Below are 57,671 nucleotides of genomic sequence, written 5' to 3' on the forward strand. Positions count from 1 at the left end.
AGGGCATTTATTATTTTTTCAGGCAATGCAGAGTCTGCAAGGTGAATTCAACACAGAATGAGTAATATTTCATAGCGAACGGTTCACTGGTTTTTGTAATTTTAGATTAGGTGGTATGATGAGTTATATTTAGTGAATTTTAAGTTGGAACTTCCAATCTATGGTTATTAAGGCTAAAAGCCCAGCAGGCTTCGCAGAAAAGTACATTATTGAAAGCATTTGGAACGGACGATTTGCTCCAGGTTCTATTTTACCCGCTGAGCGTGAGCTATCTGAACTGATTGGTGTAACACGAACCACCCTCAGAGAAGTTCTACAAAGACTGGCGCGTGATGGTTGGTTAACCATTCAACATGGTAAGCCGACCAAAGTGAATCAATTTATGGAAACCTCTGGTTTGCATATTTTAGATACATTAATGACATTAGATGCTGACAATGCCACTAGTATTGTAGAAGATCTACTTGCCGCTCGAACTAGCATCAGCCCTATCTTTATGCGTTATGCATTTAAAGTGAACAAAGAGCAATCTGAAGCGACCTTGCGACGTGTTATCGAATCATGTGAGGCTTTGATGCAAGCGGATTCGTATAGTAGCTTTATGGACTCTTTCCCATACGCTGGGAAAATCGCGCAAAACATCAAAGAAGACAATGAAAAAGATGAACAAAAGCGTGATGCGATCTTAGTGGCGAAAACGTTTAATTTCTATGATTACATGTTGTTCCAACATTTAGCTTTCCATTCTGGAAACCAGATTTATGGTCTGATCTTTAACGGTTTAAAAAAGCTGTACGATCGAGTGGGTGCTTTCTATTTCTCAAGCCCTGTTTCACGAAATCTTGCGCTTAATTTTTATAAAGACTTATTGTCAGTATGTGAAGACGGCAATCGTGACCGTATCGCCGCTATCGTGCGTCAATACGGTATTGAAAGTGGTCAGCACTGGAATGAAATGAAGGTGAGTTTGCCAACCAATTTCACTGAAGATGACAGTTAGATAACGATTTATTAACGCGTATATTGTTTGTTAGGACAGATATTACTAGCAAGTACTCGTTGTGATTTCCTAAAAGCCCTGCATTATTTGTAGGGCTTTTTGCTGTAAGCGTGATTGAATGTTTTAGTGATCCATTTTTGAATGTGCTTGGTATAAACAATGACATGAAAGAATTTTTGCATCGGCAAGGTCTGTTTAGTTATCTCTGGCACACTCATCTTTTTAAGGTGGTTGTCGGTTGAGATGTTGCTAGCGATAGTTGTTTGATTTTTGTGAAGATTTTCCTAGCGTGCGTACATCCTTAGATGAATATTTGCTAAAAAGAAGTAGAAACAATAATCACTCTACGTTTATTTATTGTTAACTTGCAACTAAAATCTAAGGGCGTTCCTAGCTTTAATAAGTTAACTGAGGGCGTTTATATGAACCTTAAAACTGGCTTTATAACCATTTCTATAGTGGCGTTTTCACCGTTTGTTTTTGCTCAAGATAAGGTGTTTAACGATTTTTCTAACGACAGTCAGGCGATTTCTATTGCAGAAAATCGCAGTGGCACAAGTACAGATAGAGGAGTTCAACAACTTGAGCCTAAGAGTATGCAAGACCAAGGTATGCTCGAAGCTTATGAAAATAAATCAATGGATAGTCATATGGAAGGAGTCATGGATGGCAAAAAACAGCGTACACGAATTCATCATAAACGGGCTTAATAGCTCATTGTATCGAGTTCTTATTTAAGCCGCTTTGTGACCATAAAGCGGCTTTCTGTCTTTTGATGAAATGTATTGTGTAAAATAAAGATTATTCTAATGAAAATCACGAGAACGACTGGCTAGTTGTGATAACTGATCACTGATGTCAATTAACTGACCTGCAATAACGTGTATGACGTCTCCCTCTTTTTCTATGATTCCTTTTACTTTTAGTATCTTAGCCGTTAAATAGCTTTTCTTTTGTGCTCTGGCGGTTGCTTGCCACACCACCACATTTATGTTGCCAGTATCATCTTCTAAAGTGAAAAAGGTAATCCCTCCAGCGGTATGAGGTGATTGTCTGCCAGTGACCACACCGACTACCGTGACCATTGATTGATGAGGTTGGTGGATCAATTGATTTTGTCGAATGAACTTACCTAACTTATTCTCTTTTTCGAGCAGGGTAATGGGGTGTTGGTTTAGGGATAGTCCAGTGGCGGAATAGTCCTCGATTAATGCTTCGTAATCATTGGTTTGAAAGGTATAGCCATGTTTAATTGACTCGTCTTGTCTTCGGTTAAATGATGGCTGGTTAAACAGTGGTAGATCTTCAACGGAATCCATTAATTGCCAACGAGTGGAATAGCGATCACCAGTAAGCGCATACAGTGCATTAGCGGAGGTAAGAGCATGCAACTGTTGCCGATTGATGCCAATATTTTTGATTTGCTGGATATGAGTAAACCCTTTGCTCGGACGTGCTGCCAGCAGTTGCTCTCGGCTGTTTTGAGAGAGTCCTTTGATCAGTTTTAAACCCAATTGAATACTACTTATATTATTGTTTCTGACTATGCTGTGCTCGTCATTAGATTGGTTGATACTGATGGGGTGCACATTAACGCCATGTCGTTTGGCATCTTGTAATAGCTGGTTAGATGAATAAAACCCCATTGGCTGACTATTGAGTAGGGCTGTGTAAAACTCGGCAGGATAGTAGCATTTGAGCCAAGCAGAGCAATAAGCAAGCACAGCAAAAGAGGCGGAGTGACTTTCCGGAAACCCATACTCACCAAAACCACAAATCTGTGCAAATATTTGCTCGGCAAAGCTCTGCTCATAACCACGACAGAGCATCCCTGAAATTAACTTATCGCGAAACTTAAATAAATCGCCATTTTTTTTCCAAGCAGCCATAGCGCGGCGCAGTTGGTCGGCTTCACCACCACTAAATCCTGCCGCCACCATCGCCAGTTTAATGACTTGTTCTTGAAATATAGGTACGCCTAAGGTTCTTGAGAGGACACTTTCGACCTCTTTAGAAGGGTACGAAATGGCTTGTTCGCCATTTCTGCGCTTTAAGTAAGGGTGAATCATATCGCCTTGTATCGGGCCCGGTCTGACAATGGCAATTTGAATGACTAAGTCATAATAACAACGTGGTTTAAGGCGCGGTAACATGCTCATTTGAGCTCGTGATTCTATTTGAAAAACACCTATAGTGTCGGCCTTTTGTAGCATGGCATACACATTTGGATCGTCTTGTAGGCGTGTGATATCAGCAATACTAAGTTGTCGTTGATGATGACGTTCAATTAACTGAAAACAACGTCTGATGGCACTTAGCATTCCTAAAGCAAGTACATCAACTTTTAGTAACCCTAAACTCTCTAAATCATCTTTATCCCACTGGATAATAGTACGCTCAGGCATAGCAGCGTTTTCTACTGGTACTAATTCATATAAGGGACCAGCTGAAATAACAAAACCGCCCACGTGTTGCGATAAATGGCGAGGAAAGCCGATGATTTCATCGACCAATTGTATAAAGAGCTGTCCTTTTAAAGAATCGGGCTTTAATCCCAGCTCATAAATTTGTGCTTGCCAATTTAAACCGACATCACGACGGTTAATGTTCTTTATGAAAAAGTCGAGCTGAGTTTCATCTATGGCTAATGCTTTACCTACTTCTCTAATGGCACTTTTTAGCCGATAGCTAATGACGGTAGCGGCAAGAGCTGCTCGCTCACGTCCATATTTTTGATAAATATATTGAATCACTTCTTCACGACGGTGATGTTCAAAATCTACATCAATATCGGGCGGCTCATTGCGCTCTTTACTAATAAAACGCTCAAACAGTACTGAGATTTGTCTAGGATCGACTGAGGTGATTTCTAAGCAATAACACACCACAGAGTTTGCTGCAGAGCCTCTACCTTGATACAAAATCTTCTTTTGTTTGGCAAACATCACCACATCATGAATGGTTAAGAAAAAATGGGCGTAATTAAGCTCATCAATGAGTTTGAGTTCTTTATCTATGGTGATCTGAACGTTTTCAGGAACTCCATGAGGAAACCGCAGTTGTTTACCTTGATTGACCAAGTGACATAAATGGGCAAATGGCGTTACAGAGTCAGGGACGATTTCGGCAGGATATTGATAGCCTAAACTGGCCAAATTAAAACAACAGCGACTGGCGATATTGTGGGCTTCTTCTAGCCACTCCTTACGGAAGAGTTTGCTCAATTTAGGTTTATTACGCAGGGTTCGCTCTGCATTGGTCAGTAGGTGCTCACTTATGCTTGTTACCGTGGAATTATGTTTGATTGCGACAAGAGTGTGTTGCAGTGGAAGACGAGTGGCGTTATGCATCAATACCCCGCCACAGGCAGTGATAGGAATGGCGTACTGATGGGCTAGCTTTTGATTATATTGTAAGTATTGCTTATCTGTATTGGTGAGGTGTCTTTGTAACCCCAACCACACTCGCGCGCTGTGTTGTTTAGTTAACCACTTTGCCCATTGGTGGTCATATTCTTTCATCTGTGGCACCCAGATAATAAAGCAGTGCTTAATAGATAAAACATCCCATTGTGATAGTGAATACTTACCTTTATCACTACGCCTGCGCGCGTTAGTGATGATACGAGCCAACTCAGCATAGGCTTGTTGGTTTGGACACAACAGTACGATCTGACACTTTTGATCTAACCAAAACATACTACCGACGATAAGCTTGATGTTAAGTTGCTTATTCTTAATTGTGGTATGCGCTCTAACAACGCCAGCTAAAGAGCACTCATCGGTTATAGCCAGCGCTGAATAGCCCAGAAAGTCAGCTTGTGTAATGAGTTCTTCGGGGTGCGAGGCTCCGGTTAAAAATGAAAAATTACTCTGGCAAAAAAGCTCAGCATATTTAACTGTAGACATGTTCATTTTAAATACACACTACCGTTGAATGGCTCAATATGTATGGATAAGACATTAGCTAAACACTCCTTGAATAAACCATTCCTTGGCTGGGTTTTTGTATATCCATAACCAGCGACCAGTGTGTTCTCTTGCCACAAAGTAATCTCGATTAATCGAATTGCCATCCCACCATCCGCTATGAATACGCTCTGGACCTTGGATGATTTCAACTTTGCTATGAAGAGGTTTAGGTTTGGAGTAGATAAAGCTAGGGCGGCTGAGCTTTGTTTGTGTGGTGTGTTTTTCTGGCTTTGAAAAAGCAGGGATATAAGTGCTACTTATTTCAGGTCTAGGATCGTGATTAGAGGCAATACCTTGTACAGCGTCTTTGCCTAGCTTGGCTTGTAATAAGGAAAGTAGCTCTAAAGGTGATGTTTCCCCCGTGTGCTGATCAAATAGATCAGTGTTGGTCGCCGGTGTTTCTCCCATACGTATCACTTGTAAGCGAATCGACAAAATAGGTGAACTGATCTGAGTCGATTCAAGTGTTAGTGTAGACAGTGCTAGCCACTTATCAGAAAGATAATCACCAATGGCGGAATAGAAGGTGATTTCCTGTAGTGATTGATCCCTTTGGTAAAGGCTAAGCTGAATTTCGTAAGCCACTTTATCTCTGAGCTTTAAAAAGCTTTCCATTTGTCCTAATAAGCGGGTTAATGGTGCGATTAAGCAATGTGTATGTTCGATTTCATATAATAAATTAAGGTGCTGATTAAAGTGAGCGGGCGGATGATAATACTGTACCGGGTGCTTAAATTGACCGAGTAGTCGCCCCACATAGTTGACGACTTGGATATCAAAGCGGCGTGCAATGTCCGTCATATTGAGAGCAGTAAGTTGCGTTAAATTATGTACACCAATACGAGCGAGCTTCTCGATATTTGCTGCGCTAAGTTCGGTGGCAATAAGTGGGCGCTGTAAAATGGACTGCTCAATTACATCTGGGTCATCAGTGATACGATCACAGTGAGTTTCGGCTAACAATTTGGCTGCAAGTGGCGAGAATGCGGTCGCATAATGATAGTGCAGATGCAGTTGATTAAGGTGTTGTGAGATAGTTTTCCAGTAACTATCGAGGTTACGATATAGGGTTAACATATTGGAGACTTTCAGTAGCAAGCCTTGCTCTGTGAATAGCGTAATGTCAGAGGTATACACATATAGCCATTGTGCAATTTGCTGTAATGTATCCATTTCTATTTGTTGTTGATAAGGAAATACTTGCAGCTCAGCGCACAGTGAAGCGGCGCTACCTAACCCCATTCCTAATTTTATGCCTTTATCAGAAGCGGCTTGATTGAGTTGTATGATCTTGTGCTGATCAACTATACAAATAGCGGGGCTGTGCTTTGGCTGGCTGTGTATAAGTTGATGGTGTAAAGGTTGATTGTTAAGCTCATTTTTTGCTTGAGGATCGAACGCAACTTTAGAGCTTGTAGCGGAATCTAAAGTCGAGTCAGCAAACAGCGTATCTAATTGCAGTTTTGGAAAATGGATATACAACCAAAGATTCATGCGTGCTGCCTCTTGTGTCGAGGGAAAGGAATGACTTGGTGTAAAGGTTTTTGAGTACAAAGTTGTGGCCAGCGATGGCTTAAATCGACAGTAAAGGCTTGTTGTTGCCATCCTCCGCGGCGTTTAATGACATTCACTTTAATGCCGTTTTCTGTTGCGTTGAGTTGTACGCTAAGAGGAATAGGTAATGAACAACTATTTTGGCGGTCGAGATTAAAATGTACATTTAATGCTCGGCCTTTTTCAGCCGCAATTTGTAAACGCCTTGCTTGATGCACTTCAAGTTGTGGGTGCCATAAGCACACACAGGCGCAACTGCCGCTTTTTAAGCATTGCTCGGCGGCCCATAAGTCGTGTTTTGTGCTATTTATAACTAAGACATTGTGAGGCGCGATGCCTTCGGCTTCAAAATAATGAGCACATGGTAGTGCAGGTGGGTTAATCAATACTAAAGTGCGATCTTGAACAGTAGATTGCAACATAGGTGTTAGTAAACGCAACTCACCAATACCAAATTCAGATTGGATCTCCATGAGCCCCATTTTGGGAAAACCTTCTAGCTGTTTATCCCATTCACTAAAGTAAGAAGCTTGGTTAATTAAAGGGATACTTTGCTCTGAACCCTTCCAAATCAATTGCTTACGTTGTAATAAATCAATAATATTTTGCATAATAAATACCTGTATATATATACAGTATATTTAACTTTGCTTGAGACGCAAGTTACAAAATAGATCTACGTATAAATCGCACTGACAAAACTATATAAATGCATGAGCGCAAAGAGTGAGAGTGGCATTAGAAGAGGAGGAGAATCGAGAGCTTGAAAGTGAAGATACTGCAGGCATTAGGTAAAACACCTAATGCCTAACAGATAAGGACGAACACCTTAGGTAACGTTTGGATTATGTTGTAATAAGAGCGCCTCAAAGTCTTCTTTAGAGAGTGCTTTACTGTAGTAATATCCTTGGGCAAATTCACAATGCTGTGTTTTTAAGTAGTTTTGATCCCATTGAGTTTCAACACCCTCTGCAACCACTTTAAGTCCAAGAGCTTTTGCCATAGCAATAATGGCGTTGACCAGTTCTTGCGAAGAAGGGTTGGTTTCCATATCCTGCAGGAACGAACGATCGATCTTTAACTTACTGAATGGAAATTTCTGCAGATAACTCAACGCTGAATATCCAGTACCAAAATCATCAATAGAAAAGTGCGCGCCAATTCGTTTGATTTCTTCTAATATCTGCACAGTTTCGATGTTGTTGTTAAAGAGTAAGCTTTCCGTAATTTCAATATCGAGTAAGTTGGCATCTAAGCCTGAATTACTCAGTGCAGTTAAGATAGTTTCAATTAATGAGTCTTGTTGCCTAAATTGAGCCGCAGAAAAGTTTACAGCAATGGAAAGCGGTTGAATGGCTTGCCATTGTTGAGCTTGGTGACAGGCTGTATGTAGCGCCATATGCCCTAACTTATGGATAAGCCCATTTCTCTCTGCAATGGGAATAAATTCATCTGGCGGTACAAAGCCAAGTTTGTCATCCCACCATCGCATTAAGGCTTCAGCGCCGGTGATTTTTTTACTTTCTAGATCAATAATCGGCTGATAGTAGATCTCTAATTTATTATCGTTAATTGCTTGACGTAGCCTAGCATCAATATCCAAGCTTCTTTGTACATCGGTATTCATGCTTGCTTCGTAGAAGCTAAAGCCATTTCGACCTTCTTTTTTTACTCGATACATCGCAATATCGGCATGTGCCATTAGCTCTTCTGTCGTTTTACCATCTTGAGGGTAAATGGACATACCAATGCTGGTGGAGATAAAAAATTGACTTCCGTTAAGCTGAAAAGGTTGTTCAAAGATAGTTAACAGCTTAGAAGCTAAAGTTTGAGCTTCTTTTTCAGAGTCTAAGTTAGGGATAACCAGTAAAAATTCATCCCCCCCAATGCGAGCCACAACATCTGTTTTTCGTACCGATTGGCGCAAACGCTTGGCTGTTTGTACTAGCAGTTTATCGCCCGCTAAGTGTCCTAACGTGTCGTTGATTTGCTTAAAGTCATCAAGGTCAATGAACATGACTAAAACATTCACATCATCTCGCTTGGCTTGTAACAAGGCATGCTTCAGTTTTTCATCGCCTGATTTTCGGTTAGATAAGCCAGTTAAAATATCGTGACTGGCTTGATAAGCCAGTTCCTTTTCAAACATTTTACGTCTGTCTATCTCTGTTTTAAGGCGGTGGTTCTGTCGTGTTAATACTGCTTGTTGGCTATGGGTTTCTTCAATTTTAGTGGTGAGTACTAAGTTGGTATTGTTAATACGCAAAGAGTAATACAGGCCAAAAATAACAGGTACTGCCAAGAAAGAGAGTGCGATGGTAAACCAAGTTGAAGTTATGATCTGGCTTTCTGATATTGGTGCAAACCATGCATGTATATTAAAAGGGGTATTAGCCACTTTCTTATTAAAGTACAAAGTATTTGAGCGGTAACTTGCTGAGGAATCAAAAGTGTCCCAAATAGGTAATGAGCCTGCATCTGTTGATAGTGAGAGTCGGCTATTACTGAGTTGGTATTCTTGAGTGGTTAGCAGATTAATAATGGCCGTTGTTTTTATATCACCGACGACAATTCCGACCAGTTCACCGTTTAAGTAAACGTTTTGCAGTGCTCGAATAGTGATATGACCATCTTTTGCCACAATATCGATTTTATGGTCGATGGTTTGCATTGTTTGAAAGGGAATACTGTCTATATCAAACGGAATTTTGGGATTGGAGTCTGCAATAATGTTTGAATTGAAACCTACCAATAGCATGCGATCGAATTTAGCATTTTCATGTAGATGCTGGTTTGGTGTGGTATGGCGAATCAAATTACGACGTAACTGAAGCAAGCTTGATCCTAGTCCATATTGCATGGACATACCGGAAGCGAGGTTCGCAAAAAACGTATACGTGGTTTTATGTTGAGATACTTCACGAATTTCTTTACTTGCTGTCTCAAAGAAGTAACCAATTGATTCTGAATAAATTTTAACATTCAAATTCAATTCGTTTAGCTGTGACTCTTTGAGACGATTTTGCCCTGCGTTAGTGACTATAATCATTAAAAGCAAGTAAGCGCCTAGAAGAAATCCTCCCATAAGAATTGCATTTCGGCGATTTAATCTAGGCTTCATGTTCATGAATCGTTACTTTTGTGAGCCTCAAAGTAGTCACTGTAATAATAAAAGACGGAAGGATAATATTTTTCAACTAATTGATTGTAAGTACCGTTACGTCGAATCTCTCTTAAGTAGTCATTAAAAGCTTCGCGTAATTTTGGTGAGTCTTTTCTAAATCCTGCAGCCATAAACTGTTCTTCAGAAATTGGACCGATAACTTTAATTTCGCCAGGCCATTTTTCTAACGCAATAAGAGTATCCGGAACATCGAGCAGTGTGTTATCTGCATCATTATTTAGTATTGCTGGCACCATCTCATTTAATTTATGCGCCTTCTCTGGAAGAATGATATTGGCCCCAGTTTTGTATAGATCGTACAAGTTAGGGTCTAGGCATGTCTGCTCCATAGCTAACACATTTTGACCTTTGAGTAATGCTTTCACGGTATTAATGTCTTTATCTACACTATTACTCGGAGAAATGGGCTGTAGTTTTGAATCAACGCGAGAAATTAACCATACAGCAGAAGGGAAGTAGTCATCAGAGAAATCCAACAACTGCTTTCGCCATGGAAGAATGGTTGCACCATTGGCTATGACATCACCTGTAATCGGCACTGTTTTACCGTACTGTATGACGTTATTTTTATAAATCGCTTCTTTTCCTGTGAGATCACCAAAAGCGCTGTTCCAAGTGCTTGGAACAAATTGGTATTCAACGCCTAAGTATTTAGCAAAGCCTTGTATAAGCTCAACATCTAAGCCTTGAGCCGTATAGAGACCATCGGTATTGATATAATTAACAAAGTTGGCGTAAGGGATGCCAATGTGGCGAATTACACCTGCTTTTTTGACATCCGCTAAGTCATAAGCATAACTTGGCTTGATAACAAATAATAAAGCGATGCAAAGACTCTTTATAATGCTGAATATGGTCTTTGTTTTGATCATTGCCTTCGTCCTTGAGATATAAAGTAGGGCTTACATTAGCAAGTAAGCCCTAGGCTGTTAAGCAAATATTAAGCCATTCGTTTGTATAAATGTGCCATTGCTTTCACTAGACCCGTTACATCATCTTCATCATGGAATAAGTGAGTAGAAATACGTAATGCATAAGTAGCAGTAGTATCGTCTAGACGCAATGAGAAGTTAGTGGTGCGGATAGTGTATCCGTATTCTTCGCGAAGTAGATCACGGAATTCAGTCAGACGAGTGCCGTTAGACAAGTCATCAGAGAACGGGTTGAATGCAGTTAAACCACTTGATAGTTCACGCTCTGGCGGGCAGAAAAGAGTACCGTGTGGCAATTCTTTGCTTAGCTCTTCTTTACACAAAGCACTAAGATCTAGAATACGTTCTTCGATTTTATCACGACCAATTTCATCCCATAGCTTACAAGTATCAGCTAGAGCTTGTTTGGCAGGGTAGTTGTCGTTGCCGATGTACTGCATTCTGGTCACAAAGTTCATTGTTTGATAACCATCTTCACCAAGTGATGAGTTAACAAAGTAGAAAGGACGGCGGTCTGCAGGCCAGAAACGAATCAAACGTTCAGCTTCTTGACGAACATAAAGGATACCCGTTGCGCCTGGACCACACTGCCACTTGTGGCCAGAACCTGCGTAAAAATCACAATCCATGTCATGCAGGTTAACATTCATCATGCCAATGGTATGAGCGGCATCAACTAAAGTAGGGATACCGTTATCACGTGCTAGTGCACAAATTTCTTTTGCTGGTAGTAAAGTACCAGTTAAGTAAGTAATGTGAGAGAACATTACTAAGCGCACATTGCCGTTTGCATTATGCTCTTTGATCGCATCAGCAAATACATCAACGAAGTCTTTTTTCTTGAGTTTTTTCTCGCCGGTGTAAACCGGAATTTCAACAACAACAACTTTAGCGCCTACGCGATCGGCTGCTGTAAATAGTGGAGATTTACCACCGATATGCTCATGGTGGGTAGTGATGATGATATCGTCTTCTTTGAAATCAAGACCGCTAAGAATAGAAACCATACCGTCGGTAGTATTTCTATTTAGAACGATTTCGTTTTCATCTGCACCAAAACCAGGTGCAATATCTGCAGCCATTTGGCTCATGTAAGGCCAGCTACCGAATTTGTTTTGCATATCCCAAGGGTAGCTCGCAACAAGCTCATGATTCTCCGCTAAGGTTTTTTGCACACTGGTTGGCATGGAACCAGTTGTACCTACGTTCATGTAGACATTGCCTTTAGCTAAAGAGAACTGCTGTTGAACCTTCTTCCAGAAATGTTTGTCTGAAGAGTTGCCGTGAGAGAAGGTTGAGTGCGGGTGGTGTGGATGGTGATGCTGGTGTCTCGCTAAAGCATTTGTTGAGAAAAGAGAAGTACCTATTCCTGCAACAGCAACACCTGCGCTACCTTTCAAGAAATCCCTACGGTTAAACTTAGACGTTTTTTCACTCATTATGTCATTTCCTTTAATTGAGTTTAGATAAATCTTTATAGTACTTAAAGAACGATATTAGATACTTCTAATGTCGTATTTTAAAGACTAAAATTCACAAAAAGAACATAGATTAAAAATCTTATCTAATTAGTGTGAACTCCATATTTCTCAATATTATGTTTTTGTTACAGCGACTTATTTTTGAAAACAGTGATACGCACCTGCTGACATATAAATTCTATTTTATGCATGTTATTCCAAGAGTCGTATTATATTACTGCAATTTATAATTGATATATTTAAGCGGTTACATGTTGGTAAATCGTGATCATTGTCGATAAATAATATTAAAAATCATATCTATCAGTAATTTAGTTGATTTCTTCTTGAGTGAGGTTTGCAGTCTGAGTATGTTTTTTTGTGCGTTGGATATTTATCGATATTTTTCTTTAGTCACCGGTTATGCATTAGTAAGCCTTACTTATTAAATAAGTTTTTATGCGAATAGCTGTGATTTTATGCATTTTATATATAGGTTTAATATTGATTTTTGACTGCGTAAAACAGATATGAAATAACGATAAAGTAGATTGGTTTTTTGTGTATTAAAGTGAAATATAAAAATTTTTTACGCCATGGATTCTACAAGGTGCAGTATTCATGGCTGGAGTTATTTTTTAATGACAGTGGTTAGCACTGCATGCAGTCTTTTAAATTCGTAGCCTTGTAACCCATCCAGAGTTAAAACCAAAGAAGGATTTTCTTTTCTGTACTTGTCATAAATACTAGAGACTTTCTTTTGAAATGCAGAAACTGCAACTGCAACTATTTCACCACCATCTTTGATGATTTCAGCTTTTGCATAGTCAGAGTTGAATTCGGGTGAACATCTAAAGCTTCTCTCACCACTTAGCGAATGATCGCTTGCTCTTCTTTTGATAGGCCCGCCAAATCTCAGACATTAAATCACCTTAATACATTAACTATAAAATAAGACTAGAGGTGGCGAATTATGTAGATATTCTTCAAATTGATGTATTCCTAAGTTATCAAGATACACATTCAATTAAATATTCACAAATATGAATATAATTCCCGTTACTTCATATTTGAAATAAAATCAAATACCGTGCAAACACTGTAATTACTTGCGTCTATTAGAAAGCATGCTTATTTCCCAGAAGAATAAATAGTGAGGTTCGTCATGCTTTCGGTTATTCATAAAATCAATATATAAGTAAATTGTTATTTTGTAAGTTGTTGTTTTTTAAGGGTTTAATTGTAGTGTTACATCATGTAAATTAGCGTCATATAATATTCATGTATGACAAATGCGATCCCGATCGCTTGGCGTTTCTGAAATATCTAATAACATGTACTCACAAAATATAACTACTCCAAGATGAGAGAGACGCATGAACAAGAATATTTTAGCCATGTTAATAGGGCTTGCATTGGTCGGTTGTAACGACTCAACTACAGACAACGACACTGCTGATACCCCTGATAATTCAATTCCAGCTACACCAATTGAACCTGCTAATCCAGTGACTCCTCCTGGAGATGAAAACCCAGGTGACGAAAACCCGGGCGAAGAGAACCCTGGTGAAGAAAATCCTGGTGAAGGAACTCCTGAAGAGCCACCTGTAGAAGTAGAATCAGATGTTCCTTCTGTATCAGCTATGCCTGAAGGTGTTAAAACGCTACTGACTTCTGATCCTGCTGAGTGTACAGAAACTGTTTCAGAAATTGATATGAATGAAACCGCACTAGCTGCTGGTACTGTAATTTGTATCGAAGATGGCACTTACACCGAAGCAAACCTTAAGTTTGGTGGTATTGGTACTGAAGAAGCGCCAATCAAAGTTCGTGCTGTGACTCCTGGTGAAGTAATTATTACTGGTGAAGCTAAAGTGGTTATGGGCGGTGAGCACGTTCAACTACACGGCCTTGTTTTCGATGGTCCTGAAAGCTCAAGCAGTAAGCTACTAGAAACACGCTTTGGTTCAACTGAGATGTGTAACCATTGTCGTATTTCAGAAAACGTATTCCTTAATGTTGATGGCGACCAAAACCTAACTAGCGATAGCTCAGACAATGGTGTTTGGATTGCACTATACGGTCAACATAACTGGCTTGATCACAACATTTTTAGTGGTAAAACAACGGGTAACCCAATGGTTTCCTTACTACGTGAAAGTGGACTAATGGATGAAGGCAATGGTGGCCTAGCTGAGTACACCACTGTTTATGCGAACTACTTTGCTAACCGTCCACCAACAAACGGTAAATTGTACGCAGGTAGCAGTGACAATGACTACGAAGCAATTCGTACTGGTCTAAGTGAAACTCACCACTACGCAGGTAACTCATTTATCGTGGGTAACTTATTTGAGCGTATTCAAGGTGAAGCGGAAGTTATTTCAAACAAAGCATCAAACAACGTCATCGCACAAAACACAGTACGTAACAGCTACGGTTCAATCACCAACCGTCACGGTAACCACAACAACGTTTCAAACAACTTTGTTTTCGGTGATGGTAACCCTTACGCAGGCGGTTTAAGACTGGTAGATGATGGTCATATCGTGGCTAACAACTACATTGAAGGTGCACGTTACAAATCATCAACTCACCACGGCGGTATTGTTTTACTAGGTGGTGACGGTTCTGGTGATGGTGGTAATGGCTACCAGCAATTAGAAAATGTACACGTTGCATTTAACACAGTGGTAGACAGTGTTAACAGTATCAATATTGATGGTGGCGGTAAGTCTGACCAACCTAATCAAATTTACTTTGCCAACAACATCGTTGATCAAGCTATCGGTCCAGTATACGTTGGCACTGACCGCGGTTGGGCAAGTGACTCTGTTGTTGTAGGTAACATCGTAAATGGTGATTCATTTGCTGATACTGACAACGTTTCAGGTACCACAGCTAGCGTTGATCTAGCAAAAGGTATTGATGGTCTATACCGTCCTTCAGAGTCTTCAAGCATCGATGCAACTGAATACGATAAAGGTGAGTTTGCAGCAATTTCTATCGATATGGATGGCCTTGCTCGTAACGAAGCGACTCTAGCGGGTGCGGATGATGTGACCAATGGTACTCCACTACTTGAGCCACTAACTTATGCTGATGTTGGTCCTAAATCTTACGACTTTGAGAAGCCTGCAGCTATCATCAACGAAGTAGCAATTGAAAACTACGCATTTGCTGAAGGTACTGAAGGTTGGTCTGGTAATGCAAACACAACAAACGTTGATACATTCAGCTACGGTTCAAGCATAGTCGTTGAAGGTAGCGATGAAAGTTTGTCTCAAACAGTGACTCTATTACCTAATATTCCACATGCAGTAACAGCTTTTGTTAAAGGTCAATATAACATCACAGTAGGACAGCACACATTTAATGGTGAAGCTTCTGATAGTGATTATCAATTGGTTACTCATGAGTTTACTACTGAATCAGATGAAGCAGAAAGCCAATTATCATTAGCATTAGCGACAGAGGTGACTGTAGAAACTGTTCAGGATGGTAATTTTACAGATGGAATCTCTAGTGATTGGGATACAGTAGAAAATGATTCAGCTGGTTTTGGTGATGTAGGGTCTTCAAGTGACTCTGCGATTTCAGGAAAGTCTGCACGTATTCGCTTTAAAGATAATAAAGATGACGATTTGAATGATTTGAATGAATACACTGCAACACCAGGTATTTCTCAGAAAATCACAGATATCCCTGTGAATAAAGATATGACATTTGGCCTTTATTATAGTGATCAAAAAGGTGATGACTCAGTAACAACATTACATATTGGTCTGAAAGATAGCCTTGGTAATATTCTAAAAGAGGAACGTGTACATGTACGTGATCTTGATGATGCAGCTCAAGGAACAAATAAATCTCACTTTAAACAAGTTTCTCTAGACTTTAATAACGGTGATAATACTGAAGTTGAAATTTTTGCTTACATGGAAATTGATACAACAGACATGACAGCTGTTACTGCTCAGCAAGAAGGAGATGAGCTAGAAGTTCGAGTGGATGAGTTTACTTTATCTTATAAAGGAACTCCTGACTCTGACGGAAAAGCATACTTTGATGAAGTTCGCATCATCAACCGTGTAAATGCAAAATAAGTAACTCTGCTTAGTAAAAATTAATTTACGCTAGCTTAGCCCCTTCGATTACCGAAGGGGCTTTTTTTGATTTGGGGTATCCCCTTGAAATGTGTTTACATATTAAGGATAACATTAGGTAGATAAGTGCTATAAACATGTACTGACTACGATGGATTGACGCTATCCTATTTCATGAACTGTTTTCAGGAGCAGTTTTCATGATCCACTATCCAGTTAGCACTTTTCAGCCACTCTCACCCCTTAAGTTTAAGCCTTTTTCCTTGGCTATTTATAACCACTTCAACGCAGTGCTTGGTATAATGATCTTTTTATTCGAGAAAAGATCTTGGCCAAACGCACACCTATCGTCGAAATAACCTCATACGGCACCTATTCACATTGGGATGCCAGTGCCAAAGAACTGCCTAAAATTACTCAGTTCACTCATACAGTGACTGCCGAAGAAGGGGTGGAGTTTGGTTTTATTGTTAACATCAAAAAAGCCAAAGGAAGCTTGCTGAATTACTGCATTTATCATCCAGGTATCATCAATAAGAAAGGCGTAGTATTAGCCCCGTTTGACGGAGAGATTTATGTGCGCAGTAACGATTGGGACTTCTATTTAGGAGACACAGTACAACTTCTACATCCAGAGGACGGTTTGGAAAGTAATTTAGGTGAATGGCGTATGGAGTTGCAAATGCAAGGTAAGACCATCGCCGAGAAAACCTTTAACGTTGTGGGTCGTGATCAAGCTCAGTTTTGGAAGCAACGAGGTTACTAATTAGAGTGATAAAAAACGCTGTGCATTAGGTACAAGGAAGTGGCTCTGAATTTTGAGTACTGGCAGTTGGCTGAGATCTAAATACCAAGTGGTTTTGCTTTATTAATAAGCGTACATAATAAAAAAGCCCAGCGCTTCAAAGAAGCTCTGGGCTAAATTATGTAAAACCGTTAAGGTTTTATCTTCTAATTACTTCTTAAGGTTAGTGAAGTAGTCGAAGATTACTGGTACGTCGTTGTTACCCATGCCTGCATCAACAGCAGCTTGTAGGCTAGTAGAAGTACCTTGAGCGATTAGAGACTCAGTACCAAGCTCTTCACAAAGTGCTAGGAAGTAACCAAGATCTTTGTTTGCGTTAGCAACAGAGAAACCTAGTTTTTCTTCGCCATCTACAGCGTAGAATTTACAGAACTGCATGAATGGAGAGTTAGATGGACCCGCTGACATGATGTCAAACAGTTGTTGGCCATCAACACCAGCAAGTTTAGCTACTGCGAATGCTTGAGACATAGTCGCAACAGTAGTCATGCCCATGAAGTTGTTAACTAGTTTAGTTACGTGACCTGAACCTAGAGTACCTAGGTGGAATACGTTTTCACCTTGCTCGTCTAGAAGAGGCTTAACTTTGTTGAAAGTATCGATGTCGCCAGCAGCCATGATGTTTAGTAGACCATCTTTAGCGTGTGCAGGAGTACGACCTAGAGGAGCATCGATCATGCCAGCGCCTTTAGCAGCTAGATCAGCACCGATTTTCTTAGTAGAAGCAGGGATAGAAGTACCGAAGTCGATAAGAGTAGCGCCTTCTTTGATACCTGCTAGAAGACCGTCTTCACCGTAAACGATTTTCTCAACAACTGCAGAAGTTGTAAGACAAAGCTCTACAACGTCACTTGCTGCTGCTAGTTCTTTAGCTGAAGTAAATTGTGTTGCGTTACCACGAGCAAGAACAGCATCAACTGCGTCTTGGTTAAGATCCATTACGTTTACTTGGTAACCGCGTGTTTGTAGGTTTTCAACCATGTTGCCGCCCATAAGGCCAAGGCCGATGAAACCAATTACAGGTTTAGTCATGTCTAACTCCGAAATATACTATTGTATGATTATATAGACTGAGAGGATATACGTCTGACCCAATTTAATCAATCCTAGATTTGTAAGAAATGCCGTCTAAGTTCAAAGTTTTTAAAAAATGATTGAAAATGCCCGGCAGACTAATGAAAATCACTCATTTATAGAGTAATCAAACTAAAAAAACCTAGCGATTTATCCTGCAATCCAGTGCGTTGTGACTGAACTTAACTCACTCTATATCCATGCTATTAACCATACTAAAGGATCAGCATTTTTGCTGTACCTGATCACAAAGGCGTTAAAGGATAGCGGCACTATCTAGCATATTTTTAGCGACGAGATCCTCTAATACGGTGTGTGTTTTTTGTCTAAAGTAGTCACGAAGTAAACGGACTGTGGGAGTAATTGACTGTCTACTTGGGCATACTAGCCACAATTCAGTGGGAGTGGGCTTATAATCAGGCAGTACATTGATGACGTTTCCTTGTATAAGATCATCAGCCATATCAAGACAAGATTTAATAGCAAAACCGTGCCCTGATACGCACCAACGTCGCACTAAATCGCCATCGTTAGAGGCGCGATTACCCGCCAGTTTTATTTTAATGCTCTGTTCATTTTGGGTAAATTGCCATTCATTTTGCAGCATATCGCCAAGTTGGTAGAAAAGCCCATTATGCTGTTTCAAATCCTCTAAGGTGTTTGGCGTACCATGCTTAGAAAGGTAGCTTGGAGCCGCGCACAAAATACGTGGCACAGTGCAGATTTTAAAACCATACATGCTGGCATCTGTAGGGTGACCGTAACGCAGCGCTATATCCACTGAATCTCGATAAAAATCGATATTACTGTCACTAATATTACTGCGTAATTTCACTTGTGGATGTTCTAAGAGAAGTTCATCAATCCAAGGAGTAACAACATTGCGTCCTAAGTCTGAGGATAGGGCTATGCGAATCTCACCAGTTAAGACTTCATGGTCTTCTTGTACATTTAATTTGGCGTTTTCTAGCAGGTTTAAGGCTTGCTGACATTGCGGCATATAACGCTCGCCTGCAGGTGATAACCTAAGTTGGCGAGTGGTTCGAATAAACAACTCTATTCCAAGAGATTTTTCTACTCGTTTGATTGCCGCACTGGCGGTGGCTATTTGCATATCTAAGCTATTTGCTGCCGCAGTGATGCTACGTAGCTCAGCCACTTTTAAGATAACGTGTAGATCGTTAAGAAGCATATATTCAACCAAGGATAGTAAATGTCATCTCTATTATAGAGTGATTGATTGAATCAACAATATCAGTCGAGTTGTACACCCATTGCTGGCTATTTGTTTTGTAGAAGCGGATTATACCAATCGTACTAAATAACTGGTCATTCTAGCTTGTTAAAATACTCGATAACGGCGTTAGAATTTTTGATTGTAGAATAACTACTTATCGAAAAATTCTGCCTTGTTCTCGAGCATTTTTCCTGCGCTAGTTCTGATCACTTACTTAGTGTGATTGGTATTATTCTTGCGCTTCACTTAATGCGAACTTGATCTCTTCACTGGAAAAGCCTTTGCGCATCAACATGGCATAGGCTTTGCTTCTTTGTTTAAAATCATTCAGGTCGTACGATTTTTTTTGCAGCTGCTCTAAACACGAACCATAGAAATCAATAGTGCCGTCAAGGCAGGCTTTCTCAACAAATGTATCTAGGTCGCTAATGTCTATTTTTCGTAATTTAAGCTCTTGGCGAATCACTGTTAGCCCTTTGCCTTTTCGCACATATTTAAGCACTTCTTTTTCTAAATCGGCTTTGGCCGCTTTGATCTCTAAATTGCTTTGCAGCTGATGGCTCTGTGGGTGTTGATTGATTGCCACTTGAATATGTTGATAGGAAAAGCCGCGTTTTTGTAGCGTCGCCACCAGTTTTTCTCGGCTGATGGTAAAGTCATGATATTGGCTGTTGATGCGTTCGATAGCCAGTGTTTGCTCGTCGATATTACGTTGCTGCTTAACCTTATCGATGGCCTCTAAAATGACATTTTCAGGTACACCTTTCTTTTTTAGTTTCTCGATAATGTATTTAGAGGCGTATTCATTGCTAAATGATTGTTCGGCAAACTGTTCGGCAAATACCGCATCCGATTTTAGATAACCAAAACCCCGCAAACTTTCTATTGTGTTATCAATCCACTCTTGATTGTCAGTCTTGATGCGCAGTTTTGCCAGCAATTCGCTTTCGGTCATATCACGCTGGGTAAGATGCCACATAGCCGAATTCATTACGCTCTCTTGGCGCGTGGCTTTTCTTATGCCGTTACCGTTTTTTTCATGATTCACAATCTTATTCCTATTGGTACTACTGGCGATATCATAGTGCATCTTGGGGTGAGTTGCAGATGGTTTAAAGTGTGTTTTTTGGCTGATGAGGAAATGAGCAAAATAAAAGGGGAACCGATTGGTTCCCCTGATGATTTGAATCTAGTTGAGCACTAAAAGTGAATTAAAGTTTTGCTTCAATCATTGTTTCTAGTTTGCCTTGGTCTACCGCAAAGTTGCGAATGCCTTCCGCTAGTTTTTCTACTGCCATTGGATCTTGGTTGTGCTCCCAAAGGAACTCAGAATGGGTCATAGCTGCAGGACGCTCTTTCGTGCCGTTAGAGTCGATCAGTTTCTCAACAACATCACCTTGCGCATCTTCTAAGTCTTGTAGCAAGTTAGGGCTAATCGTTAGACGATCACAGCCAGCGAGTTCAAGAATCTCGCCGATATTGCGGAAGCTTGCGCCCATGACTACAGTTTTGTAGCCATGTTCTTTGTAGTAGTTGTAGATAGTAGAAACAGACAGTACGCCAGGATCTTCAGAAGGTTCAAAGTCACGGCCTTCTTTTGCTTTATACCAATCCATAATACGGCCAACGAAAGGCGAGATTAGGAAGACATTTGCTTCAGCACATGCACGCGCCTGAGCAAAAGAGAACAATAGCGTTAGGTTACAGTTGATGCCTTCTTTTTCTAGGATTTCCGCCGCGCGGATACCTTGCCAAGTTGAAGCCAGTTTGATCAAAATACGGTCATTGCTGATACCCGCATCGTTGTACATTTTGATCAGTTGACGCGCTTTTGCCACGCTGCCTTCTGTATCGTAAGAAAGACGAGCATCCACTTCTGTTGAAATGCGCCCTGGAACCACTTTTAGGATTTCTTTACCAATGTTAACCGCAAGCATGTCGCAAGTATCTTGTACTTGTTGTGCTTTATCCGTGCTTTGATTTTTCGCGTATTCGATAGAAGCGTCAATCAAAGGAGCATATTCTGCAATTTGCGCCGCTTTAAGGATAAGAGAAGGGTTCGTTGTTGCGTCTTCAGGGGTGTATTTGCTGATCGCTTCAATATCACCAGTATCTGCAACAACTGTGGTTAGTTTACGAAGTTGCTCTAACTTATTGCTCATAATCGAATGTCCTTTAAATGGGCTCTATTACGCCAGTGGCAGTCTTAAAAATTGAATTATTGTTCATCAGTTGCTCAGTCTATTATCGCTACAATTGATAGCATTTGCTCAACTAACTAAGAAACTTAACTCTAAGAGCATATGTCGTATGCTTGAGTATTTGATAGGAATTATACTTATCTGTTCTCGATCTAAAGTCAACGCCTCAGATAAAGATATACCCAGTTAACGACACCTTTATCTTTTATTAGGTGTAAAAACATGAGTTGTAGCGTGATTCTGTACGTTATTTGAACCAAATTGAATTTTCTTGTTAATTTTGCTGGGTCGATCATTTGTAATGGCTATGAGTAAATGTACCATAGGAAACCGCTGCAGATAGAGATCTGCCTGCGCTTATTATCCATTCATCTTAGGGGGGTATTTATGAATCGTCCAAATTCCGAGATTTCAAAACAAGATAGCGATCTATTAACCGAGATCTCGGTGGCGTACTATCAAGACGGTGCCACCCAAGAAGAAATATCTAAAAAGTTTTCCATTTCACGAGCAAAAGTAGGGCGGATGCTCAAACAAGCTCGAGATGAGGGCATTGTAGAGATCACGGTGAAATACCACCCTGTGTTTAGTGCCAAGATAGAGCAGCGCCTTATGCAGCGCTTTGGTATAAAAAGAGCCTTGATCTCTCTTGATCAGTCCGATGAAGAAGCACAGCGTCAGTTGATTGCAGGCTTGGTGTCCAATTATCTTACGCAAACGTTAAAAAGTGGCATGGTGATCAGTGTCGGGCAGGGACGTAATGTCTCTTCGGTGGCGCATTATGTGGGAGTGGTGAGCCCGAGAGATTGTAAGTTTGTCTGTAGCATTGGCGGCATTCACCCAAGAGGCGGGATGTTTAATGCCGATCATATCTGTCGGCAATTAGCCAAGAAATATGGCGGTACATCCGAAACCTTATACGCACCTGCCTATGCAGAAAACCGTGAGCAAAAGCTCGCCTTTATGCAAAATGCCACCATCAAGCAAACCTTAGATTTAGCTCGAAAATCGGATGTTGCGTTAGTGGGCATTGGGGACATGAGTGAAAATAGCTATATGGTCGACTTAGGTTGGTTCACCGCCAATGAAGTAGCACAAGCAAGGTTAGAGCAAGGCGTTGTGGGCGACTTTGCCGGTTATGATTTTTTTGATATCAACGGCAAAGTGGCGCACACAGTAATGAGCGATCGCGTAATCGGTTTAGGGATGGAAGAGTTCAGATTGATCTCTGAGGTCATCGCCATTGCCTCAGAAAACAGCAAACCGTTAGCTCTATTGGGTGCTTTACGCAGTGGTGCGATAGATGTCATCGCCACGAATGTCAGCAATGCACTTACGCTGTTAAATCTGGATGAGCAGATGACGCGCTCAGCGCAAGCTATCCGATAACAGGCCTAGCTGTTATGAGTTTTACTGTGGTGCGCCTTACTATGCGGGTGCACAATCCATTCAACCGTACTGGTTAAATACCATTTATTACCTGCTTGATCACACCAAGTTTTGGATAATTTTCTGCGGTTAAATTCACTGCCGATTGCCGCCAGAGTTTGGTTGGTGTGGCGACCGTAAAATAAGGTGTCACACAGCTGAATATTGGTCATGTTTTGTGGATAGACATTTACCGAAGAGGTATTAATTGCTAGGGCTTTGGCTTGGTTGTGAGTACAGCCAGCTAATAGTGCAACCAACAAAACAATAAAGTATTTTTTTATCATCTGAGTGAACAATCGTGTTAATGAATAGATACGGCATTATAAACGCGAATCTTGGTTTTGTTTATTAAATTTTCTATGGCGTAGCCTGTAAGGAGACGGAAGAGGAAAGATTGATTTCTGTACCCTTGTTTATGCTTGAGATTATGCGAAATGTCACTGTGTGTAAGTGATTGTTTCCGATGGCTAAATAGGAGTACATAAAAGTACATATGACAAGGTAATATTCAAGGTGCATATTCAATCGTGAATAGATTTTTATTTTAAAGTCTGTGTTGGCGTATCGAATATGAGATAAAAATAATGACATATAAACATCTCAATATGCGAACTATCCCTTGAACTCAATGTTACTTTGGAACTTATGAATAAAAGACTGAATCGATCCACTCTTATGCTGCTTGCCGCTTTCTCATTTTCAGCGATGGCCTCCCCAGTTGCGGTGCCAAACCCACCATCATTGCCTGCGAAAGGGTATGTGCTGTTGGACTATCATTCTGGTGAAGTGATTGCGGAGCACGGTGCTCATGTCGCTTTAAAACCGGCCAGTTTAACTAAGCTAATGACCAGCTATACCGCGGGACAAGAGCTTAACCGTGGCAATATCTCGCAAACAGACAATGTGAGAATTAGCCGCGAAGCTTGGGCGAAAAACTTCCCTGATTCATCGAAAATGTTTATTGAAGTGGGCACCAATGTCCAGTTTAGTGATTTACTGCGCGGCTTGATTATTCAATCGGGCAACGATGCATCGGTGGCGATTGCCGAGCACGTTGCAGGCTCTCACAGTGCGTTTGTCGATTTGATGAATAACTGGGCGAATCGTTTACAGCTGAATAATACCTACTTTTCGAATGCGCATGGTTTAGACGATCCTGATCAGGTGACCACACCTTACGATATGGCGAAGTTAGGGCAAGCTTTGATTCGCGATGTGCCGACACTCTTCCCTCTTTATAGCGAAACTTCATTTACCTACAACGGTATTACTCAGCATAACCGTAATGCACTGCTTCGTGACCGCAGTATTGATGTAGATGGCATGAAAACAGGCTACACCAAAGAGGCAGGCTACAGCTTAGTGAGCACAGCCACTCAAGGTGACATGCGTTTGATCTCTGTGGTCATGGGCACATCCAGTGCGAATTCTCGTACATCGGCTAGCAAAAGTTTACTAAACTACGGTTTCCGTTTCTTTGAAACCATTAAGCCACATGAAGTGAATTCTGAGGTTGCCTCGCATAGGATCTGGATGGGACAAGAAAACCATCTTAGCGTTGGCGTAGCAGAAGATGTGTATATGTCAGTGCGCCGTGGTAGTGGTGACAAGATCAGTGCTGTGGTGGATCTGCCAAGCAAGTTAAAAGCGCCTATTTCGAAAGGCGATGAAATTGGCACAGTGAGCTATTTGGATGCTAACGACAAACTGCTAAAACGTGTGTCTTTGGTTGCGCTACAAGATGTTGAGCAAGGTAGCTTGTTCAAAAGGCTGATTGATTACATCAAATTATTCTTTGTTTGATAACAAAACTGAGTAAAAACAATAGTTTTCACATACTCTTAATGTAAAATACAATCATTATCATTTAAGGGTGTATGAAGATGCAAAAAATTGTTATTTGGGGTGCTGCTAGCGGGCTAGGTGCGGCTATGGTCGAGCATTTTGTTGCTTTAGGTTATGACGTTACTGGCGTTGCGCGAAATCCAAGCAAAAATCCATTTTTGGCTCAGGTTGCTACATTGGTGTGTGACGCTACTGATCCGCAACAAGTGGTAAGTGCGGTAGAGCAGATCCCTAGCGATGCATGGGTGATTTCTAGTATGGGCAGTTTTCAAGCGCAGGTGGCGGTGGACTATATTGGACATCGTCATTTGATTGATGCCTTGCAAGCAAAACAGGTCAAACGTTTCTTGATGGTGACCTCTTTAGGCTGTGGTGATACTTGGCCGTTTTTGTCAGATAAAGCCAAAGCGGTATTTGGTGGCGCGGTACGTGAAAAGTCACTGGCTGAGTCTTGGTTGCAAAGCAGTGCTTTGGATTACACTATTTTACGTCCTGGCGGTTTAAAAGATGGCGCGAGTAACGGGCTAGGTGTTTTGTCGCAAAGTGGCGAAGTACACGGCTCTATTGCACGCGGTGAAGTGGCGGCTCTGGTCGCGCAATTGCTGGAATCAGAGGATAGTATTAATCAAATTTATCAATGCGTTGAGAAATGTGTTGAGTAATGCCTTGAGTCGTAAATGACTCTTTAATGAATAAAAAAATCACCGCAGAGGTATGCGGTGATTTTTTGTTGAAGCAATAATATGAATGGGGATTATTTGAATAGAGACTATTCGACAGTCTTCTTAAAAATAAGCGAAGTATTAATACCGCCAAAAGCAAAGTTATTGCTCATCATAGTTTCCACATCCAACGCTCGGCCAGTACCTGTAATGTAATCTAGGTCGCCACATTGCTCATCGATATTTTCTAAATTTAGGGTTGGATTAAACCATCCGCTATGCATCATTTGAATGCCTAGCCAAGCTTCGATAGCGCCACAGGCACCTAGAGTATGTCCAAAATAACTTTTCAGAGAGCTGATAGGCACTTTACCTATTGCGCTTTGTGTTGCGTTACTTTCGGCAATATCACCGCGATCGGTTGCGGTGCCGTGCGCAGATACATAGTCGATGACTTTCGGGTCTAGTTCGGCATCTTGCAGCGCCATTTCCATACAAATTTGCATGGTTTCTTTTTGCGGTTGCGTCACATGAGCCGCATCGCAGTTGCTGGCAAAACCTATGACTTCCGCGTAGATTTTTGCGCCGCGCGCTTTGGCATGCTCGTATTCTTCAAGCACTAAAGTGCCTGCACCTTCACCGATAACCAGACCGTCACGGTCGGAATCGTAAGGACGAGGACTGCTTTTCGGTGCATCATTTTTTAAGCTGGTGGCGAATAAGGTATCAAATACCGCAGACTCCGTAGGGCAAAGTTCTTCTGCGCCGCCGGCCACCATCACTGTTTGATAGCCGTGTTTGATGGCTTCATAAGCGTAACCAATGGCTTGGCTACCTGAAGTACAAGCGCTACTAGTAGGAATTACGCGACCTTTTAAGCCAAAAAATAATCCCACATTGACTGCGGCAGTATGTGGCATCATTTGAACATAAGTGGTTGCTGTGATGGCTTTGGTGGTTTTGTCATTTAGCATTACGCCAAAAGCGCCGATGGCATCGGTGCTACCTGTAGACGAGCCATAGGCAATACCGGTTTGGCCGTTGGTCAGTATTTCTGCGCCAAGCAATCCTGCTGATTGAAGTGCATTTTCAGTTGCTACTGTCGCAAGCTTTGATACTCGACCCATGCCACGGACTTGTTTGCGTTTGTAGTGCTTTGGCAACTCAAAATCGTCAATAGGAGCGGCAAGCTTGGTATTTAGGCCGTCATATTGCTCAAAAGAGGGCATATATTGAGTGGCGTTTTCACAAGCGCGCAGTTTAGGTTCAATCGTGTCCCAGTCGTTACCAAATGCGGTAACGCCAGACATACCAGTTACAACAACTCTGCGCTTCATATTAAGCCTCCGTTGACAGAAATGACTTGGCGGGTGACATATTGTGCAATGTCAGACATTAAGTAGCTGACTAATCCTGCCACTTCTTCTGGTTGGCCCATGCGGCGTAGCGGAATTTGTGGGAGTGCGTGCTCTTTTACATGCTCTTCAACCATGCCAGTATCAATGAGACCAGGAGCGACGCAGTTGGCGGTGATTTTACGTTTACCTAGCTCAAGTGCCAGTGATTTAGTGGCACCAATAATGCCTGCTTTTGCGGCGCTATAGTTGGTTTGTCCACGGTTGCCCATCAGCCCAGAAACAGACGTTAGGCACACAATGCGGCCACCTTTACGCTTTTGCACCATAGGCATGATGCAAGGGTGCAACACATTGTAAAAGCTATCTAGGTTGGTATGGATAACCCCGTCCCACTCTTCTTCTGTCATGGCAGGAAAAGCGGTGTCACGAGTAATACCGGCATTGTTGACCACACCGTAATACGCACCATGCGCTTCAATATCCGCTTCAAGTTCGGTGCGACATTGCTGGCGGTCACTGATATCAAACTGGATCAGACGCCCATGACCACCGTTCTCTTCAATCACGTTTAGAGTATCTTGGGCACCTTGACGATCTCCCATGTAGTGGACGGCAATGGTAAATCCATCGCTTGCCAATTGAATGGCAATTGCCTTACCTATACCTTTGCTTGCGCCTGTCACCAACACATGTCGGGTCATTGTTGACTCCTAGTCTTCATTTCTTTTAATTTGTCTTCTGATGGTACGTACACATTCAGTTGGCAACTTGCCAAGACTTTTTGTTCAAATTCAATGCGAGCGGTAAAGACCGCCATGCCATTATCTTCCATCAATTTCTCAGCGTAAACATCCAGTGTCTGGCCTTTCTCGAACGCGTCACAATGGGAAATGTAACGTCGGCTTCCCAGTAAAAAGCCAATCGCGGGTTGCTCACCTTTTTGCAGTGAGTGATACCCCGACCACGCTGCCAATGATTGAGCCATAAACTCAATACCGACATAAGCGGGGATACTATTTTGCTCAAGGTTGAAAAACAGATTGTTTTCGCCAATATCTACCTGACAGTGCACGCTATCTTGTTGGATATCCAAAGCACGGTCGATAAAAATCATCGGCTCATCATGAGGCACTAGTTGTGCAATTGATGGGTAGTCAGTCATTTATAAAACCAAAAATTAGGCTGATGTTATTTCCACCAAACGCAAAAGAGTTACTTAAGATAGCTTTGCCGTGCAATTTTGTCGGCGTTTCCAGTAATGAAACCTCGATATCTTCAGCTTTATCTTTGCAGTGTTGTAGGGGGAGTTCTAAGTCGTATTTTAAAATATGCCAAGCAATTGCCGCTTCTGTCGCACTGGCGGCGCCAAGTGTATGCCCGGTTAAGGGCTTGGTCGAGCTAACCGCAACATGATTGGCAAACAATCGATAGATGGCTTTACTCTCCATACTATCGTTAAGTGGGGTGGCAGTGCCATGTGCATTGACGTAACCAATATTTTCAGCATTTAACCCTGCATCGTCTAGGGCTTTTTGCATCGCTTGCTCTGCGCCCAATCCGTCTGGGTGTGGCGCCGAAATATGATGCGCATCTGAGCTATCGCCAGCACCTAAGAGCGCAATGTTTGGCTGGTTATTATGGGTTGTAGCTTGCCCAGTCAACAGCATTAACGCCGCTGATTCACCAATGTTAATGCCATCGCGTGTGGCATCAAATGGCTTACACAAAGTGTTTGATAATGCTTCTAAGCCATTAAAACCATTTAACGTTAAGCGGCAAATTGAGTCTACGCCGCCCACGAGCACTGCATCAACAATGCCGCTGTGCAATAATCGCTGTGCGGTGATAAATACCCGTCCACTAGAAGAGCAAGCTGTCGAGATAGAGTAACAAGGCCCAGTGATAGCAAAATAAGTGGCAATGAAATCACTGCTGTTGCCCAATTCTTGTTTGCGGTAGTGAAAGTCATCGGGAAAATCACCATCTTGTAATTTGTGTTGGTAAGCCGTTTCTCCATCGGCAATCCCAGAGGTACTCGTCCCAATAATTACCGCAATGCGCTGCTCACCATATTGCGCAATAGCCTTCTTCACCGAGGTTTCAATTTGCTGCATTGCAGATAGGGCAAGCTGATTATTGCGCGTATCAAACTCGGCAAGATGTGCGGGGATCTCAGGTAAGGTTTCTTGTACGCGGCCAATGACCGTTGAGGTGTCAGTATTGAGAATATCATCGTCTTGCCGCATATTTGAGGCGCGCTGACCTGACAGACATTCATGTATCTGGGTATGGCTTGCTCCCATCGCAGAGTGAAAACCACAGTCTTGGATGAAAATAGGTTGAGATTTTTGTGTCGTCATTATGGCTATCAGTGCTAGTCAGTTTTTTGGGATTGAAGCGTAGTAATAGTTATAGTGTAATCATCAATTAGATGATGGAAAATAATTTTCCCACTCAGTTTGTCTTTATTGCTGTATTGAATATGGATGACTTCTTTACCGTCACTGTTATAAATGCTGCGGCTATTGTCAGTATCTAGTATTCGCCACTGCACTGCATTTAATGGTGCTTCCCAAGCCGAAGCCGGCCACAAGGTAATCATTAAATTAAACAGCACTTGCTCTGGTGCCGGTAACACGCCATCTAGTCCAGTCAGCACCTCGCTCGATATATTATCCCCTTGATACTCAAGAGATAATATTCTTGTTCCCCAAGATGAAAACCCTGCTAAAACCAGCTTGTCGTGAGTGACTTGTAGCTGAACTGGAAGCTGCTCTGTGCGATCTTTTTTACCATTGTGCCAAGTGGCTTCAATAAGCTGACTGGCACTGAGCGAATAGCCAAGAGAGTCCGGTGTAGGCAAATACACTTGCTGCTCAGCAGTGATATTGACCGCAGGAGTGTGCGCGGTAGGCGTAGTGGTTACACAAGCGCTTAGCATTAGGCTCAATAGTAACGTCAGCAGTGATTTCGGGTAGAGACAAAGCCTCATTATTTATCCTTTTGAGTAATGGCTAATGGTGATAATAACCAAGCGACAAAAATGCCACACAATACCGTAATACCAAAGCTGTGAATGGCATGGGTTTGACTCAGAGACAGCAAGCCAAACGAAAGCAAAGTGGTCAATGCTGATAAGGTAATCGCAAGTAATGTACTTGGACTACGAGATTTTTCAGCAAAAAATAAAGTGTAGTCAATGCCGATACCAATGATCAGAATCAGCGCCAGCAGGTTAAACAAGTTTAGTGACGCACCTGTTGCTAAAGCGGCGGCAAGCCCGGCCAAACACGCAATAATCGAAGGCAGTAAAATCTTCACTGTGTGCCTAAACCCGTAACGCTTAATGAGCACTAGGGCGATAACGCTAAGGGCGGCAAGCAATAACTCAACCACTTTTACGCGATATTTAGCGAACAACGAAGAGATCTCTTCAGCCTTATTTAAGTAGTTAATATCGGGTTGCGAAGCAACAAAGGCTTTAACTTGTTCGGGATTATTCAGCTCATTTAACATGACCACGCTGGCCACTTTATCGTCTATTTTTCCCACATACAAAAAACGTGTTGGCTCGGAGACCACCTGCGTTAAATAGTCAGCCAGAGAAATCGGCGTAAATTGCTCTGGGATGCTGGGTGTATCGGTAAGAGACAGCGCTTTTGTTAAGGTATTAGCCTGGGTGTGATACAAGTTTTCAATTAACTGATAGCTTTGTTTTTGACGCGAGGCAGAGCTTACGTATTGAGACAGAGCTTGATAGCCCTTAATGGTACCGCTGTGTTGCCAATCATTTAAGGTCAGCTCTAGCGATTCTAGCCGTTGTAGCAACGCTTCATCGCTAGAGGCGGTCACCACTAGCATCTGTTGTGACGACTGCCTGCCACTGAGCTCAGAAATGAATTGCTCTTGCTGTTTTAGCTGCTCTGGCATCGCTTGTAGTTGGCGGATGTCATCGTTGTATTGCAGATGCATTAATGGAGCTAGCGATGCAAGCAAGCAAATAATTGGCAGTCCATATTTGACGCTTTTCTTTGACCATAAGGTCAACCATTGTTGCCATAGCCATATGCCGGGCAAAGTGCGGTTAACGCTGGGTTTAGCCGCTAACATGGGATACCAAGCTACCACAGTAATGTAGGCGGCAATCAGACCAATCGATGAGAATAGCGCCAGTTGTTGCAAGCCAGGGAATGGCGCAATTAACATGCCCAAATAGCCAATTAAGCTGGTGGCAAGCCCCATAGTAATGGCGACAAATATGTGTTTTAAACCTAATCGGCTGTCCCATTGCTGTCCGCTAGCAAGGCGCTCGGTCAGGTAGTGAAAAGCATAGTCAATGGATACTCCAATTAAACTGGCGCCAAAGACTAGACTAAATAGATGGATACGGCCAAAGATCATGGTGGTCAGTGCCAAAGCAGACAACAACCCCACACTGATGGATAAAATAGCCAGCAGTAGCGGTGTGGCGCTGCGAAACACGCCAATGACTAGCACAATCACGCCAAGCAATGAAAATAAGCCTATGGTGCTTATTTCTGATTTGGCGCTTTGGGTGCCAAACTCCGCATAAAAAAGCACACCTGTGTGCACCGTTTGCGCGTCAAATTGCTCTGAAAGTGACTGTTCAATGGCCTGTATTTCCGGCACACCTTTTTGCGCTTGCAAACTGTATGGCGAGTCTTTTAAGGTGGCGGTGACTAATAGATATTTCTTGCCATCATGCACCGCAGAGAGAAAACCATTGTCGATAGTAAATGCTGAGCTGTTTTGGGTTAACTGCGACAAATAGTCGCGAAACAGTAAAAATGGGTCGTTACTAAGTTCAGTGCCAGTGACACCAGAAAAAGGGTTGTAAACCGACTGCACGACTAACTGCACCTGATCTTGAGGGGCGTGTTGCAGTCGTTCTCTTTGTTGGGGCGTTAACTGCTGAAAGCGGTGCTTAAAATAATACGAAGCCCATAATTTTTGCTGATCGGCGCTGACTTTGCCGACCACGTCATTAAATAGCCCAGTATGTGTGAGGGATTGTTGTAATTGGCTTGCCGCCGTAAAAACTGTGTCTTGGTCTTTTTCTTTATTATTTAGTGAAATGGCAAAAACCACTTTGTTGCTTAGGTTTCCTGATAGGGATTCAAAAGCTTGCTCTACCACTGGGTTTTGTTGATTGACCGGCAACAATTTTAGGATGTTAGTCTCAATAGGAGAGTGCGCTGACCATAGCCACTGTTTTGCCAGCATAGCCATAAACAGCAACACCAATATCAGCCATGCATAGGCAATGTTGCGACTTTTTCGGTGTGAATTATTTGAAGCTGAATTGAGCTTGTTCAGCATCATTTAGATTCTCTGGTTGATGAGTTTGATTGGAGAATACGATTTCGGTTTTATCGCCACGGATTTCTTGTAGCGTTAGGCTATCAATCGCTTGCGTGCCGACTAACACAATTGAGCTAAATACTGAGTTCAGTGGCGCTTGTGTTGGGGTTAAGGTAATCGTCCAAGTGCCTGCTTTAACGCTAAAGTCGATGTTAAATTGCTCTTTTAACGCTTGTGTATCACCATGGAATACCGCTAAGAACACATGGCTAAAATAAAACGCCATTGGGTTTTCTTTGGCAGTGATCACTTGCGGGTCTTGATTGGCAAATGTTTGGCGCAGCTTATCTTTGGTTAATACCAGATTGACCGGAAATGGCGTATTTTGTTGCCACAATAAACCATTGGTTTTGCTTAGGGTAAATGTGCCTTGTGAGCGCAGAGGCTGGGCAAACATTTCAATACTACGCAACTGAGTAAAGTCGCCACGCACAATGTCGTGCTGAGCCAATTGCGTTTGCAAAGAAGCCAGATCGGTCACTTGAGCGTATGACAATGGTGACATCACCATTAAGGCCATTGTTAGCCACTTAACTGACCACTTAGTTAGCCACTTAGCTAGGTTATGGTTTTTCATGCTGCGGTTTCTCGCTCTGTCAACGTCACTAATACAAGGTTTCATGACGGGCTATTGCTGCCATGACTGTGCCAATATTCCACCTTATCGGTAAATACTTTGGGCGATACAAAACACATTTCTTGGCTGTCTATGGATACGGCAACCTGCATCGTATGCGCTTTACACATGCGTTGCTTGGTTGCTGCATCATAGATTACGTAGTCAACGCGCAATCGATTTTCCCACTCCGTCAATTTGGCGGTTACTTTTATCTCATGACAAAAGGGAATCGCTTTAACGTAGCGTACTCGAGTATCAATAATTGGCCACATGTACCCAGATTTTTGCATGGCTAAATAACCATAGCCAATCTTATCCATTAAGATTCGACGGGCTTCTTCAAAAAAACGGAAGTAGTTACCGTGGTAGATGACTCCCATAGGGTCGGCATCTTGAAATGAGGTGACTAAAGTCACCTCAGATTCGAGTGAAAATCGACTGTCGTTTGCCATTATTTCTCCGAGTATAGAGGCCAGTGGCGCTGTTGAATACGAGCCATAAAGTGGCGTAAGTCATGCTCAAGAGGGCGATCCTCTTCGACAAATTCAAACTCACTTAATACCGCATCACGAATTGATTTTAGGTTTGAGCTTAGGTGCTCATCATCCAATTCATTGTGACGACGGCGAATTTCTAGCGCTTGTACACTGGCGAGCAATGAAGCCGAAGCCACTTGTTCGGTAAGCTCAAGTACGCGTACACAATCGCGCGCCGAAATAGTCCCCATGCTCACTTTATCTTGGTTGTGACACTCAGTAGAGCGAGAGAATACGCTCGCTGGCATGGTGTGTTTCAATGCTTCAGCCGTCCAAGCCGAAATACCAATTTGTACTGCTTTAAAGCCGTGGTTAATAGGTTTTCTTTCGCCTTCAGAGCCGGTTAGGTTAAATGGCAGGCCGTTGTTAAATTTGTAATCCATTAGCTGAGCCATTTGGCGGTCAAGTAGATCCGCTAGGTTAGCAATACCGGTTTTTAGCGTGTCCATTGCCATAGCAATGTGACCACCGTAGAAGTGACCACCGTGCAGTACGCGCTCGTTATCACCATCGATGATAGGGTTGTCGTTGGCACTGTTTAGTTCGTTTTCAATTAAAGAACGAATCCAAGGTAGAGAGTCTTGAACCGCGCCGATAACGTGCGGTGCACAACGTAGCGAGTAACGGTCTTGAAGACGATCACTGTTGCGTGGTGGACGTTCTGCTTTTAGATCGTCACGAATCCATGCTGCAATTTGTTGCTGACCTGGATGAGGTTTTACCGCAAATAATGCTTCATCAAAGTGGAACTGGTTACCGTTCATGCCCACAGAAACTAAGGCTGTGATCTTAGAACACAGCTGAGCTAGGTATTCTGCGCGTTTGTAGGCTAGACAAGCGATAGCGGTCATTACCGCAGTACCGTTCATCAGTGCTAGCCCTTCTTTTGGCTTAAGACGAATGGGGTCTATGCCAAGCTCTGCAAATACTTCTTCGGTAGGGCGAGTTTCGCCTTTATAGATCACATCACGTTCGCCAATCAGCGCCGCAGCAAGATAAGAAAGAGGCGTTAAGTCGCCACTTGCGCCCACAGAACCCTCTTCAGGAATGCGCGGAGTAATGTCTTTGTTGATCAGAGTGATGATTTGGTTTAGTAGTTCATGCGAAACACCCGATACACCTTGCGCTAGAGAGCAAAGGCGAGTTGCCAGAACCGCTCTTGCTTGTTCATGCGTTAAAATGTCACCCAGACCACAGCCGTGGAAACGAGTAAGGTGCAGTGGCAGTTCATCAATCAAGTTAGGTGGAATTGCCACAGTACATGAGTCACCATAGCCGGTAGTCACACCGTAAACCACGCCATCTTCTTTTAAAAGACGTTCTAAAAACGCCACACCACGGTCAATTTTGCTAGTGAACTCTGGCGCATTATTTAGCTTGGCATCTGCACCTTGTGCAATGGCAACAACGTCTTCGATAGAAAGCGCCTGAGCGCCGAAGGTAATGGTGTTAGTGTTTTTTTCTGTCATCTTTCTGATCACTTAATGTCCAAAAATTAAAAAAGTTATACCACTGCAAAGGAGCTTGCAATGTATAGTGCTGCAAACGGTCGGCATAGCTTTGCACGACATTTTGCAGAGCTTGTTGACGTTCTTTTCGAGGAAGAATGATCTTGTCACTAAACGGCTCAAAATAAACGTCAAACAGCGGCTTATCACTAGAGTCATCTCGTAATCCAAATAGCAGATATACCGGTGCTTTTAGCACCGATGCCAGCAAAAATGGACCTTGCGGAAATGGCGCAGGTTTACCTAAAAAGTCCGCCCATACTGAGCGACTTTCTTTACTGGTGGAGGTGCGATCGCCGACGATCACTACCCATTCACCAGCTTCAATTTTTTGTTGTAATAAAATCGCGGTATCAGGCCCAATGCTACTCACTTGAATCAAGTTTAGGTCTGAATTTGCGTTGACCGCTTTCATTACGGTATTAAATCGCTCTGCATGTTCGGTAAACACCAAAGCATTAATTTTTACATGTGAGTACTTACGCGCTAATGCTCGGCACAGTTCAATATTGCCCAAATGTGAGCCAATCAAGATAACGCCACGTTGGCTTTGGGCAATTTTAGGGAAGTGCTCTTTGCCGTGTATGGTCAGGTTGTCACTATTAAAATCGCCTTTCCACGCCGCCAGTTTGTCGAGCATAGTGTGCCCAAAAGAGAGTAGGTGATGATAACTGTCGATGGGTTTAGGCAGTGCAATGCCTTGTGCTGTGGCATAGCTTTGCAGCTGTTGTAAAAATTGTTCTGAGGCCAATTTGGCGTCTTTGCCTGTTAAGTGGTAATAGCGGATCACCACTTTTAGGATCAGGTTAAACACTTTTCGTCCCAGTAGGGTGTAAATCGCCAACATCAGTTTAATGCCAAGCACAGTGCCTTGCTCTTGACGTTTTGACCAATGGGTTTTATCTGTGTTGGTAGGCTTTTGCCAGTGACGCGCTAACAGCTTAGGGATTCTTGGTAACATGCCAAAAAACAGACGGGTATGCATCCAACTGATTTTGACGTTATCCCACAAAGCGTCAAAGTGGGAAATGCCACCTTCTGGGTAAATTACGCGGGTTTCAACAAAGTCGATATCAACGCCTTCCCAGTACATGCGTACTAAGATTTCGATATCAAAATCCATGCGTTGACCAATGCGGTATTTATCCAGCACAGCCACAGTTTTTGCGACTGGATAGGCTCTAAAGCCGCACATGCTGTCTTTAATAGACAATGACAGTGTCTCTATCCATACCCAAATATGGGTGGCATAGCGACCGTACAAACGAGATTTTGGCACGCTCGCATCGTAAATAGGTTGCCCCGAAATAAGACGAGTAGGGTGCGCTTTTGAGCTAGCAATCAGCTTAGGCAGAGCGTCAACGTCATGCTGACCATCGGCATCAATTTGGATAACGTGACTGTAACCAAGTTGATGAGCTTTGCGAATACCGGCCATCACCGCGCCGCCTTTACCTGAGTTTTCAGCTAAAGTTTCTAAAATTACCTCACGGCTGTTGGCTAATTCTTGCAAGGCTTGCTTAGTGGCACTATCGCTACCGTCATCAACTACGATACAAGGTAGAGCAAACGCTTCTAGCGAAGCCACTACAGCATCAATAGTACTGCCATGGTTATAGCAAGGAATTAAAAAGCACGGCTGGTAAGTCTGCACATTATTTCCCTAGTTTCATTTTTCCAGAGGAATGAATCACCAACAATTCGCCCTGTTGCGAGCGAAACTTGAAGGAGAGTTTTTGCTTATCGCTATCCCAGTTCAAATCCAAAGTGACTTGTGCATCAGGCAAAATAGGCTCTTGAAACTTAATCACTTCCATCCCTTTAAATACAGCGGGTGTATTTAGGTATTCAACCGCATAAAACAGCGCCCAATCAATTTGACTGACTCCAGGCAATAAAGGGAAATGAGAAAAATGGCCGCAAAAATCCAAGATGTCAGCGTCGACTTTAAGCTGCAGTGTGGCTTGCGTATCAGCGCAATTCACATCAATGATGGTTGGTTTTCTTTTGTGCATCTGCTTTATCTTACTCATTTCGTTATCTGCGTCTTTTTTGCGTAATTGTTAGTTGTGTGCCTTTGCCCAGTTTGACATTACTCATGCTTGAAACAGCTTCTTAATTTCGTTTACTTGTCGTTTGCCTTGGCTATTTAGCGGAATGTCGTCGACTATGCGGTACTTACGCGGAATCGCTACCGGCTCTAACCAATCTCGCAATGCTTTACGTAGAGCAATCCAAAACGGCCCTTTACCAATACGCTGCACTTCTTTATGCCCAGCTTCGGTGAGCACGATGACTGCGCAAATTGTTAGACGCTGGTCATCTTGCATTGGAATCGTGGCGCTTTCTTCAATCCAGTCTAGTTGATCTAAGCGCTTTTCGAGTTCGACTAAAGAGATGCGTTTTTCTTCTATTTTGATGACGCGATCGGTTCGCCCTTTGAGATCAAAACTGCGCTGATCATGGAACTGACATTCGTCTGCGGTTTGATACCAATCGTCACCGGCAATATGTGGCGCACGTAAGCGTAAGCAGTTTTCACTATTGAGCTCAGCTTCTACAGTTGGAAATAACTGCCAAGCTGTACTTGGAGTGTGTTGCTGACGAAATGCAATGCCACCGGTTTCGGTACTACCAAACACTTCCATAGGCAGAGAGCCCAATAGCGTTTGGCTCAGTTTGGCGGCTGCTTGCGGTAAAGGCCCGCCAGAGGACACTATGCGGCGATATGGCGCACTCTTTTTGTCATCCGTTAGACGTTTAAGCAGGGCTGGGCTACTGATCAGCACCGAGTCTTTATCCGCGTGTTGGATAACTTGTTCTGGAAACTCTAAATTGTGCGCTGCAAAAGGTCGGCCAGCGCAGAGCGGCCATAACAGGCGGAAGAGCAATCCATAAATATGTAGATGAGAGACAGTGCTTTCGATGCGTGTGTTGGCTATATCTGCGCCCCAAAGGGACTCCAAAATAACCACTTCATTATCCAGTTGCGTCAGTTTTTTTACGATGGCTTTTGCTGTGCCACTGGAGCCAGATGTAAACAAAGTTACTTTGATTGAATCGAGATCCAGAGGCGCAAATGCGATTGGCTTAGTGGCTGTACTTTCTGAAGCTCGAGTCACTTCAAGCGCGTTCAAATCATTACTGACGGTGATATCGCTATCATGCAATAACAAGTCAAAGTGTTGACTCAATTCTTTAAGCGCTTGGGTTTGATAGTTGCCCGGTAATACCAATGATTTTTGGCTGTAACAAGCCGCAAAAAAGCCCACAGCAAACAGGTAGCTATTGCCAAAGCACAAAGCGACGTTTTGTTCACGGTGTTGCGCTAATCGCTCAGCATAGAGCGCTACATCATGTTGAAACTCGCGCCACGTGATATGGGTGTGTCTATCGAAAGCCACTATATTATTACTAGCACGATTATTAGTAGCACGCTCTGTACAAAACAGGTGTGTAAGAGAAGAAAAGCTAGCTTGCTCTAGGTTCATTTTATCTTACGATCCTTCAGGAGAAACTGGCGAACAATCCACTCAATGGCGAATAATGATCCGGCAAGAATATAACTAATTAGCCCGTTGTAGAGCGTCCAAAGTTGCAGTGAATGAAAGCAGGTATAAAGTGCGAATAGTCCATTTGCAATAAAGAACAAACACCAAATTACAGTGACTTTTCGCGTGTAGTCCACCCCACTTTGAGGTAAGTCGGGGTCTTGCAGTCTGGCTAAGCGTTCAATAATGGTTTGTGGCTGTTTTAAGCTAGAAGCAAACACCACCAACATGCATAGATTGACTACAACGGGATAAAACGTTAGCCAACCGTGCTGCTTAAAAATGAGTCCTAACCCCACTAGAGTGATGCCGGTGACCGCACTAATTTGCGCCACGTATTTCAACTCTTTGAGCTTGGTTTTTTGAACACTGAGTAAACGCACTGCCAAAGCGAGGATCAATAAAATCCCCACGATGGAAAATCCAAACCTATCAATGCCAAAATACACGGCAAATGGATAGGCAAGTAACACCACAGCGGACAGAATTGTCAGCAATTGGCGCATTAGGCTTCCTTAAGAAGCTCAGCAACAGCGTTTACTACATCATCAACCGTACGTACTGCGCTAAATTCAGCCGGTTTGATTTTCTTGCCTGTTACATTTTGTAGGTGAACAACAAGATCAACCGCGTCGATGCTATCCAAATCGAGATCTGTGTATAAATGAGCGTCAGATACGATATCTGCTTCATCCAGTTCAAATAGCTCGACTAGGGCTTCTTTAACTTGATTAAATACCTGATCTTTACTTACGTCTGTCATGAGAGTCTATACCTACGGATTATTCGCTGATCTGTGAAGAGATGTAAGTGGCGAGATTGCTAACAGAAGCAAAGTGCTCGCGAGTATTAGTGTCATCTGCATCAATAATAATGTTGTATTTCTTTTTAATCGCAAGACCCAGTTCTAGGGCATCGATTGAATCTAAACCTAATCCATCACCAAAAAGCGGCGCTTCAGTTTCAATATCATCAATGGTTAAATCTTCAAGATTAAGAGCATCAATGATGAGTTGTTTAATTTCGTTATGTAATTTTTCCACTGGGACCTACTTTATGGCTAATGATTATTAGGAAATATTATCTCAGTTAAATGCCGTTGCAAACGGCGGGCCGCAATTGTTGGCGACTCTGTTTGTTCGATAAAAGGTTGAACTTTAACTTTGTCTTTTACTTCAATACGAAAAAAAGGCTTATTTAACGGTACGTTATACCATTTTCCTTGTTTAGTAAGGAAGCTAGAAGAAACGGAAATATGCACTACACGCAAATCTCTTTGGGTGCGAATGGCAATTTGCGCCGCTCCTCTTTGTAATTTTGACGGAACTCCCGGTGTTGTTCTGGTCCCTTCAGGGAAGATAAGCAACACGTTGCCCTTATCAAATCGTTGTGTGCATCGTACCAGAAGATCGTCGGCGGTTTCATTTGGAATATAACCTGCCGCTTTTACTATGTGCTTCATAAAAGGGTTAGCCCAAATAGAAGACTTAACCAAACAATCACAACGTTTGAGCTGCGATGCAATGAGCACATAATCAATAAGGCTAGGGTGGTTTGCAATAATCAGACAGTCTGAGTCCTGTTCTAATATATCCGCACCGATAATTTGATAATCAATAACGCCAGTAAACTTCATGAGTTTACAAAAGCCATTGAAAGAGCGCTGAATAACGCCCTGAACCTTATACTCTCTACGGGTTTGATTTTTAATAAATAAATGAATAACGGGGATGACTAAAAAGCTCAGCACTAGGCCGCCTAGTCCAAAGACCACAAAGCAGAATCCGGTAGCAAAAACACGCCAATAGCGGTCAAGTGTCTTCATGGTTTTTGATACCATTCCCATATTTGCTTCGATGATGTTATCGCCCAGTTATTGCTACTACCAAGAAAATGCTGAAGAAAGGTTAATGCTTGGGGCATTGATTGCTCTTCGGTGTCATTGCTCATTTGCTTGGTGATTGTGAATCTATCGCCATATGATACCACTAGCCCAAGCCCATAACCGTTGTAAACTTGGTTTTCATATTTGGAGTATGCATCGGGTAGAGGCTCATCGAAATCGACGATCAGTACTTTATGGGTCGGGTGACAAGTTAAATATAACCAAGCTTCAGTAAGGGCGCTGTGAAAGGTATTGCTTGAAGCGGCAATAGAGGTCAGTGGAATGGGCTTTTTAATGGCAATGGTGGCAAGCCCTGCTGCGGTATTGTGCACCGACTGTGAAAAAGCCATAGGTGAGGCTTCTTCGCCGCAGACGATATCATTAATCAGTTTTGCACTGCGATGCAGCTCTCCGTGACGGCTGGCAAACACGAGATATTGCACGTCATGCTCTTTGAGTAATTCAATGCTGGTTTGCACTGCAAGCTTACTTAAACTACTCATTCTGCGGCGCATCATTGGCGGTATTGCGGACGATACTATCGTACTGTCTTGTGGCCAAATGCCGTCATCTGCCCATTCTTGCCACTGGCTTTGCGTCGATATACCTGGCGCATAAGCATTCCATGCATCAATGTTGAATTGTAGTGTTAGGTTATTCTTGAGCATATTTTTGTGCAGACTCTTGTATATAAAATCTTGATATGTAACGTTTAATATCGAGATCGTTGTTGCTGAAATGACTTAGAAAAGCGCACCAATAAAGAAATAAAAACCCTAAAAGTTTATTCCTGATTATTTTTGCAATAAGTATTTTCACTTAATGCTATACATTAACCCAATAAACTTGAAAGCAAAAGATGCTAATATCGCTCATAATTGTAATCGTTGAATGTAAGCTCAACGTCGACATCTAGAGAAAACTCTCTGCAACAGAACCTGCTCAGCGGGCACTCTAATTACATATAAAGGTTTATCTGTGTTAAATAAAGAACAAGACCCATATACCGCGCTAGAAGCGAAAACTGAAGCGCAAAAGTTATCCTTTGCTCCCATCGTATTTCATACTGCGAGAACATTGCGTGATTTAGGCATTTTGGCCGTGTTAGATAATGCAGGTGAACAAGGACTCAATGCTGAGCAAATTAGCCAACAGTCTGATGTCTCAGAATATGGTGTTAAAGTTCTGCTTGATATGGCGGTTAGTGCCAATATCGTTACCTATAACAAGCCTAACTATATTATCGCGAACCTTGGTTTCTTCCTGCTACACGATGGCATGACCAAAGCGAATATGGATTTTACCGCTGACGTTTGTTACGCGGCGATGATGCATTTAACCGAAGCGATTGTAGAAGGCAAACCGGCAGGGCTTAAAGAGCTAGGTGATTGGGAAACCATCTATGAGGGATTATCTCGTCTACCAGAGCAAGCCAAGCAAAGCTGGTTTAACTTTGATCACTTCTACTCGGATCGTTCATTCCCGAAATTACTTGAAACGGTATTTGGCAATAAACCACAGAAAATTGCGGATATCGGTGGCAACACAGGTAAGTGGGCGTTGCAGTGCTGTAACTACGATCAAGACGTGAACGTTACTATTGTCGATTTGCCTCAACAACTTGAGATGGCAAAAATCAATGCCGAAAAGAATGGCTTTGCCGATCGCATTAATTTTTACCCGGCCAACATGCTCAACAAAGAGCAGACTCTGCCAGACAACATTGATACATGGTGGATGAGCCAGTTCTTAGATTGTTTCTCGCCTATGGAAATTCTGAGTATTTTGAAGCGCGTGAAAAAGCAGCTTCGACCTGGTGATTCAATCTACATTCTGGAACTGTTCTGGGATGCACAAAAATACGAAGCAGCCGCATACAGCCTAAATGCCACTTCACTGTATTTCACCTGTTTAGCCAACGGTAATAGCCGTTTCTACCGCAGTGATGACTTCCTAGAAATTATCGAAGAAGCCGGCCTTGCGGTGGATGAGCGCATCGATAACATTGGCTTAGGTCATACACTGTTAAAATTGCAGGCGAAATAACCCGTTAATTTGCTCACAGTAATAGACAAAAGCCCCGCTGATTGTGATAAATCAGCGGGGCTTTTTTATTATTAGCGGGTAATTCTTATCAAAGATAAAAGTTAACTAGGATAAAAGATTATCCAGCCACCACCTTTAGGGTTTGGCGTTTTGCATCCACAATTTTATTGGCTAATTCAGCAAAGCCAAATCCGCCATTTTCAGTCAGTAGGTGACTTGGTTTGCTGGTCAACTGATCTAACACCTTGTGAATATTGTTGACGCCAAATGTCGTTGGAAGCCATTGAAACATAGCTTCATCGTTTTGTGAGTCGCCCACATAACTGATGCGCTGTAGCGGTAAATCTTCAAAGATGCTGTTTGCTCTCAGATAAGCTTCACCAGTGACACGCTTGCTATGCTCTCCTAACCACACATTGAGATGGATAGAGCTTAACGTAGCGTGCACCGCTTGTCCGTCAATGCTTAGCCCGCGACATTTCATCATTAACTGTTGCGCAATCTCATCACTGACAGGCTCTCGGTCTTGACTAAGATTGATCGCTATATCGCAGTAGCGAAACGGCTGATCAGAGGCAAAGCCAATATCATCATACTGCGCTAAAAGCTGTTCTAGCTCGTGCTTTAGTTTAGCTTGTTGCTGCTGCATTTCCTGCATGGGCAGCGCAGAGTGAACACTAAAGTCAGTGGCATTTTTTTGCATCCAAAATGCGCCATTTTCGCCGATCACGCCATGTACAGGCCATAATTTTGCAATTTGGTCACACCAACCAGCGCAAGCGCCAGTTACCGCAACAACCTTAACCCCAACTTGCTGTAAGTCGTACAGGGCCTTTAGGGTGACATCAGGAAGTTTACCTTCCCATGTCAGAGTATCGTCTACGTCGGTTAACAACCATTCAATATCGCGGAGGCGATTAAGGTCAATGGTGTTGATTGGGTCAAGCATTTACAGCCTCTTTTTGTTGCGAAGCGACACATTCAAAATCAAAACGTGCTTCGCTTTGGGTATCAAATAGGTGGATGGATTCATTATCAAAGTCTAGGCCAATGATGTCATCAGGCTGAATCGCCTCATGACCATCAACGCGAACAACCAGATTTTGTGGATGCGCATCAAGAGTGTGGCAGTACAATAATAAATCAGCGCCAAGCGCTTCAATTAATTCCACTTTTACGCTAAATCTTGGGTTGTGTTTTTCTAGCAACAAATGCTCAGGACGCAGCCCAACTTTAATCACTCCGTAAGGAAGGCCTTGGCTGTTGATGGGTAAAATAGTCTCGCCAATATGAATGCCGAGCTCACTAATATTCGCGTTTAAGATATTCATCGCCGGAGAGCCCATAAAGGTGGCCACAAACAGTGATGCAGGTTTTTGATAGATCTCAAGCGGTGAACCTACTTGCTCTACATTACCTTGGTTTAGCACCACTAGCTTATCGGCCAGTGTCATGGCTTCAACCTGATCGTGGGTAACGTACACAGAGGTAGTATTTAGGTTACGTTGCAGTCGTTTGATCTCTAGGCGCATCTGTACGCGTAATTTAGCGTCAAGGTTTGATAGCGGCTCATCAAATAAAAATACTTTTGGCTTACGCACAATGGCGCGCCCCATTGCCACGCGCTGACGTTGACCACCAGAGAGTTGCTTAGGCTTACGGTCTAATAGATGAGACAGCTCAAGCATTTCAGCGGCTTGATTGACCAGTTTTTCAATCTCAGCTTTTGGCGTTTTACGGTTACGTAGGCCATACGCCATGTTATTAAATACCGACATATGTGGATACAGAGCGTAGTTCTGGAACACCATCGCAATATCACGTTCGCTTGGTTCGTGATCGTTGACGATTTTGTCATCAATTTTTAGCTCGCCACTGGAGATCTCTTCTAGACCCGCAATCATACGCAGCAGCGTTGATTTACCACAGCCACTTGGGCCAACTAAGACCACCATTTCGCCGTCTTGGATGTTTAAATTAAGTTTTTGAATCGCTTGGTATCCATTTGGGTAGCACTTAGCGATATTTGAAAGAGTTAAGGTAGACATAAATTATTTCTCCGAATCCACAAGGCCTTTGACGAATGCTTTTTGCATCCCGATAACCACGATGACAGGGGGTAACATGGCAATAATGGTGGTCGCCATGATCTTGTTCCATTCAATCACGCCATCGACAACGCCAAGCATCTGCTTGATGCCCATTACAATGGTGTAATAGCTAGTGTCTGTGGTGATGAGCAAAGGCCAAAGGTATTGATTCCACCCATAAATAAAGGTGATCACAAAAAGAGCCGCAATGTTGGTGCGCGATAGCGGCAATAAAATATCAAAAAAGAACTTCATTGGGCCTGCGCCATCAATGCGCGCCGCTTCGACCAGTTCTTTAGGGACAGTTAAGAAAAACTGCCTAAATAAGAAAGTCGCGGTCGCACTGGCAATCAAAGGAATAGTCAAACCATAGAATGAGTTCAACATATTGAGGTTAGTGATTACCTCAAAGGTAGGCATGATGCGCACTTCGACTGGCAGCATTAAGGTGAAAAAGATCATCCAAAATGCCAGCATACGGCCGCGAAATTCAAAAAATACCACCGCATAAGCAGACAAAATTGAAATGGTCAGCTTGCCGATAGTGATACATATCGCCATGATAAATGAGTTGAGTAGCATCTGCGGAATAGGCAGGGCGCTGTTGTTGTGTACGCCGGTACCCGACAGTAAATCTACAAACACGCTCAAACCAAGATCGCCAAACCACAGTGGTGTGCCGGTCGCAAATGCCGTATTGGGGTGAGTGGTTGCCACTAAAGCAATCCACACCGGTAACGCGATGGCCAAAATACCGAGAATCAGTACCAAATGACAAACGAGTTTAAATAAAGGGCGTCGTTCTACCATTAGTAAGCCACCTTCTTTTCTACGTATTTAAATTGAATGACAGTCAGTAGCGCCACTAAGATCATCAACACCACGGACTGGGCGGCCGATGAACCAAGATCAAGGCCGATAAAGCCGTCGTTATACACTTTGTACACTAGCGTTGAGGTACTGTTGCTTGGACCGCCTTGGGTCATGGCATGGATAACCGCAAAAGTATCAAAGAAGGCGTATACAAAGTTCACTACCAATAGGAAGAAGCTAGTGGGCGAAATCAGTGGGAAACTGATGGTGAGAAAACGCTTAATTGGGCCACTACCATCAATAGCGGCAGCTTCATGCAATGACTTAGGAACCGATTGTAAGGCAGCTAAGAAAAACAAAAAGTTGTAGCTGATTTGCTTCCAAGTAGAGGTAATCACCACCATCCACATGGCGTGAGTGCCGTTCAGGGTTGGATTCCAATTCACATTAAATAAATTCAGTATTTCGCTGACTACGCCAATAGTGGGATCAAACAGAAATAGCCACAAAGAACCTGCGACTACAGGGGCAACCGCATACGGCCAAATCAAAAAAGTGCGATAAAACGTCGCGCCGCGCATGATTTGTTCGGCAAAAGCGGCCAACACTAATGCACTGACAAGGGCGAGTACCGCAACGCTGATGCTGAACTGCATAGTGGTAAGAAAAGAGTTTAAATAGAGCTTATCGCTAAATAAATTCAAGAAGTTTTCCAATCCCACGAACTCACGACTGATGCCAAAAGCATCTTCTAACAGAGTAGATTGGAAAACTGCCTGACCTGCTGGCCAGATAAAAAACACCAGAGTGATGATTAATTGCGGCGCAATAAGCGCAACGGGTAACCATTTGTGTTTAAAAACAACTTGTGAAGACATATAAAAATCCAGTGAACGCCACCTGATCTTTAATTAAGATCAGGTGGCGAGATAGGTTACTTTTGCGTACGTTCGAAGCGACGTAGTTGTTGGTCACCACGTTGCACAGCAGTGTTTAGTGCTGTAGTCGCTGATTTACGACCTGCCCAAACTGCTTCTAGTTCTTCGTTGATGATGTCACGAGTTTGTAGGAAGTTACCAAAGCGGATACCTTTAGAGTTTTCCGTTGGCGCAGTTTCTGTCATTTGGATAACAGCGGTATCTGTACCAGGGTGAGACTTGTAGAAGCCTTCTTTCTTAGTCAACTCGTAAGCGTCTTGAGTGATTGGCAAATAGCCTGTGCCTTTGTGCCACTCTGACTGTACTTCAGGGCTAGATAGGTAAGTAAAGAACTTAGCTACGCCTTTGTATTCTTCGCTTGAGTGACCACGAAGAACCCAAAGAGATGCGCCACCGATGATGGTATTTTGTGGTGTTTTTACTAGAGTGTCGTCGTAAGGAAGTTGTGCAACACCTACGTTAATACCTTGCATGTTTTCTTGAATGCCGGCTAGGCCAGCAGAAGAGCCCATTGTCATCGCACATTCGCCAGTGTAGAACAATGGCATACCGTCAGATTGGCGACCGCCGTACTTAAATACGCCTTCTTTAGACCATTTCGCCATTTGATCGATGTGTTTAACAAATGGTTCAGAGTTAAAGGTGTACTCAGTGTCAAAGCCATCAAATCCATTTTGCTTAGTAGCAACAGGAACGTTGTTACGTGCACCAAAGTTCTCGATTTGAACCCATGATTGCCACGTGGTTGTGAAACCACATTTAGCGCCAGACTTCATCAGTTTAAGAGACGTCTCTTCCATCTCTTTCCATGTTTTCGGAGCTTCTTTGATGCCCGCTTTAGCAAACATGTCTTGGTTGTAGTACATCACAGGAGTTGAGCTGTTAAACGGCATTGATAACATTTTGCCGTCTTTAGTGGTGTAGTAACCTGTTACTGCTGGTAGGTAGTCACTAGAGTCGAACTGCTCTTTAGTGTCTTGCATCAATTGGTAAACAGGGTAAATTGCCTGCTCTGCACCCATCATTGTCGCAGTGCCCACTTCGAATACCTGAACGATAGCTGGCTGCTCTTTAGCACGGAACGCAGCAATTGCGCTGGTCATCGTTTCTGCGTAGCTACCTTTAAATACAGGTTTGATTTCATACTCAGACTGGCTGGCATTAAAGTCAGTAGCAATTGCGTTAACTTTCTCACCAAGAGCACCACCCATCGCGTGCCACCATTCAACTTCCGTCTTTGCGTGAGCTTGGGCACTAAGAAGCGCTGTTGCTAGTACTGCGCCAGTAAAGCGTGTAATCGACATATTCGTTCCTTTAAATTTAAGTTTGGGTAATAGAAAATGAACTCGATGGTCCATGTTCATTTGTATTCATATTTCTTTGTTTGCGTTCAAGTGAAAGTTAAATGAGAAAGATGACGTTTGGATTACAGATAAATGAACTTAATTGAACATTTGATTTGTATAAGTGGTGACATTTATTTGTCATATTTGCCTGACATTCTTTAGGTAATTCAGGTGGATATGGAATGAGAGTGAATGTCTAGTATTTTGAAGACAGAGGGTAATTTGAAGGCCAACGCTATTCTAAAAACAATGGCGCATCGTGGCATTTCAAGCCAAGCACCAGAGAATACGTTAGCTGCGTTTATACTTGCGGTAGATGCAGGCTGTCAGTGGATAGAAATTGATGTGCAGTTGTCCAGTGATGGCGTACCTATGGTCATCCATGATGATACGGTTAACCGATGCACTAATGGTTGTGGCAAAGTGGCTGAAATGACTTTATCGCAATTGAAAAAGTTGGATGCAGGTCTGTGGTTTAATGATAAATATATGGATGAGCCTATTCCGACTTTGTTGGAAACATTAGACTTTGTGCAGCGCACTCAAACAAAGCTGAACATTGAACTTAAAGTATATCCGCAAGACGATATTGCACTGTTGTGCGCTAAAGTGGCGCAAGTCATTATTGCCTCAGGTATTGCTGCAGATCAGATCTTATTTTCCAGTTTTTCTACTCAAGCATTAGTTGAGATGCAGGATTTATTGCCACAGGTACGCCGAGGGCAACTATGGCAGAAAATCCCTCTCAATGCGTTTGATATTCTACGTGATATCAATGCCTACAGCGTACATTGTGACTATCGCTTTTTGACCTCAGCCACAGCGCAACAGATCAAGCAGTTTGATTATCAGTTGTATTGTTACACGCCTAACTTCCCTGAGCTGGTGGAAGATTATTGGCATTGGGGCGTGGATATGATGATCACTGATATTCCGCAAGCGTACGTCGCCTTAGAAAATGTTTGAGCGTAATGCCATGCACAATATAAGTCTTCGTCAGCAACAAGTCATCGATCTGATCTCAGCACAAGAATATTGCAGCATTGATGAACTTTCAGAACATTTTGGCGTAACCACTCAAACAATACGCCGTGATATTAATAAGCTGTGTAGCCTACGCTTAGCACAGCGCCATCACGGCGGTGTGAGCTTGCCAAGCACCTTGGTTAATCGCAGCTTTCTATCACGAAGCACGACCAATCAAGATGAAAAGCGAGCGGTAGCCGCCGAGGTAGTCAAACAGATCCCTGACGGATGTACTTTGTTTTTAGGCATTGGCACCACAATTGCTTTAATTGCAGAGCAATTGGTCAACCATAATCAATTACGAGTCGTCACCAATAACTTTCAAGCGGCGCATATTTTGTCACAGTACGATCATATCGAAATATGGTTGGCGGGTGGCAAATTGCGTACTCGCGATGGCGATATTATTGGTGATGGAGTGGGACAGTTTTTTGATAAATTCAGCGCCGATATTGGCATTATTAGCTGTGCGGCCATTAGTGAAATTCAGCAATTAGATGGTCATCAAGACTTGTGTGCATCTAGCAATGATGAAGCAGTGCTCAATGAGTACGCAATGGAACATGAGCTGGGTGAAGCGCAGACCAGTCAAGCTATTCTCATCGGTTCTAAACAGAAATGGCTAGTGGCAAATTCCAGTAAATGGCATAGAAAAGCCAATGCAAAAGTGGCGAACTTAACTCAATTTGATCGAGTCTTTGGGGGAAAAACACTTAGCTCGAATTGAGTCATCGAAATCGATAATCTCTATTGAGATCTCATCTATATCGTTTCATTTTCACCAGCATTTTTGGCACTAAAAATGCTGGTTTTTTTATTTAAGACCTTCCTTACTTCGTCTCATATTTACCTTTGTTAGTCCCTCTGTTGTGCCTGTCACAAGCGCTTAAATAAGCATAACTAAAAGCCCACTTATATCTTGTGGTTATTACTGTACGTGAAAATTATGTAAAAAAATGTTTGTAACAAAAGGTGAAAATCACGTACATTATGTGAATGAAAACGATTATCAAACGCAACCGCATTAACACCAGGTAAGGGATTTACAACATTATGCAACAGAAACCTATTTTTTCAGCTGTGGCCGCATTGGCTTTATTGAGCAGTCCATTGTCAGCAAAAGAAGTGACAGAACAACAAGTTGTTACTCATTATGCGGATGTAGCGCACTCGGTTTATTTTGATTCACTGGCAACGGCGAAAATCCTAAATAATAGCATTGAGCAATTTATTGCTAAGCCGTCAGAGGCCAGTTTTAAGCAAGTAAAACAAGCCTGGCTAAATGCGCGAGTGCCATACCAACAATCAGAAGTATTCCGTTTTGGTAATCCGGTAGTGGATGACTGGGAAGGGCAACTTAATGCATGGCCGCTAGATGAAGGCTTAATTGACTACGTTGCTGCAGGTTACCAATTTGAAATGGGTAACGATGGCGCAACGGCAAATATTGTCGCGAACAGCGAGCTGATTATCGGCAATACAAAGGTGGATACGGCAACCATCACTCCACAATTAATCGCCAGTCTTAATGAACTTGGTGGTTCAGAGGCTAACGTGGCTTCGGGTTATCACGCAATTGAGTTCTTGTTGTGGGGCCAAGATTTAAATGGCACCAATAGCGGTGCAGGTGAACGCAGTTATACCGATTATGTGGTGGGTGAGGGTTGTACAAATAATAACTGTGACCGTCGCGGGCAGTACTTACAAGCAACGGCGCAACTATTGGTTGAAGATTTACAGTGGATGGAAAAACAGTGGTCTGCGGATAGCAAAGATAATTATCGCCAAACCTTGCTTAGTGAGCCATCTGAAAACGGTTTACGCCGAATGCTGTTTGGCATGGGGTCGCTTTCTTTAGGTGAGTTAGCGGGAGAAAGAATGAAAGTGGCATTAGAAGCGGGTTCAACAGAAGATGAACACGACTGTTTTTCTGATAACACGCACAACTCTCATTACTACAACGAGCAAGGGATCTACAACGTATACACGGGGACTTACACTCGTAGCGACGGTAAAAAAATTGCAGGACCAAGTATTGCCGATTTGGTGCAACAAAAAGATGCCAAAGCAGCGCAGCAGATTCAGCAACAGTTTGATAGCTCCATTGCCCAAGTCGGTAAGCTGGTGGATTCTGCTGAAAATAAAGGTCAGCACTTTGATCAACTGATTGCTTCTAACAACAAAGCAGGTCAACAGCTGGTGCAAGACACGATTCAATCTCTGGTTGAGCAAACCAAAGCCATTGAAAAAAGCGCCACTATCATTGGCATTACAAGTTTGAATCCAGATACAGCTGATCATCAGTTTTAAGTAAAAGGAAAATAAAAGGAGGCGAATGCTCGCCTCCTTTTGCCGTTTTTCACGTTTGTGTTTGTAAAATCGATAATGGAATATCATGTTTAAAAGCTTTCGTCGTATTTTGGTTGTTATTAGTTGTTTCGCTAGCTTATTTATCTTTACCTTTGGCGCTGCGGCCTATGATGTGCGAACCGGTGGCGGTACTACTGTCAAAAAAGAAGGAGCGAATGCTTTTTCTTTACCTGCCGCTAATTTGCCTATCTCTAAGCGTCTTGATTTTAGTGTCGGGAACAGTTTTTTTCGTAACCCTTGGATTCCGGCTCCCGCCACAACCGAAGCCCGTGATGGTTTAGGGCCGCTTTTTAATACGAACGGCTGTCAAAATTGTCATGTCAAAGATGGTCGCGGACATCCGCCAGAAGAAAACGATTTGCATGCGGTTTCTATGCTCATCAGGCTGAGTATTCCTGCGGTAACGGACAAGCAAAAACAGCTGTTGCTGACTCAGGGTTCAATTCCAGAGCCAACTTATGGCGGACAACTGCAAGACTTTGCAGTAACCGGTCATCCTGCCGAAGGCAAAATCAACATACATTATCAAACCCAAGCGGTGAGTTTTGCTGATGGCACTGTGGTGAATTTACGTAAGCCCACAGTCTCGATTTCAAACCTAAACTATGGCCCTATGGCAAAGGACACCATGTTGTCTGCGCGCGTTGCCCCGCCAATGATAGGGTTAGGTTTGCTCGAAGCGATCCCTGAATCGACCATTCTTGCTTGGCAAGATATTAATGATGATGATGGTGATGGCGTTTCAGGTAAAGCCAATCTGGTGTGGAGTGTAGAACAGCAACAAACCGTGTTAGGTCGCTTTGGTTGGAAGGCGGGACAGCCCAGTTTAATGCAGCAAAATGCGGCCGCTTTTAATGGCGATCTAGGCATTACCAGCCGACTTTTTCCTAGCGAGAACTGCACTGCAAAGCAATCTATTTGTGATGAACTGCCTAATGGCAATGGTAATAGCGGTGAGTTTGAAGTCAGCGATAAAATTCTCGATTTTGTGGAGTTCTATTCTCAGCATCTTGCCGTGCCATCGCGTCGAAATTTAGATAGCTTGCAAGTTCAGCAAGGTGAGGCGTTGTTTGCTAAAGCAGGCTGTGACTCTTGCCATAAACCGAGCGTGATTACCGCTGATGTGCCAGAGTTTCCTGCATTGTCAAAGCAGCGTATTAGCCCCTATACCGATTTACTGTTGCACGACATGGGCGAAGGGTTAGCCGATAACCGAGGCGAATTTACAGCCAATGGCCAAGAGTGGCGCACACCACCTTTGTGGGGAATTGGTTATACCCAAGAGGTCAATGGACACACTTATTTCTTACATGATGGCCGAGCACGAAATCTGTTAGAGGCGGTGCTGTGGCATGGCGGCGAAGCAAAGTCTGCTCAGCAATATGTGTTGAATTTAGATAAGCCGCAAAGAGAAGCGTTATTAGCTTTTTTAAATTCGCTGTAACGGATAAGTGGTAATGCAGTAAGGAACACTTCAATGACTTTATTTTCATACAAACACCTACTTTATATGACGCCACTGCTGTGGGGGTGTCAAATGATGCCCAACTCAGTACAAAGCCCAGTAGAAAAATCGACAGATACGAATTGGGATTCAAAAAATGCCGTGTATGAGATAGAAAAAGCATCAGCCGCTAGGTTTTATCGCTATACGCAGAGCTTATCGCAGTCTCTAACAGACTATTGTGCATCAGAGCAAGATTCAAAGGCTGAAGTGAAGCAGGCTTGGTCGACAGTTATGCATTCTTGGATGGCACTGCAAGGGCAAGAGCGCGGTCCGCAACAAGCGTTGGATTTAAACTGGAATATTCAGTTTTGGCCGGATAAGAAAAACACCCTTGGCCGAAAAATGTCTGAACTGCTCGGCGATTCACAAGTGTGGGATAGCCAAGGGATTGCTGAACAAAGCGTGACAGTGCAAGGGGTGGGCGCCATTGAGTGGCTACTCTATGATGAGGCTTCTGATCTGGCGACAAACTCGGCTACGTGTCAAACCGCTATCGCCATTGGGCAAACTTTGCAAGGTAATGCGCTGGCGATAAATGAGGCTTGGCAAAGCAATCCTTGGCTTGAGCTAAGCGCGCAGCAATGGCGCTCTGAATACGTATCATTACTGTCCAATCAACTTGATTATTCGATGAAAAAGCTAAGCCGACCTTTGGCTAAAATTGGTCAGCCTAAGCCCTATTTCGCGGAATCGTGGCGGGCAAAACAGTCGATGACTCAGCTTAAATACAATGTTCAAGCACTGCAAAAGCTGTATTTTGCCGATGGACGAGGCTTAGATAAACTGCTTCGCGACAACGGCAGTACGCAGGTTGCTGACAGTATTGGTCAGCAGTTTTCTAATGTGCTTGCGAGTTGGCCGCAACAGCAAAGTGTGTTTGATTTATTGCAAACTAAACAGGGCTATCGGGTCGTGCTCAATCAGTACCATAAATTGGAGCACCTAAAATATCTATTGGATGAAATCGCCGCGGTAGAGCTTGGCATTGTAATAGGATTTAACGCAACCGATGGCGATTAATAACTCACGCCGCACTTTGCTCAAAGGCATACTCTGCGCTGGAGTGACGCCCTATTTTGCTTCTGGCTGCTCAACAGCAGGTAACTCATCAGCATCTAAGCCTACTTTTATTGGTTGTGCGATGAACCATCGTCATCATTTTATGGCGGTGATCGCGGATCAGTATGGGCAACCTATTCATCAATTCCCCCTTGCTGAGCGCGGGCATGGTAGCGCGGTGAATACAGCGCGCCAGCACGTGACGGTGTTTTCACGGCGTCCGGGACAGTATTTTCAGGTATACAACTACCTAACGGGTGAGAGCATTCAGATAAAATTAGCCTCTAACAACCGTTACTTTTATGGGCATGGCGTGTATTCGCCTGATTCTCGTTGGCTGTACGCTACTGAAGGAGAAGTGGCGAGTAGTCGCGGGATCATCGGTGTCTATGACGCAGAGCATCAATATCAAAAAGTGGCCGAATTTAGTGGCTTTGGTATTGGGCCCCATGAAATCATACAGCTAGATAACGATGTGTTGGTTGTGGCGGTAGGTGGCATTCAAACCAATGGGCGAGAGCCGATAAATCTTGCCAGTATGCAGCCATCTCTGTGTTATTTATCAGCCAAGGGCGAACTGTTAGAACAGGTGTTTTTGGCGGATCATCAGCTGAGTATTCGTCATTTAAGTAAAGGGAAAGATTCGGTGTATTGCGCCCTGCAAAATAAAGGCGATCTTAGTGAGCATCCGGCGCTTATTTATAGGCACTCTTTAGGGCAATATGATGCAACTAAAAGAGCCGAAAATCTGACACCATTACAGGCCACGCCTGAGCAATGGGCAAGGTTTAACAACTATATTGGTAGCATTGCCACTACCGATGAATGGGTCATTGCCACCTCACCTAGAGGTAATTGTTATGGCGTTTGGGCGCAAAAAAGTGGAAAGTTGTTACAGTTATCCAGTTTATCCGATGCCTCTGGCGTTAGCGCTAATAGTGATTCTTTTGCGGTCAGTTCTGGTTCAGGCTCCGCTGTTATGCAGTTGCTACATGATGGAAAAATGATTATTAATCAAATGGTTACGCCACTATTTTGGGATAATCATTGGAGTCGAATATAATTTAAAATCGTTTTTGAAAAATCACACAATATTAATTGCCTAGCACAAAAGCCGCCGATTAAAAAGGAACATCTAATAACTTATCGTCCTCTTTGATGCCTTAAAAGTCCCTAAAATAGATATCTCACACTTTTATTCTGTTCATTGGAATAGTGATTCAGTTCGAATATGCGGGTATGCATGCTCTTCAATTGGAGCGATCGAACGAATAGCGAGAACTAAAATAGGGAAGAATGTGATAATTAAGAACATAATAAAAATTACAGCAGTAGCGCTATGCGTTTCTTTTTCGGTACATGCTGAAACATCAAGCAGTGTAAGAACCCTTGGTCATAAAAATAAAATTGATCATGAAAAAATGGTTCAACTCGGTGTCGGCCTTGGGCACTCATCTTATTCTGATGGCTTTGCTTTGAATGTCTATGCACAACGTAATACTCGAAATAGTATTGGTTGGCGCGGACAGTTGGGCTTTAGCGGTGGTGTTGAAGATACGAAAAACTACAGCAATATAATGGATAAGCCATTTGGTTGGCATCAACGCACACCAGGAAATGATGTTAATAGTGCGATTACGCTTTCTATTGCTCCAACCTATACATTAGATATGTCACAACCTATTAGTGTTTGGGTTGGGCCTGAATATGCGTATACCAAAAAATATCTCTCGTATCACTCAGATTATTCAATGGGTGATTATTTCTTAGAGGGTGAAACCCATTCATTGTTTGGCGTTGCTGCCGGTATTAATGCCACCACATCAAGTGGTTGGAACCTTGGTATCGCTTATTCATCGACAACCAAAGCGGTGTTTAGTGATATAGGGACAACCTTTTAGAAACTAGGAAGATTAATAGACTTCGATGTTTTTATATTAAAAAAACCAGCTATAAAAGCTCATAGAGTATTCCATACTGTATGAGCTTTTTTGTTAGATCTGCCTTTATTTCCCCCATCAACCACGTGCATCAAATTTTTGCTGTTTTTTAACTACCTTGTTGGGTAAAAATAGCTACAAATAAGCTAAAAATCCCCAAGAATTTATATCTATTTATTGAGTGTTATCTGTATGTTATTGAACTAAATGGTATTTTTTCTGTGTGATCTTCGTAGCATTTATTTACATTTAGTTACGTTTTTATTATTGGTTATGACTTAGTTAAAAGTTTTTGCACTCTGTGTAGGAGTATAAAGCGGGGGTCGATAACATTTGTATTAAAATATGATTAGCACCGAGCGGAGCAATAAAACAAGATGTTTATCATATGGTTATCGCGTCTTTATAATGTATTAAGGATAATAATCATGAGTTACAAAACAAAAGTAAGATATATTACCGTTGCGGTTACTGCCGCACTGTCCCTATCTGTAATGTATACGGCAAATGCTGCTTCAATTAACATTAACAATGCTAGCTTTGAAAATGGCTTCTCTCACTGGAGTGATACGGATCCATCGGCAATTTCTGGGGATGCACACAGCGGTAAAAAATCGGCTAAAATCACTGGCTCTCACGGTATGTTCGAGCAACAAGTCACTGTGCAACGTAATCACAATTATGAACTGACGGCTTATATTCAAGGGGATGGTGAAGTGGGTGTTATCGTCAATGGACACCACTATTCAAGCACCAGCAGTAGTCATCACGATTATAAAAAAGTGACTGTGCCGTTTAATTCTGGTTCAGCGAACAAGATAACTGTTTTCGGTGCGTATCATAATGATGAAGGCCGTTTTGACGATTTCAGTCTTACTGAGGTTAGCACTTCAACAGCACCTCAACACTCTACTCAGCAGCCTAGCCAACAAAAGGCAACGCCTACTTCTTCTCAGCACGCACAGCATAATGCTCACTCACAACAGCAGCAGTTATTGCTGATCCAATCGGCGATGGACGATGGCAGCAATGACGGTCACTCTCCAAAAAATACCATTGACGGTGATACTTCTGGTGATTCCCGCTGGTCTTCTGAGGGGGTAGGTAAGAGCATCACTTATGATTTAGGTCAGCAAGAACAAGTGCAAAAAGTGGCGATTAAATGGTTTAAAGGCGACTCTCGCAGCTCATATTTCCATATTGATACTTCTAAAGATAATCACCATTGGACTCCAGTGCTTGAAGGTGGCATGTCATCAGGTGATAGCTCTGGCTATGAGAATGTCGACGTTGATGATAGCAACGCCCGTTATGTCCGTATTACTGGTGAAGGTAACTCTGATAGCTCAGAATGGAACTCAATTGTTGAGACCAAAATCTATGGCGTAGAGACTCATGCGGTATCAGGGCCGAAACAGCATGTTGATAATTCGATTGCCGCTTCATTGCTGACGCCAGCCAATACCATTAAGCAAGCAAGCCACAATCACGCCGAGCAATCTCATCAATCGCAACAAGCACAACACGCGAGCCACAGCGTAGCAGCACGTAATGCTCAGTATCCATCTGATCTTATGGGCAATTACAAACAATGGAAAATCACCTTCCCAACGGGCGCTGAGCAGAAACAGCTATACCATGTGACCAATGAGTATTTCCACGTCAATGATCAAGGCAATGGTATCGTATTTAAGGCGCCAATCCGTCACAACAACGGTACAACACCGAATACACACAACATCCGTTCTGAACTAAGAGAACGTACAGTCGATGGTAGCTCAGATATTTTTTGGACTACGGAAGGTACTCATGTTGTCTATTCAAAACAAGCCATTACCCACTTACCGATAGTGAAAAATGAGCTAGTCGCAACCCAAATTCATGGTGACAAAACCGCCGGCATCGACGATGCTATGGTAATGCGCCTTGAAGGTCAGCATCTATTCTTATCTTTCAACGGCGGTAAGTTGCATCATGACGTCACCATTGAAAACAATTACAAACTAGGCACTGAACAAGAAGTTATCTTTAAAGTGGTTGATGGTAAACACTACGTCTACTACAGCGAAGACGGCAACTTGCAACAAGCCTACGAAAACGGCAACGCCGATAAATACTTAGTGAAAGACGGCGCAAATGACTACGTGATGAACCGTAGCTACAAAGATGCCTATTTCAAAATCGGTAACTACACCCAATCCAACGCCAAATCTGAAGGGGACTACACCGACAACC

49 protein-coding genes (1 of these 49 cut by a window edge) are annotated in these 57,671 nt (G+C 42.8%); 16 read left to right on the forward strand and 33 right to left on the reverse strand.

Features of this window, described 5'->3' with window-relative positions; genetic code table 11:
- Nucleotides 1-160 precede the first annotated feature (160 nt).
- Together fadR and QV280_RS03605 are read left to right on the forward strand one after the other, a co-directional pair.
- Nucleotides 161-1,000, forward strand: a complete 840-nt coding sequence (gene fadR, locus QV280_RS03600; RefSeq protein WP_023402890.1) for a fatty acid metabolism transcriptional regulator FadR — start codon at nucleotides 161-163, stop codon at nucleotides 998-1,000.
- A gap of 422 nt (nucleotides 1,001-1,422) precedes the next feature.
- Nucleotides 1,423-1,710: a hypothetical protein gene (locus QV280_RS03605; RefSeq protein WP_152821660.1), complete on the forward strand. Its 288-nt coding sequence runs from the start codon at nucleotides 1,423-1,425 to the stop codon at nucleotides 1,708-1,710.
- 96 nt (nucleotides 1,711-1,806) lie between these two features.
- On the opposite strand, the gene QV280_RS03610 is transcribed toward QV280_RS03605, so the two are convergent.
- The 6 genes from QV280_RS03610 to QV280_RS03635 all read right to left on the reverse strand — a co-directional run bounded on the left by QV280_RS03610 (nucleotide 1,807) and on the right by QV280_RS03635 (nucleotide 12,080).
- A complete protein-coding gene (locus QV280_RS03610; protein WP_152821662.1) occupies nucleotides 1,807-4,908 on the reverse strand; it encodes an error-prone DNA polymerase in 3,102 nt (1,033 codons plus the stop codon).
- A gap of 54 nt (nucleotides 4,909-4,962) precedes the next feature.
- Nucleotides 4,963-6,465: a Y-family DNA polymerase gene (locus tag QV280_RS03615; protein WP_023402887.1), complete on the reverse strand. Its 1,503-nt coding sequence runs from the start codon at nucleotides 6,463-6,465 to the stop codon at nucleotides 4,963-4,965.
- Entirely contained in the window at nucleotides 6,462-7,136 is a 675-nt protein-coding gene (gene imuA / locus QV280_RS03620; protein ID WP_023402886.1) for a translesion DNA synthesis-associated protein ImuA, read from the reverse strand. Before imuA ends, QV280_RS03615 begins: the two co-directional genes overlap by 4 nt.
- A gap of 218 nt (nucleotides 7,137-7,354) precedes the next feature.
- On the reverse strand, nucleotides 7,355-9,574 hold the full coding sequence (locus QV280_RS03625; protein WP_152821664.1) for a putative bifunctional diguanylate cyclase/phosphodiesterase: 2,220 nt from the start codon (nucleotides 9,572-9,574) through the stop codon (nucleotides 7,355-7,357).
- A 74-nt stretch (nucleotides 9,575-9,648) separates the two neighbouring features.
- Nucleotides 9,649-10,578, reverse strand: a complete 930-nt coding sequence (locus QV280_RS03630; protein ID WP_447026273.1) for a transporter substrate-binding domain-containing protein — start codon at nucleotides 10,576-10,578, stop codon at nucleotides 9,649-9,651.
- Between the two features lie 71 nt (nucleotides 10,579-10,649).
- Entirely contained in the window at nucleotides 10,650-12,080 is a 1,431-nt protein-coding gene (locus QV280_RS03635) for an aminotransferase class V-fold PLP-dependent enzyme (protein ID WP_152821668.1), read from the reverse strand.
- Nucleotides 12,081-13,477: 1,397 nt separating this feature from the next.
- Between QV280_RS03635 and QV280_RS03640 the strand changes: the two genes are divergently transcribed.
- The gene (locus tag QV280_RS03640) at nucleotides 13,478-16,207 is read left to right on the forward strand and encodes a polysaccharide lyase 6 family protein (protein ID WP_152821671.1); all 2,730 of its coding nucleotides are present in this window, start codon (nucleotides 13,478-13,480) and stop codon (nucleotides 16,205-16,207) included.
- Between the two features lie 328 nt (nucleotides 16,208-16,535).
- On the forward strand, nucleotides 16,536-16,973 hold the full coding sequence (locus QV280_RS03645) for a DUF3859 domain-containing protein (RefSeq protein ID WP_152821673.1): 438 nt from the start codon (nucleotides 16,536-16,538) through the stop codon (nucleotides 16,971-16,973).
- Between the two features lie 189 nt (nucleotides 16,974-17,162).
- On the opposite strand, the gene QV280_RS03650 is transcribed toward QV280_RS03645, so the two are convergent.
- From QV280_RS03650 to tal, 4 genes are all read right to left on the reverse strand, one after another.
- Nucleotides 17,163-18,044: an NAD(P)-dependent oxidoreductase gene (locus QV280_RS03650; RefSeq protein WP_023402879.1), complete on the reverse strand. Its 882-nt coding sequence runs from the start codon at nucleotides 18,042-18,044 to the stop codon at nucleotides 17,163-17,165.
- A 298-nt stretch (nucleotides 18,045-18,342) separates the two neighbouring features.
- Entirely contained in the window at nucleotides 18,343-19,278 is a 936-nt protein-coding gene (locus QV280_RS03655; protein WP_152821676.1) for a LysR family transcriptional regulator, read from the reverse strand.
- Nucleotides 19,279-19,552: 274 nt separating this feature from the next.
- A complete protein-coding gene (locus QV280_RS03660; protein WP_152821793.1) occupies nucleotides 19,553-20,314 on the reverse strand; it encodes a regulatory protein RecX in 762 nt (253 codons plus the stop codon).
- 220 nt (nucleotides 20,315-20,534) lie between these two features.
- A complete protein-coding gene (gene tal, locus QV280_RS03665) occupies nucleotides 20,535-21,485 on the reverse strand; it encodes a transaldolase (protein WP_023402876.1) in 951 nt (316 codons plus the stop codon).
- A 426-nt stretch (nucleotides 21,486-21,911) separates the two neighbouring features.
- On the opposite strand from tal, the gene QV280_RS03670 reads away from it, so the two are divergent.
- A complete protein-coding gene (locus QV280_RS03670) occupies nucleotides 21,912-22,913 on the forward strand; it encodes a sugar-binding transcriptional regulator (protein ID WP_023402875.1) in 1,002 nt (333 codons plus the stop codon).
- 5 nt (nucleotides 22,914-22,918) lie between these two features.
- On the opposite strand, the gene QV280_RS03675 is transcribed toward QV280_RS03670, so the two are convergent.
- Nucleotides 22,919-23,239, reverse strand: a complete 321-nt coding sequence (locus QV280_RS03675; RefSeq protein ID WP_023402874.1) for a hypothetical protein — start codon at nucleotides 23,237-23,239, stop codon at nucleotides 22,919-22,921.
- 361 nt (nucleotides 23,240-23,600) lie between these two features.
- Here QV280_RS03675 and QV280_RS03680 point away from each other — a divergent pair, with 361 nt between their 5' ends.
- Both QV280_RS03680 and QV280_RS03685 read left to right on the forward strand, forming a co-directional pair.
- Complete coding sequence (locus QV280_RS03680) at nucleotides 23,601-24,758, forward strand: D-alanyl-D-alanine carboxypeptidase family protein (protein WP_152821678.1); 1,158 nt, start codon at nucleotides 23,601-23,603, stop codon at nucleotides 24,756-24,758.
- A gap of 80 nt (nucleotides 24,759-24,838) precedes the next feature.
- A complete protein-coding gene (locus QV280_RS03685) occupies nucleotides 24,839-25,462 on the forward strand; it encodes an NAD(P)-binding oxidoreductase (protein ID WP_152821680.1) in 624 nt (207 codons plus the stop codon).
- Nucleotides 25,463-25,569: 107 nt separating this feature from the next.
- On the opposite strand, the gene QV280_RS03690 is transcribed toward QV280_RS03685, so the two are convergent.
- The 17 genes from QV280_RS03690 to QV280_RS03770 form a co-directional block, all read right to left on the reverse strand.
- Entirely contained in the window at nucleotides 25,570-26,799 is a 1,230-nt protein-coding gene (locus QV280_RS03690) for a beta-ketoacyl-ACP synthase (protein ID WP_152821682.1), read from the reverse strand.
- Nucleotides 26,796-27,521, reverse strand: a complete 726-nt coding sequence (locus QV280_RS03695) for a 3-ketoacyl-ACP reductase FabG2 (protein ID WP_152821684.1) — start codon at nucleotides 27,519-27,521, stop codon at nucleotides 26,796-26,798. The genes QV280_RS03690 and QV280_RS03695 overlap by 4 nt, the downstream gene beginning before the upstream one ends.
- Nucleotides 27,518-27,982, reverse strand: a complete 465-nt coding sequence (locus QV280_RS03700) for a hotdog family protein (protein ID WP_152821686.1) — start codon at nucleotides 27,980-27,982, stop codon at nucleotides 27,518-27,520. The genes QV280_RS03695 and QV280_RS03700 overlap by 4 nt, the downstream gene beginning before the upstream one ends.
- Complete coding sequence (locus QV280_RS03705; RefSeq protein WP_152821688.1) at nucleotides 27,975-29,180, reverse strand: beta-ketoacyl-[acyl-carrier-protein] synthase family protein; 1,206 nt, start codon at nucleotides 29,178-29,180, stop codon at nucleotides 27,975-27,977. The genes QV280_RS03700 and QV280_RS03705 overlap by 8 nt, the downstream gene beginning before the upstream one ends.
- Before the next feature lie 14 nt (nucleotides 29,181-29,194).
- The gene (locus QV280_RS03710) at nucleotides 29,195-29,812 is read right to left on the reverse strand and encodes a DUF3261 domain-containing protein (RefSeq protein WP_152821690.1); all 618 of its coding nucleotides are present in this window, start codon (nucleotides 29,810-29,812) and stop codon (nucleotides 29,195-29,197) included.
- A complete protein-coding gene (locus QV280_RS03715; protein WP_152821795.1) occupies nucleotides 29,812-32,160 on the reverse strand; it encodes an MMPL family transporter in 2,349 nt (782 codons plus the stop codon). The genes QV280_RS03710 and QV280_RS03715 overlap by 1 nt, the downstream gene beginning before the upstream one ends.
- The gene (locus QV280_RS03720; protein WP_084309040.1) at nucleotides 32,129-32,779 is read right to left on the reverse strand and encodes an outer membrane lipoprotein carrier protein LolA; all 651 of its coding nucleotides are present in this window, start codon (nucleotides 32,777-32,779) and stop codon (nucleotides 32,129-32,131) included. Before QV280_RS03720 ends, QV280_RS03715 begins: the two co-directional genes overlap by 32 nt.
- A 41-nt stretch (nucleotides 32,780-32,820) precedes the next feature.
- A complete protein-coding gene (locus QV280_RS03725) occupies nucleotides 32,821-33,273 on the reverse strand; it encodes an acyl-CoA thioesterase (protein WP_023402864.1) in 453 nt (150 codons plus the stop codon).
- Nucleotides 33,273-34,826, reverse strand: coding sequence for an HAL/PAL/TAL family ammonia-lyase (locus QV280_RS03730; RefSeq protein ID WP_152821692.1), 1,554 nt, complete (start codon nucleotides 34,824-34,826; stop codon nucleotides 33,273-33,275). Before QV280_RS03730 ends, QV280_RS03725 begins: the two co-directional genes overlap by 1 nt.
- Entirely contained in the window at nucleotides 34,807-36,519 is a 1,713-nt protein-coding gene (locus QV280_RS03735; protein WP_367869609.1) for a glycosyltransferase family 2 protein, read from the reverse strand. Before QV280_RS03735 ends, QV280_RS03730 begins: the two co-directional genes overlap by 20 nt.
- Before the next feature lies 1 nt (nucleotide 36,520).
- On the reverse strand, nucleotides 36,521-36,880 hold the full coding sequence (locus QV280_RS03740) for an ApeI family dehydratase (protein ID WP_152821797.1): 360 nt from the start codon (nucleotides 36,878-36,880) through the stop codon (nucleotides 36,521-36,523).
- Between the two features lie 81 nt (nucleotides 36,881-36,961).
- A complete protein-coding gene (locus QV280_RS03745) occupies nucleotides 36,962-38,356 on the reverse strand; it encodes an AMP-binding protein (protein WP_023402860.1) in 1,395 nt (464 codons plus the stop codon).
- Complete coding sequence (locus tag QV280_RS03750; protein WP_023402859.1) at nucleotides 38,353-38,922, reverse strand: COG4648 family protein; 570 nt, start codon at nucleotides 38,920-38,922, stop codon at nucleotides 38,353-38,355. Before QV280_RS03750 ends, QV280_RS03745 begins: the two co-directional genes overlap by 4 nt.
- The gene (locus QV280_RS03755) at nucleotides 38,922-39,179 is read right to left on the reverse strand and encodes an acyl carrier protein (protein WP_023402858.1); all 258 of its coding nucleotides are present in this window, start codon (nucleotides 39,177-39,179) and stop codon (nucleotides 38,922-38,924) included. The genes QV280_RS03750 and QV280_RS03755 overlap by 1 nt, the downstream gene beginning before the upstream one ends.
- A 19-nt stretch (nucleotides 39,180-39,198) precedes the next feature.
- Complete coding sequence (locus QV280_RS03760; protein WP_261823804.1) at nucleotides 39,199-39,459, reverse strand: phosphopantetheine-binding protein; 261 nt, start codon at nucleotides 39,457-39,459, stop codon at nucleotides 39,199-39,201.
- Between the two features lie 17 nt (nucleotides 39,460-39,476).
- Nucleotides 39,477-40,241, reverse strand: coding sequence for a lysophospholipid acyltransferase family protein (locus tag QV280_RS03765; protein WP_152821694.1), 765 nt, complete (start codon nucleotides 40,239-40,241; stop codon nucleotides 39,477-39,479).
- Complete coding sequence (locus tag QV280_RS03770; RefSeq protein ID WP_152821696.1) at nucleotides 40,238-40,969, reverse strand: beta-ketoacyl synthase chain length factor; 732 nt, start codon at nucleotides 40,967-40,969, stop codon at nucleotides 40,238-40,240. Before QV280_RS03770 ends, QV280_RS03765 begins: the two co-directional genes overlap by 4 nt.
- A gap of 310 nt (nucleotides 40,970-41,279) precedes the next feature.
- Between QV280_RS03770 and QV280_RS03775 the strand changes: the two genes are divergently transcribed.
- Nucleotides 41,280-42,347, forward strand: a complete 1,068-nt coding sequence (locus QV280_RS03775) for a class I SAM-dependent methyltransferase (protein WP_023402854.1) — start codon at nucleotides 41,280-41,282, stop codon at nucleotides 42,345-42,347.
- A gap of 118 nt (nucleotides 42,348-42,465) precedes the next feature.
- Here QV280_RS03775 and QV280_RS03780 read toward each other — a convergent pair whose 3' ends face one another.
- The 5 genes from QV280_RS03780 to ugpB are packed head-to-tail and all read right to left on the reverse strand — an operon-like array spanning nucleotide 42,466 to nucleotide 47,492.
- The gene (locus QV280_RS03780) at nucleotides 42,466-43,296 is read right to left on the reverse strand and encodes an HAD-IIB family hydrolase (RefSeq protein WP_152821698.1); all 831 of its coding nucleotides are present in this window, start codon (nucleotides 43,294-43,296) and stop codon (nucleotides 42,466-42,468) included.
- Nucleotides 43,289-44,395, reverse strand: a complete 1,107-nt coding sequence (gene ugpC / locus QV280_RS03785; protein ID WP_023402852.1) for a sn-glycerol-3-phosphate ABC transporter ATP-binding protein UgpC — start codon at nucleotides 44,393-44,395, stop codon at nucleotides 43,289-43,291. Before ugpC ends, QV280_RS03780 begins: the two co-directional genes overlap by 8 nt.
- Before the next feature lie 3 nt (nucleotides 44,396-44,398).
- Nucleotides 44,399-45,247 (reverse strand): sn-glycerol-3-phosphate ABC transporter permease UgpE, encoded by an 849-nt coding sequence (gene ugpE / locus QV280_RS03790; RefSeq protein WP_023402851.1) that lies wholly within the window; start codon nucleotides 45,245-45,247, stop codon nucleotides 44,399-44,401.
- Complete coding sequence (gene ugpA, locus QV280_RS03795; protein ID WP_023402850.1) at nucleotides 45,247-46,128, reverse strand: sn-glycerol-3-phosphate ABC transporter permease UgpA; 882 nt, start codon at nucleotides 46,126-46,128, stop codon at nucleotides 45,247-45,249. Before ugpA ends, ugpE begins: the two co-directional genes overlap by 1 nt.
- 56 nt (nucleotides 46,129-46,184) lie before the next feature.
- Nucleotides 46,185-47,492: a sn-glycerol-3-phosphate ABC transporter substrate-binding protein UgpB gene (gene ugpB / locus QV280_RS03800; RefSeq protein WP_152821700.1), complete on the reverse strand. Its 1,308-nt coding sequence runs from the start codon at nucleotides 47,490-47,492 to the stop codon at nucleotides 46,185-46,187.
- Between the two features lie 234 nt (nucleotides 47,493-47,726).
- On the opposite strand from ugpB, the gene QV280_RS03805 reads away from it, so the two are divergent.
- The 8 genes from QV280_RS03805 to QV280_RS03840 all read left to right on the forward strand — a co-directional run.
- Nucleotides 47,727-48,500 carry a glycerophosphoryl diester phosphodiesterase gene (locus tag QV280_RS03805; protein WP_152821702.1) on the forward strand — a complete coding sequence of 258 codons (774 nt, stop codon included), beginning with the start codon at nucleotides 47,727-47,729 and terminating at the stop codon, nucleotides 48,498-48,500.
- Between the two features lie 10 nt (nucleotides 48,501-48,510).
- Entirely contained in the window at nucleotides 48,511-49,287 is a 777-nt protein-coding gene (locus QV280_RS03810; RefSeq protein ID WP_152821704.1) for a DeoR/GlpR family DNA-binding transcription regulator, read from the forward strand.
- Between the two features lie 326 nt (nucleotides 49,288-49,613).
- Complete coding sequence (locus QV280_RS03815; RefSeq protein WP_152821706.1) at nucleotides 49,614-50,870, forward strand: imelysin family protein; 1,257 nt, start codon at nucleotides 49,614-49,616, stop codon at nucleotides 50,868-50,870.
- Nucleotides 50,871-50,955: 85 nt separating this feature from the next.
- On the forward strand, nucleotides 50,956-52,374 hold the full coding sequence (locus QV280_RS03820) for a di-heme oxidoreductase family protein (RefSeq protein WP_152821708.1): 1,419 nt from the start codon (nucleotides 50,956-50,958) through the stop codon (nucleotides 52,372-52,374).
- Nucleotides 52,375-52,407: 33 nt separating this feature from the next.
- A complete protein-coding gene (locus tag QV280_RS03825; protein ID WP_152821710.1) occupies nucleotides 52,408-53,457 on the forward strand; it encodes an imelysin family protein in 1,050 nt (349 codons plus the stop codon).
- On the forward strand, nucleotides 53,447-54,559 hold the full coding sequence (locus tag QV280_RS03830) for a DUF1513 domain-containing protein (RefSeq protein WP_152821712.1): 1,113 nt from the start codon (nucleotides 53,447-53,449) through the stop codon (nucleotides 54,557-54,559). The genes QV280_RS03825 and QV280_RS03830 overlap by 11 nt, the downstream gene beginning before the upstream one ends.
- A 235-nt stretch (nucleotides 54,560-54,794) precedes the next feature.
- Nucleotides 54,795-55,397 carry a hypothetical protein gene (locus QV280_RS03835; RefSeq protein ID WP_152821714.1) on the forward strand — a complete coding sequence of 201 codons (603 nt, stop codon included), beginning with the start codon at nucleotides 54,795-54,797 and terminating at the stop codon, nucleotides 55,395-55,397.
- Between the two features lie 467 nt (nucleotides 55,398-55,864).
- Nucleotides 55,865-57,671: the 5' portion of a polysaccharide lyase family 7 protein gene (locus QV280_RS03840; RefSeq protein ID WP_301540001.1), read on the forward strand. 53 nt of this gene lie beyond the right edge of the window; only the first 1,807 of its 1,860 coding nucleotides appear in the window; its start codon is at nucleotides 55,865-55,867; its stop codon lies beyond the right edge, outside the window.

Source organism: Vibrio sp. B1Z05, assembly GCF_052955985.1.

Bases quoted from the DNA above. Each gene is read 5' to 3' on its own strand.
- fadR (WP_023402890.1), top strand. From the start codon at position 161: ATGGTTATTAAGGCTAAAAGCCCAGCAGGCTTCGCAGAAAAGTACATT.
- QV280_RS03605 (WP_152821660.1), top strand. From the start codon at position 1,423: ATGAACCTTAAAACTGGCTTTATAACCATTTCTATAGTGGCGTTTTCA.
- QV280_RS03610 (WP_152821662.1), bottom strand. From the start codon at position 4,908: ATGTCTACAGTTAAATATGCTGAGCTTTTTTGCCAGAGTAATTTTTCA.
- QV280_RS03615 (WP_023402887.1), bottom strand. From the start codon at position 6,465: ATGAATCTTTGGTTGTATATCCATTTTCCAAAACTGCAATTAGATACG.
- imuA (WP_023402886.1), bottom strand. From the start codon at position 7,136: ATGCAAAATATTATTGATTTATTACAACGTAAGCAATTGATTTGGAAG.
- QV280_RS03625 (WP_152821664.1), bottom strand. From the start codon at position 9,574: ATGATTATAGTCACTAACGCAGGGCAAAATCGTCTCAAAGAGTCACAG.
- QV280_RS03635 (WP_152821668.1), bottom strand. From the start codon at position 12,080: ATGAGTGAAAAAACGTCTAAGTTTAACCGTAGGGATTTCTTGAAAGGT.
- QV280_RS03640 (WP_152821671.1), top strand. From the start codon at position 13,478: ATGAACAAGAATATTTTAGCCATGTTAATAGGGCTTGCATTGGTCGGT.
- QV280_RS03650 (WP_023402879.1), bottom strand. From the start codon at position 18,044: ATGACTAAACCTGTAATTGGTTTCATCGGCCTTGGCCTTATGGGCGGC.
- QV280_RS03655 (WP_152821676.1), bottom strand. From the start codon at position 19,278: ATGCTTCTTAACGATCTACACGTTATCTTAAAAGTGGCTGAGCTACGT.
- QV280_RS03660 (WP_152821793.1), bottom strand. From the start codon at position 20,314: ATGAATTCGGCTATGTGGCATCTTACCCAGCGTGATATGACCGAAAGC.
- tal (WP_023402876.1), bottom strand. From the start codon at position 21,485: ATGAGCAATAAGTTAGAGCAACTTCGTAAACTAACCACAGTTGTTGCA.
- QV280_RS03670 (WP_023402875.1), top strand. From the start codon at position 21,912: ATGAATCGTCCAAATTCCGAGATTTCAAAACAAGATAGCGATCTATTA.
- QV280_RS03675 (WP_023402874.1), bottom strand. From the start codon at position 23,239: ATGATAAAAAAATACTTTATTGTTTTGTTGGTTGCACTATTAGCTGGC.
- QV280_RS03680 (WP_152821678.1), top strand. From the start codon at position 23,601: ATGAATAAAAGACTGAATCGATCCACTCTTATGCTGCTTGCCGCTTTC.
- QV280_RS03685 (WP_152821680.1), top strand. From the start codon at position 24,839: ATGCAAAAAATTGTTATTTGGGGTGCTGCTAGCGGGCTAGGTGCGGCT.
- QV280_RS03690 (WP_152821682.1), bottom strand. From the start codon at position 26,799: ATGAAGCGCAGAGTTGTTGTAACTGGTATGTCTGGCGTTACCGCATTT.
- QV280_RS03695 (WP_152821684.1), bottom strand. From the start codon at position 27,521: ATGACCCGACATGTGTTGGTGACAGGCGCAAGCAAAGGTATAGGTAAG.
- QV280_RS03700 (WP_152821686.1), bottom strand. From the start codon at position 27,982: ATGACTGACTACCCATCAATTGCACAACTAGTGCCTCATGATGAGCCG.
- QV280_RS03705 (WP_152821688.1), bottom strand. From the start codon at position 29,180: ATGACGACACAAAAATCTCAACCTATTTTCATCCAAGACTGTGGTTTT.
- QV280_RS03710 (WP_152821690.1), bottom strand. From the start codon at position 29,812: ATGAGGCTTTGTCTCTACCCGAAATCACTGCTGACGTTACTATTGAGC.
- QV280_RS03715 (WP_152821795.1), bottom strand. From the start codon at position 32,160: ATGCTGAACAAGCTCAATTCAGCTTCAAATAATTCACACCGAAAAAGT.
- QV280_RS03720 (WP_084309040.1), bottom strand. From the start codon at position 32,779: ATGAAAAACCATAACCTAGCTAAGTGGCTAACTAAGTGGTCAGTTAAG.
- QV280_RS03725 (WP_023402864.1), bottom strand. From the start codon at position 33,273: ATGGCAAACGACAGTCGATTTTCACTCGAATCTGAGGTGACTTTAGTC.
- QV280_RS03730 (WP_152821692.1), bottom strand. From the start codon at position 34,826: ATGACAGAAAAAAACACTAACACCATTACCTTCGGCGCTCAGGCGCTT.
- QV280_RS03740 (WP_152821797.1), bottom strand. From the start codon at position 36,880: ATGCACAAAAGAAAACCAACCATCATTGATGTGAATTGCGCTGATACG.
- QV280_RS03745 (WP_023402860.1), bottom strand. From the start codon at position 38,356: ATGAACCTAGAGCAAGCTAGCTTTTCTTCTCTTACACACCTGTTTTGT.
- QV280_RS03750 (WP_023402859.1), bottom strand. From the start codon at position 38,922: ATGCGCCAATTGCTGACAATTCTGTCCGCTGTGGTGTTACTTGCCTAT.
- QV280_RS03755 (WP_023402858.1), bottom strand. From the start codon at position 39,179: ATGACAGACGTAAGTAAAGATCAGGTATTTAATCAAGTTAAAGAAGCC.
- QV280_RS03765 (WP_152821694.1), bottom strand. From the start codon at position 40,241: ATGAAGACACTTGACCGCTATTGGCGTGTTTTTGCTACCGGATTCTGC.
- QV280_RS03770 (WP_152821696.1), bottom strand. From the start codon at position 40,969: ATGCTCAAGAATAACCTAACACTACAATTCAACATTGATGCATGGAAT.
- QV280_RS03780 (WP_152821698.1), bottom strand. From the start codon at position 43,296: ATGCTTGACCCAATCAACACCATTGACCTTAATCGCCTCCGCGATATT.
- ugpC (WP_023402852.1), bottom strand. From the start codon at position 44,395: ATGTCTACCTTAACTCTTTCAAATATCGCTAAGTGCTACCCAAATGGA.
- ugpE (WP_023402851.1), bottom strand. From the start codon at position 45,247: ATGGTAGAACGACGCCCTTTATTTAAACTCGTTTGTCATTTGGTACTG.
- ugpA (WP_023402850.1), bottom strand. From the start codon at position 46,128: ATGTCTTCACAAGTTGTTTTTAAACACAAATGGTTACCCGTTGCGCTT.
- ugpB (WP_152821700.1), bottom strand. From the start codon at position 47,492: ATGTCGATTACACGCTTTACTGGCGCAGTACTAGCAACAGCGCTTCTT.
- QV280_RS03805 (WP_152821702.1), top strand. From the start codon at position 47,727: ATGTCTAGTATTTTGAAGACAGAGGGTAATTTGAAGGCCAACGCTATT.
- QV280_RS03810 (WP_152821704.1), top strand. From the start codon at position 48,511: ATGCACAATATAAGTCTTCGTCAGCAACAAGTCATCGATCTGATCTCA.
- QV280_RS03815 (WP_152821706.1), top strand. From the start codon at position 49,614: ATGCAACAGAAACCTATTTTTTCAGCTGTGGCCGCATTGGCTTTATTG.
- QV280_RS03820 (WP_152821708.1), top strand. From the start codon at position 50,956: ATGTTTAAAAGCTTTCGTCGTATTTTGGTTGTTATTAGTTGTTTCGCT.
- QV280_RS03825 (WP_152821710.1), top strand. From the start codon at position 52,408: ATGACTTTATTTTCATACAAACACCTACTTTATATGACGCCACTGCTG.
- QV280_RS03830 (WP_152821712.1), top strand. From the start codon at position 53,447: ATGGCGATTAATAACTCACGCCGCACTTTGCTCAAAGGCATACTCTGC.